Source organism: Flavobacterium sp. FlaQc-52, from assembly GCF_044007495.1.
Classification (GTDB): Bacteria; Bacteroidota; Bacteroidia; order Flavobacteriales; family Flavobacteriaceae; genus Flavobacterium; species Flavobacterium cupriresistens.
This window is the reverse complement of the sequence record NZ_JBIPCV010000012.1, coordinates 114,366-171,676: the sequence shown is the minus strand read 5'-3', so window position 1 is coordinate 171,676 and position 57,311 is coordinate 114,366. Positions and strand designations below refer to the sequence as shown.

Sequence of the window (57,311 nt, the reverse complement as noted above, 5' to 3'; positions counted from 1 at the left end):
AAAAAAACTATAATCGACGTTTTGGTGAAAATTTAGCTAAGCAGTTTATGAAGTATTTTAACAAAAACAACGCCATTGGAATCCAATGGCGTTGTTTGTCTTTGTGTGGGCGATGAGGGGTTCGAACCCCCGACCCCCTCGGTGTAAACGAGGTGCTCTGAACCAGCTGAGCTAATCGCCCTTTTTATAGGGTGTAATCAATTTTGATAAAAAAACTCCTTATTTTTTAAGGAGTTTCTTTGTGGGCGATGAGGGGTTCGAACCCCCGACCCCCTCGGTGTAAACGAGGTGCTCTGAACCAGCTGAGCTAATCGCCCTATTTTACTAGGTTGCTATCATTTGTGATTGCGAGTGCAAATATACTCTTGTTTTTGAGTTCTGCAAAGAAAATCCCGTAAAATTTTAAAGTTTTTTCTTGAAATTTTATATACCGCTGGTGTTGAATTTATTATAGAACGTGAAAATTTTGAATTTTTACCAGCATTTCAGTTTTTCTTAATTCAAAGGCAATTCGGCAACGACAAAAGTGCTTCCTCCAACATAAATAAAATCATTTTGGGAGGCATTTTGCTTTGCTTTAGAAAAAGCGGCTGCAACTGTGTCGTATTTTTCGCCCTGTAAATCGTATTTTTTTGCTTCATTTTGTAAAATCTCAGTACTTAAACCTCTCGACGAATCCGGTCGACAGAAATAATACTGTGCTTTTTTGGGGAAAAGAGGTAAAATAGAGTCGAGATCTTTGTCGTTTACAACACCCAAAACAATATGAAGCGTATCAAAAGTTTCCTTTTGAATCTGGTTCATGACAACTGCCAGTCCGTGTTTGTTGTGCGCCGTATCACAAATTATTTTTGGATTTTCGCCCAACTGCTGCCATCTTCCTTGGAGTCCGGTATTTTTACTGACGTTTAATAGTCCGCTTTTTAAATTTTCAACTGTAACTTTAAATTCGTTTTGATTGTTTAAAACCGCTATCGTTTGCTGTACTGTCTTTTTATTGTGAAATTGATAATCACCAATTAAATCAGATGGAAAAACATCCTGAATCAAATCTGAAGCAAAGTATATCGGAGCTTTTTTTTCTTTGGCTTTGGCTAAAAAAACAGGTTGTGTTTCAGAAGTGTATTCCCCAATAACAACAGGAACGTTTGGTTTTATGATTCCTGCTTTTTCACCGGCAATGGCTGCCGGAGTATTTCCTAAAAACTGTGTGTGATCTAAGTCTATATTGGTGATAACAGAAACTAGTGGCGTGATAATATTGGTAGCATCAAGACGTCCGCCCAGGCCGACTTCAATGATTGCGATATCTGTTTTTTCAGATGCAAAATAATCAAATGCCAATCCAACCGACATTTCAAAGAAGCTCATATCGTTAGATTCAAAGAAACTTTTGTGTTTGGCGATAAAAGCACAAACAAAATCTTCCGAAATTTCGATGCCGTTTATTCTGATCCTTTCTCTGAAATCTTTTAGATGTGGTGAAGTGTACAATCCAACCTTGTATCCGGCTTCCTGTAGTACCGAAGCCAGCATATGTGATGTAGAGCCTTTGCCGTTCGTTCCGGCAACATGAATGCATTTTAATTGACGTTCCGGATTGCCAAGATGTTCCGCAAGTAACTTGATATTAGTTAAATCTTCTTTGTATGCCGATGCACCCTGAAGCTGATACATGGGCAATTGGTTAAACATCCAATTTGTAGTCTCTTGATAGTTCATTTTGTTTGGATAAAATGGTGGTGAATTGAAATAATTTCCCTTTTTTTTAGTTTAATACTACAATGAAAATTATCTTTAGTGCAAAATTGAAATATTTTTTAGAATTAATTATTAAAAACAAGAATTAAAATATGTTTAGCCTCATTCAATTACAAACTGATACTATTGCAAATGCCGCATCTGGTTTAGTTGTCGAAAAAATTGCTCCAAATACGGAAATCTCTGTTTTAGGATTTATCTTAAAAGGAGGTTTTTTTCTGATCCCAATTGCCCTTTTATTGTTTTATACTTTTTATGTTATTATAGAGCGCTATTTGTATATCAGTAAGGCTTCTAAGATCGACAATCGATTGATGCAGGATGTAGGCGATAAACTGAATGCCGGAAATATTGAATTGGCCAGAACAATTGTGGAAAGAAGTAATACCGCTGCCGGGAATATCCTGAAAGAAGGTGTAATGGTGATCGGAAGACCTATTGCCGAGATCGAATCGAATATGGATCGTGCTGCCGATATTGAAATTGGTGAGATGGAAAGACGTTTAGGTCACTTAGGACTTATTGCCGGTATTGCGCCAACCTTAGGTTTTATTGGAACTATTTCGGGAGTTATTAAGATTTTCTATAGCATTTCTGTTACGGAAAATATTAGTATTGGTAATATCTCGGGAGGTTTGTACGAAAAAATGATCAGTAGTGGATCCGGATTAATCGTGGGTATTATTGCCTATAGTGCTTACCATTTATTGAACGGAAAAATTGATGATTTTGCTTTAAAAATTCAAAAACAGATATTAGAATTTGTCAATATAATTCAAAGAGCATAAGCTATGTCTATTAAAAGAAAAAGAAGATTTCATGCTGAGGTGGCAACATCGTCATTAAGTGATATTATGTTTTTCCTGCTGTTGTTTTTCCTGATTATCTCAACACTTGCAAATCCGAATGTTATTAAAATGACGCTGCCTAAAGCGAAAGCCAATGAAAAAACAAACAAACAACTGATTAGTTTGTCGGTTACAGAAGATAAAAAGTTTTATATAGACAAAGAGCCGGTAGATTTTGAAAATCTGGAAACTTCTTTAATGTCAAAAATAGGAGCAGACAAACAACAAACGGTAGTAGTTCGTATTCCGTTTAATTTGCAAGTACAGGATTTAGTTGATGTGTTGCAGATAGGAGTCAAGAATAATTTGAAGTTTGTGATTGCTACAAGTCCTAAATAACTGAGGTAACGTATAAAAAAACAAAACCGACAGGTTTCAAAAACTTGTCGGTTTTGTTTTTTTTAGTTTAAACTGAAATTGTAAGTAATTGTTCCAGTTTGCTTTGTCGGAGCATTACTGTTAGCATCCCATTTAGTATTCATAGCGGCCATTTTAGCCTGTTCTCTTAAACATTTAGCAGTAATTGTAGTTCCTTTTACTCCTGGAATGGCACTGATAGTATTACCATTTTTATCAACGGTGATTTGTACAACTATTGTCCCTGTTTCATTGCTGCATTCACTATTTGGTTTAGGTTTAGATAATGCTTTTCGGTTTCCGAGAGAGTAACCCGATCCACCGCCGGAGCCACCGCCGCTTCCAGCTCCATAACCACTTCCAGTACCGATACCAGTTCCGGTTCCGTGACCACCTCCGGTTCCTCCACCCGAACCTCCATCGCCGTAATAACCATTGGAGCCTAAACTTCCTGTGGATTTTCCTTTGTTTCCGGCTGTTTTATCATTTCCGTCACCACCTTTATTTGATCCTTTTAAGATGCTGGATAAAGCATCATTAGTCGAATTGGAAACTTTTGGTTTTTCCGGTACGGGTTTTACTGTTGGTTTTTCAACAGGAGTATTTTTTTTAGGTTTTTCTTTTGTTGGAATTACGACACTTTCATCTGTTGAGGTGTTTTCCTGAGTGATAATAGCTTCTTCCGGAGTTGCTTTTGCAGGAGTTTGTTTGGCTTCGTTTTTGACTTCGAGAACCTCGCTTTTGTAATTTGCACCCGAGCCTAAATCGCTGTCTCCAAAATTGACAGTTACGCCACCACCTCCGCCACCGGCAGCAAGTGCAACATTGTTTTCCGGATTATAAGGAGGCCAAAAACGGATGAAAAACAGCAATAGTAATAGTGCCGCATATATAGCAGTCGAGAGGAGTAGTGATTTCTTTTTATCTGAAGAATCCGTAGAAGTCATTTTGATTCTGAATTTTGTAATTGTATTAATTAAAAACGCTTAAAAGTACTAAAAATTGTTTGTAATTAAAGGGAGTACAGAATTTAAACGTAAAGTTCATCAAAGTGTTAAACAGAGGTCTTTGATTAAGTTTAGAGGCAAAATCCACAAGCTTTATAAAATCTTTTTAATCTTTAAAATCTGTGGCAAAAAGCAAGCCAACCAGATTTAAGGAGGTTTGATTTGTTTATGATTAAAGAATAGGAGTGGCTGTTTTAGCACGCAGATTTGGCAGATTGAGCAGATTTTATTTGATTTGGGATTGAGAAAGAGAAAAATAATCCGCTCAATCTGCTAGATCTGCGTGAACCAAAAGAACATAAAAAAGCGAACCAAACAGATTTAAAGATGTTTGATTCGTTTTGGATTAAAAGGTATAACAGGCGATTTTCGTATAATGTTTTAGCACGCAGATTTGGCAGATGGAGCAGATTTTATTTGATTTCGGATTGTAAAGGATAAAAATAATCCGCTCAATCTGCTAGATCTGCGTGAGCCAAAAAATGCGAGCCAACCAGATTTAAGGAGGTTTGATTTGTTTATGAAAAGGGTAGGAATGACTGTTTTAGCACGCAGATTTGGCAGATTGAGCAGATTTTATTTGATTTGGGATTGAGAAAGAGAAAAAATAATCCGCTTAATTTGCAAAATCTGCGTGAGCCAAAAGAACATAAAAAAAACGAATCAAACAGATTTTGAAAATCTCGTTTGATTCGTTTAGAATGAAGTATAGAAAAATTATACTAATTGTTTCAATGCAATTTCAAAAGCAGTTGCGCTGATATTTGTTTTAGATTGACTTAAAGCATGCGCTTTTACAATCGCATTTTTTATAATATCTGAAGTATCATTGAAGATCGCCTCATCTGTCATTTGAACTTTTTTCTCCATGAAGTAAGCAAAAACTCTTGCCATTCCACAGTTTGAAATAAAATCAGGAATCAAACTTACTTTGCTGTCTACTTGCTCCATGATAGAACCGAAGAAAATTTCTTTGTCAGCAAAAGGTACATTCGCTCCACAAGAAATAACTTCTAATCCGTTTGCAATTAAACCGTCAATCTGAGCTTGAGTTACCAATCTCGAAGCAGCACAAGGAGTGAAGATTTCCGCACCAATTGTCCATATCTTAGAGTTGATTTCTTCAAATGGAATCATATTTTCGGCAACCAGTTTGTTTCCGTCTTTGTTTAAGAACAAACTTCTGATTTCTTCAAAAGAAAAACCTTCTTCTTTGATTAATCCTCCGTCGCGATCAATAATTCCGATTACTTTAGCTCCCATTTCTGCTAAGTAAAAAGCAGCTGCAGAACCTACATTTCCAAATCCCTGAACGATTGCTTTTTTGCCTTTTACATCACCACCGTATGTAGTGTAAAAGTGACGAACAGCTTCAGCAACACCATAACCGGTGATCATGTCAGCAACAGTATATTTACGAGTAACATCAGGTGAGAATTTAGGATTCTCAATTACTTTAATAACTCCTTGACGTAATTGACCAATTCTGTTAATTTTATCAGCTTCGGTTGGTTTGAAGTGTCCGTTGAAAACACCTTCCTGCGGATGCCATACACCACATTCTTCTGTCATTGGGATTACTTCATGGATTTCATCAACATTTAAATCTCCACCAGTACCGTAGTAACTTTTTAATAAAGGCGAAACGGCTTTGTACCAACGTTGTAAAACTCCTTTTTTGCGAGGATCGTTAGGATCAAAGTTAATTCCGGATTTAGCACCACCAATTGCAGGGCCCGAAACGGAGAATTTAACTTCCATGGTTTTGGCTAATGATAAAACTTCATTCATGTCTAAGCCCTTTCTCATTCTTGTTCCTCCACCTGCGGCTCCTCCACGAAGTGAATTAATTACTGTCCAACCTTCTGCCTCTGTTTCAGAATCTTTCCAGTTAAAAACAATTTCAGGTTCTTTATTTTCAAATTGTTGTAATAAATCTTTCATTTTGTTGTCGTATGTTTATTTTGCGTAAAAGTATAAAATAGAATAATGCGAATAATGTATTTGGAGGCAATTTTATTTAAACAAAACAAGAAAGCCGAAAACGATGTAGTTTCCGGCTTTAAAATGGTATAAAAACTTAGAAATTTTTATTTTCCAAGTAAGTTGTTCTTTAAGGTTTCATCAACTGGTTTGTCAGAAAGCCAGATTCCGAAAAATGCTTTTTTGAAATCAAATCCAGGGATTTTTCCTTTCAAGACTTCATTTTTGTAAACATTTATGGTTTGGTCAAATGGATTGTAAGCCAATATAAAAACATCTTTTTCAGTGATAACATCGCTTAAAAGTTTTTTGAAATCCTCAATTCTTGGTCGTAATTCTTCGAAATTGTTCCCTGCTGATTTTTCAAAACCGGCATTCATTGCTTTAGTAAGTTTGTTGGAAGACACCAATGAAGAAGTAATTTCTATTCGGATCGCCATTTCGGTATCACTATCAATAATGAATTTTGGATCTTGACTCAATTGAGATAAATATAAGGCTTGTACGTAAACTTCCGTCCACATTTTTGATCTTCCGCCTGCACCATTAAGTTGCAAAGATTTATTTTGAAAGTCTATTTTTCTCGGTACTGTAACACCATTAACATCTAACTGAGACTGGGCAGAAACAGTAGAAAATTGTAAACTTAAAAGTAATGTTAATGCTAGTAAAATCTTTTTCATACGCTATCAATAATTTAATTTTTGAGGGCAAAAATAACGTAATTTATAATTTTTGGCTATTTATGACGAATATTTTTTTTAAGGAAATTTATTTTACTGTATTTGTAGGGGATTCAAAATCAAAATAGTAAGAGTTGTTTTACGTTGAGATAGGCGTTTTTACTGGGTTTGTGTTTTTGAGATTATAATAATTTAAGATTTTTGGAAAATGCCTTTTTTGATCCATACTTTAATTCTTAAATTTTGAAGAAAATGTTGAAAAAATGGGATAAGGAGGTTTAAAATTTAATATTTTTACGAAATCGTTATCGTGAATTGCGATAATATCTTAAAAAGATATGCATGCATTGTTAATTCGTATTTAAAAATTATCTTTGGAAGCCTTTCTTTGAGAAAAAAGCAATTAAATAAAAACACAAACAATACCGCCTAAACTGATGATTTGAATTTGGTTTAGTAAAAAGAATAAGAAAAAAACAAAAAAACAAGACTATGGATTTCAATCTTACCGAAGAACACTTAATGATTCAACAAGCTGCAAGAGATTTTGCTCAGAACGAATTGTTGCCGGGTGTTATCGAACGTGACGAAAAACAAATTTTTCCGACAGAGCAAATAAAAAAAATGGGACAATTGGGTTTCATGGGAATGATGGTTGATCCGAAATACGGAGGAAGTGGTTTAGACGCTATTTCTTATGTAATCGCGATGGAAGAGATTTCTAAAGTTGATGCATCCGCTTCTGTAGTAATGTCAGTAAACAATTCATTAGTTTGCTGGGGATTGCAGGAGTTTGGTACGGAAGAGCAAAAACAAAAATATTTACCGGGTTTAGCCTCAGGTGAAATTCACGGTGCTTTTTGTTTAAGTGAGCCGGAAGCCGGTAGTGATGCAACTTCACAAAAAACTACAGCTATTGATATGGGAGACCATTATCTGGTAAACGGAACAAAAAACTGGATCACAAACGGAAACACTGCTTCTGTATATTTGGTAATTGCTCAGACAAATACTGAGTTGAAACACAAAGGGATCAATGCTTTGATTATGACCAAAGACATGCCGGGGTTTTCAATTGGTCCAAAAGAGCAAAAAATGGGAATCCGTGGTTCTGATACACACTCATTAATGTTTAGTGATGTAAAAGTTCCTAAAGAGAACAGAATTGGTGAGGATGGTTTCGGATTTAAATTTGCTATGAAAACGTTAGCCGGTGGTCGTATCGGTATCGCTTCTCAGGCTTTGGGTATTGCTTCAGGTGCTTACGAACTGGCTTTGAAATATTCAAAAGAACGCAAGGCTTTCGGAACAGAAATCTGTAATCATCAGGCAATTGCTTTTAAATTGGCAGATATGGCAGTCAATATTGAAGCGGCTCGTCATTTGTGTATGAAAGCCGCCTGGGATAAAGATCAGCATAAAAACTATGATGTAAGTGGTGCTATGGCTAAACTTTTTGCTTCGCAAGTGGCAATGGATACCGCTGTTGAAGCCGTTCAGATTCATGGTGGAAACGGTTATGTGAAAGAATATCACGTAGAACGTTTTATGCGTGATGCTAAGATTACTCAGATCTATGAAGGAACTTCAGAAATTCAGAAAATAGTAATTTCGAGAGCCGTTATCGCGGGATAATTTTTCGTAAATTAATTCATATAAAAAACCCTTTTGAAGTTCAGGCTTCAAAAGGGTTTTGTTTTTGAGGAAAAAATTTAACTACATTTACAATACTAGAATTTGTTGATTATGTATGAAGAATTAAAATATTGGTATTTGCGAGATCATAAATTGTTCCGAACTTTGAGCTTTGGACAGATCAAACAATTGTGTATTATCACCGGTTTTAAAAAAGCTTCCAAAGGAGAAATTATTTATTTCTCTTCATCAGAAGTACCCCGTATTTTTTTACTTAAAAAAGGAACTATCAAAATTGTTGCGGTTGATGAAGAAGGAAACGAAACGATAAAAGACATTATCCAGAAAGGAGATTTGTTTGGTGAGTTGACTTTAGAAACAGATGATAAAGACAACGAATATGCAAAAGTACTTTCTGATGATGTTGCCATTTGCAGTTTCCTGCTTTCGGATTTCGAAGATTTATTATTGAGAAATCCAAACTTGGCACTTTCCTATACTAAGTTTGTTGGTTTAAAAATGAAACGCATCAAAAACAGTTATGCCAATTTAATTTCAAAAGATGCCAAAACAAGGCTGTATCAGTTTTTAAAAGACTGGGCAGAAAAAGAAGGCGTTGTTGACGGTAAATCGGTCGCGATCGAAAATTATCTGACCCAAAGTGATATTGCTCAGATTATCTGTACTTCAAGACAAACTGCCACGCAATTACTCAATGAGATGGAAACCAATCATCTTTTAAGTTATACCCGAAAAGAGATTATTATACAGGATATTACACAATTATAGATTATTTTACCTCAAGTGTAAATTAGCTGACATTTTGCTTTTTCATTCTTAAGTAGTTTTACATCATCATAAAAGATGAAAAACTATGGAACTAATGAAGAAAACACTTTTTATTCTATTCGTAACGTTTAGTACTATCGCTAATGCACAAAATACAGTTGCAAACACAGCAACCGATATTTCGCCCTTATTGATTGGAGAGAAAATTCCAAACCAAACTTTAAAATCAGCAGAAAACAAAGACGTTCGTCTTTCTGATTTAGTTGGAAAAAAGAAAACCGTTTTGGTTTTTTACCGTGGAGGCTGGTGCCCTTACTGTAATCTGCATTTAGCTAATCTGGCTCAGATAGAAGATCAAGTTTTAGCCGAAGGATATCAGGTTATTGCAGTAAGTCCTGATTCTGCCGAAAATCTGAAAATTACCGAAGGAAAAGATAAAGTAAAATATACTTTGCTGTCCGACTCAAAAGGAGAATTAAGTAGTGCATTTGGAATTTCTTACAAAGCTCCGCAAAACTATAAATCAGTTATTAACGTACATTCTAATGGGGTGAACAAGGACTTTTTGCCTGTTCCATCTGTTTTTGTTGTAGATACTGAAGGTGTTATTTTATTCGAATACATCTCTCCGGACTACAAAAACAGGATATCATCGGAATTATTACTTTCAGTTTTAAAAAACCTAAAATAAAATAAGATGAAAAAGTTAATTGTATTACTATTAGTTTTTACTTCGATTTCTTCCTTTTCGCAAGAAGAAGCAAAACGAGTTTCTCAGTATAATTTAGAAAAAAAAGTAGCGATTCAAGGCTATGATCCTGTAGCTTACTTTGTGCAAAAAAAAGCGTTAAAGGGTAACAATGATTTCGTAACTTCATATATGGGAGTTGTGTATAAATTTATCTCGGCAGCGAATAAAGATCTTTTTATAAAAAACCCTGCTGTTTATGAGCCTCAGTTTGGTGGTTGGTGTGCATATGCAATGGGAAGTGATGGAGATAAAGTGGATATAAATCCTGAAACTTTTAAAATCTCAAACGGAAAATTGTATTTGTTTTACAATGCTTATTTTAACAATACACTAAAAAGTTGGAACAAAGACGAGGCCAATTTGAAAGCTAAGGCTGAAGTTAACTGGAAAAAAGTATATAAATAGAAAGCTCATGAAAACGGAACAAATTGCCTGGATTTTACGAATAATTGCTTCGGCGATTTTATTGCAAACCTTATACTTTAAGTTTACTGCTGCGCCCGAAAGTGTGTATATTTTTTCGACTTTGGGAATTGAACCTTACGGAAGAATCGGATCCGGAATTGCCGAACTGATCGTTGCAATCTTAATTTTAATTCCTAAAACAACGTGGCTTGGAGCTTTAGGTGGATGTGGCGTTATGACAGGTGCTGTTTTTTCGCATTTATTTGTTTTAGGAATTGAAGTAAAAGGAGATGGAGGTTTTCTTTTTTTTCTTGCTCTGATTACATTAGTATGTTGCCTGATATTGCTTTATCAAAATAGAAATATAATTATTAACCTTTTAAAAACGAAATAATTATGCTACTAAAATCAATCAACCACAGTTTAGAAGAGTTGACAAATTTGTTGACTCAATTATCAGATCAGTCCTACTCCAAACCTTGCGAAGCGCTAAGCAACTCGAGTATAGGTGAGCATACCCGTCATATACTCGAAATGTTTCAATGCCTTGAAAACAGCTACGATTCCGGGATTTTGAATTATGATAATCGAGAACGAAATAAAAGAATCCAAACCGAAATAGAATTTGCAAAACAGTCTATTTTGGATGTTAAATCCGGTTTGAGAAAAGAGAACAAAATACTCTACTTAGAACAAATGATTGATGGATTGGTGTTCCGAATTCAAAGTAATTATTATAGAGAGTTGCTCTACAATTTAGAACATTGTATTCACCATCAGGCTTTGATTAAAGTGGCCGTTTTGCCAATTGAGGATATTTTACTGGATGAAAATTTTGGTGTAGCGCGTTCTACCATAGCTTATAGAAATCAATGTGTACAGTAAGTTTTGTATCTCATAACGGAACGGTTATTATAACATCTAATCGGGATGAGCAAGTGATTCGGCCAAGTGCAATTCCACCCAGAACTTATACCTGTAATGGCAAAAATGTGATGTACCCGAAAGACCCAAAAGCCGGTGGAACTTGGTTTGTAGTAGATGCCAAGGGAACTGTTTTAGTGCTTTTAAACGGAGGAATCACCAAGCATAAAAATCAGTTTTTGTATCGAAAGAGCCGAGGGTTAATTGCATTGGATGTTATTTGCAGTGATTCTCCCAAGGATTTTTGGCAAGAGATCAATCTGGAAGATATAGAGCCCTTTACCTTGGTGTTGTATCAGGAAAAAAAACTATACGAATTGATCTGGGATGGGGTGACCAAAAGAAGGACCCAATTAGATGAAAATCAAAATCACATTTGGTCGTCCGTAACCTTGTATTCTGATTCGATCCGGCAGAAACGATCGGGTTGGTTTTTTGATTTTTTAAGAGGAAGAGAAGAAATTTCAACCGCAGATATGCTCGAATTTCACCGGAATACAGAAGACGATGATTCTGAAAATGGTTTGGTGATAAATAGAGAGAATACTTTAAAAACATTAAGTATTACTCAGGTTCTCATAGAGCAAAACAAAGGCGTTATAGCTTATCATGACTTAGTCGACGATAAGCAATTTTCTAACACATTTATTAGTATTTAAAGATGTCTAATATGAAATTATTCTATCATAAAATCACAAATTGGGAGTATTGGCCATTTCAGGTGTTATACATCCCCATTTATTTTCTTTGGGGCTTCTATGCAATCAAGGCACGATCTGTTTTTTTCTTTAGTGCATCAAATCCAAATATTAGAAATGGAGGATTTATCATGGACAGTAAAAAACAGATTTATGATTTGCTTCCCAATAGGTATTATCCTAAAACGATGCTGGTAAAAGAGAATACCGATTTGGAGAAAATTGTTGCTGAGGTTGTCGAAAAAGGAATTTACTTTCCCTTCATAGCGAAGCCGGATATTGGTTTACGTGGTTCGGGGGTAAAAAAAATATACACTGTTTCGGAGTTGAAAAAGTATGTAGAAAAAGCCAATTTCGACTTTTTGCTGCAAGATTTGATTTTGTTTGAAAATGAAGTAGGAATCTTTTATGTTCGTCATCCCGACGAAAAAGAAGGTAAAATTACCGGAATTGTTTCTAAAGAATTTTTAATTGTAATTGGTGACGGAGTTTCAACTATTGAAGATTTAATTCGTCAAACGCCGAGGTTTGAATTGCAATTGGAAGCTTTGCAGGAAGAATATGGCGATTTGTTACAGCATACTTTGGCAAATGGTGAATCCTTAAATTTAGTTCCATTTGGGAATCATGCCCGCGGAGCCAAATTTTTGGATGGCAGTCATTGGATTACACCCCAATTAACGGAGACCATGAATAAAATCTGTGCGGAGATTCCCGAGTTTTATTTTGGAAGATTTGATATTATGTACAACACTTTTGAAGAATTAGAACGAGGAGAAAATTTTCAGATTGTCGAATTAAATGGTGCGGCAAGTGAGCCAACCCATATTTATGACCCAAAACATTCTATTTGGTTCGCTTGGAAAGAACTCGCACGTCATATTACCTATATGTATGAGATTAGTGCTGCTAATCATAAAAGAGGTTTTGATTATTTACCCCATAAAGACGGTATGGAACAATACCGTTTGCATCAGGTTCAAAACAGTAAAATTCTAAATTTTTAAGGATGTTAAAGAGGGCGCAAAATATGGCTGTCGGATTTCTGGTAAGTTTTATCGGGTCAATTCCATTGGGCTACCTCAATTTGGCCGGTTTGGAAATCTATTCCAAATCAGGACTTGATAATCTGATTTTGTTTTTGTTCGGTGTCGTTTTTGTAGAAACTTTTGTGATTTATTTTACACTGCTTTTCGCAAAACGATTGGTAGAAAACAGAAAACTGATGAAAATTATTGATTTTTTTGCAGTTGGTTTTATGTTTGTACTGGCTTATTTGTTTTACGCCAATTCAAAACAAACTTCCGGTGTCAATGACAATTTGAATCAATATTTAATGTACTCCCCATTTGTAATTGGAGTTATCTTAAATTGCTTTAATTTTTTGCAGTTACCCTTCTGGACCAGTTGGAATTTGTATTTAGTAAATGCAAAATTTATCACTACGGAAAAGAAGTTAAAATATTATTATATTGCAGGAACTTTGGCAGGTGTGTTTTTAGGAATGTTAAGTTTGATTTTAATTTTACAGACTGTTTTTCAAAAAGCAAATCCATTTTCAAAGTATGTAATGCCTGTTTTTATTCCCCTGTTTTTTATTATTCTGGGAGGTATTCAGGTATTTAAAGTGTACAAAAAATATTTTAAATCAACCGCTTTGGAATTCTAGCTTCTAAAGCTAAAATTCTATTCATGAAAAAACTGTATTTTCTTCTTCTTCCATTTGTTTTGCTTTCTTGTAAATCTACTAATGCAACTGTAGCCAATACAGCTTCAAAATCAACTGAGACTGCCTATAAGGTCAATCAGACCGATGTTTCGGATTTCTTGAAATATCTTTCTTCTGACGAATTAGAAGGCCGTGATACCGGAACGGAAGGAATCAACAAAGCAGCTGTTTTTCTGGAAGACTTTTTAAAGAAAAACAATGTAAAGCCTTATTTTAAAACCTACCGTGATACATTGACGAATTTTGATTCACCGGCTTTTAATATTGTTGGAGTTCTGGAAGGGAATGATCCTGAACTTAAAAAAGAATTTGTGGTTTTGAGTGCTCATTATGATCACATCGGTATCGATAAAAGCAAACAAGGAGACAATATAAACAATGGAGCAAACGATGATGCTTCGGGAGTAACTGCTGTGGCCGAAATGGCAAAATATTTCAGCAAAACGAAATCTAATAAACGCAGTATTTTAATCGTGTTTTTTGCCGGAGAAGAAAAAGGATTGTTAGGATCTAAAAGTTTGGTGCAGAAACTAAAAGTGCAAAACTTCAATTTGTATGCCCAGTTAAATATCGAGATGATCGGGGTACCAATGAAAAGAGATTATTTGGCTTACATCACCGGTTTTGACAAATCGAATATGGCTCAAAAAATAAATGAGTATACAGGCAAAAAAACAATTGGTTTTCTTCCAAAAGAAGCAGAATATGAATTGTTTTACAGATCTGATAACTATTCGTTTTATGACGTTTTCAAGAAGCCTTGTCAGTCCATAAGTACTTTCGATTTTGAGAATTTTGAGTTCTATCATCACCCTTCAGATGAATTCAAAGCGATGGATATTCCACACATGACTGCCTTCATACAAGAATTTCTTCCTGCCGTAACTAAAATTACCGATTCTAAAACACAAGAAATTACCATGACTAAATAACCCTTCTTTTTAAGGGTTTTGCTTATTTTTGCTTCATGAAAAATATTATTATAACAGGAACGAGTAGAGGTATCGGTTATGAATTGGCTTTGCAGTTTGCAAATGCAGGTAACAAGGTATTGGCTATTTCCAGAAAAGTACCCAAGGCACTTCTGGAGCATGAAAATGTAACGTGTTTATCAGTCGATTTGTCAAACGAGTCAGAATTATATAAAGTGGAAGATTTTCTTTCATCAACCTGGAAGAAAGTGGATGCTTTAGTACATAACGCAGGTGCTTTGTTGCTAAAACCTTTCGCAGAAACTACACAAGCAGATTTTGAAAGTATCTATAAGGTGAATGTTTTTGCAGTAGCAAATCTTACCCGAATTTGTTTGCCTTTTCTTGGGAAGGGAAGCCACGTCGTAACCATTAGTTCGATTGGTGGTGTTCGTGGTAGTTTGAAATTTGCAGGTTTGGCTGCTTATAGTTCCAGTAAAGGTGCGGTAATTACGTTGACAGAGTTATTGGCGGAAGAATATAAAGAACGGGGGATTTCGTTTAACGTATTAGCACTAGGCTCTGTTCAGACCGAAATGTTACAAGAAGCTTTCCCGGGATATCAGGCACCAATTTCAGCAGAAGGAATGGCCACTTATATTTATGATTTTACCCTAAACGGAAATAAATACTTTAACGGAAAAGTTTTAGAAGTTTCTTCAACAAATCCTTAGATTTAATAAACAAAATTCAAATTCCAAATTTTAGTGTAGCTGGAATTTATAACTTATTATAGCCTTGAACGAAACTTTAGCCAGATATATACCGGAACATGCTGTAAAGCCTGTTTTTGAATTGATTGTTGCCAATCAGGTTCATCTGAAAATCGTAAATGAGCGTCAAACGCGTCATGGAGATTACAGACGAGGACTGAGTGGTAAACATGAAATCACGGTAAATGCAAGTCTGAATAAGTATCGTTTTTTGATTACGCTGGTTCATGAAATTGCGCATTTGGTCGCCTTTGAAAAGTTTGGACGAAATATAAAACCTCATGGGAATGAATGGAAATATTCGTTTCAACGTTTGATGGTGCCGTTTATTCGTCCTGAAATATTCCCCGGTCATTTGTTGCCGCTGTTAGCAAGGCATTTTAAGAATCCTAGCGCCAGTAGCGATACCGATACTACTTTGTCACTGGCTTTGAAGCAATATGATGCCAGAGACGATAAAAACTATGTTTTTGAGATCCCATACGGAAGTGTTTTCAGAATTAAAAACGGAAAGGTGTTTAAAAAACTTGCCGTAAGAACCAAACGTTTTGAATGTATCGAGTTAAGTTCCGGAAAAACGTATCTGTTTAATCCAAACGCTGAGGTAGAGTTACTGCCGAGTGGCAATTAAATCCCAATAATTTAAATCCCAAATTCCAACTTTTAAGATTGGAATTTGGGATTTATATTTTTTGGAATTTAAAAGAGTTTACCCTTTTAAATAAGCTTCTCTTACTTTTTTGAACAGATTAGACGAGTAGACAAATTTTACGATGTCTTTATTGTCTGTTCTGAAGATTTCTTCTTTTGTTCCCTGCCAAGCTTTTAGTCCTTTTTTGAGGAAAACGATGTTCTCTCCAATTTCCATTACCGAGTTCATATCATGCGTATTGATTACGGTTGTGATATTGTATTCTTCGGTAATTTCTTTAATCAGGTTGTCAATCAAAGTTGAGGTGTTCGGGTCCAAACCTGAGTTTGGTTCGTCACAAAACAAGTATTTAGGATTGTTTACAATCGCACGGGCAATGGCTACACGCTTCTGCATTCCACCCGAAATTTCGGAAGGAAGTTTTTGATGCGCATCAACTAAGTTTACTCTTTCCAGAACAAAGTCAACACGTTCTTTAATTTTTGTTTTATTGTCATTGGTGAACATTCTCAAAGGGAATGCTACATTTTCTGCAACAGTCATCGAATCGAATAAAGCACTTCCTTGAAAAACCATTCCAATTTCAGTTCTTAATTCTCTTTTTTCATCCGGATCTAATGCCGAATAAACACGTCCGTCAAATTCGATAGTTCCGGAGTCCGGAGTATGAATTCCTAATAATGTTTTTAATAAAACCGTTTTTCCGGATCCACTTTGTCCAATGATTAAGTTGGTCTTTCCGGTTTCAAAAATGGTCGAAACCCCTTTTAAAACTTTGCTGTCTCCAAATGATTTTTCTATGTTTTTTACTTCTATCATTATCCTAATAATAATTGAGTTAATATGTAATTAAAAAGAATAATACAAACCGATGTCCATACAAACGATACCGTACTAGCTTTACCAACTTCAAGTGCGCCACCTTTCATATAGTAACCATGAAAAGAAGGAATTGTAGCTAATAACATAGCAAAAATCAAAGTTTTGATAAAAGCATAAGTAATATGAAAAGGAATAAATTCCATTTGTGCACCCTGAATAAAATCCTGACTGGTCGAAAATCCTCCATAAGCACAAGCAAGCCATCCGCCAAAAACACCCAAAAACATACTAATTCCGATTACGAAAGGATACATTAATAAGGCTACTATTTTAGGGAAAACAAGATAGTTTAAGGAATTAACCCCCATAACTTCCAACGCATCGATTTGTTCTGTAACACGCATTGTACCAATACTGGAAGTGATGTAAGATCCCATTTTTCCTGCCATAATAACAGAAATAAAAGTAGGAGCAAACTCCAGAATTACGGATTGACGTGTAGCAAAACCAATTAAATATTTTGGAATTAACGGATTAGTTAAATTTAATGCGGTCTGAATGGCAACAACCCCTCCAATAAAGAAAGAGATAAAACATACAATTCCGAGAGAGTCAATAATTAGATCGTCTATTTCTTTGAAGATTAATTTTTTCATTACAGGCCATTTGGTCTGTTTGTTGAAAATTTCTTTCAGCATTAAAAAATATTTTCCTATTTGGGATAAATAACGAATGAGCATCATAGTTTTTACAAATATTGGCTAAATTAAGGATTAGTTTACAGTTTAGAGTTTCAGTTTAGAGTTTTTTAAGGTTTGGCTTAAAAAAGCTTTTCTTTCATTTTCTGTAAACGATAATTTCTAATAAATTTAGCTTGTTCGGGAGTGACCAATAAAGGTGTTTTGGCAGTTTTAGCTTTCCAATACCCTTTAATATAATCAAAAAATAAAAGTGGTTTTTTCTTCATCATCGACAGTTTAGCCGATGCAATTGCGGTGATCCAAAAACCGTATCCAAGGGTAAAAAAAGCTTCGCCTTGTTTGTAGCGCGCTGTTTTGTTATAATTTGCCCCGGTTGGTTTAAGGTGTTTTACGTGTAGCGACGCATCTGTTACAACTTTCCAATTATAGAATTTACATAACAACTCGTCTACAGTGTCCCAGCCCATGGCAGGTTTTAATCCACCGATTTGCTGGAAAGTTTCTTTTCGATACGCTTTCAAGGCACCACGAATATGATCTTTGTCGGTTAGGTTTTCAAGTACCCAATCGCCATTTTTTTCGATGTAACAAAATCCTCCGGCCATTCCGATTCTTGCATCCGATTGAAAGTGCGTTATAACAGTTTCAAAATAATTAGGAGGAAAAATCAAATCACCATCTATTTTTACAATAATATCGTAATCGGAATCTAAAGCCTCAAAACCCTTTTGAAAAGCCTGAATTACTTTACTTCCAGGCATATGTATGGCATCTGAAGTTTTATTCACAACAGAAATAAACGGGTTTTCTTTCGCAAATTCTAAAACAATTTCTTCTGTTTTATCGGTAGAATTGTCATTTACAACCACTACCTTTTTAGGTAAAACGGTTTGCGAAATCAAAGACTGCAAAGTCAGACCAATAAGTTCTTGTTCGTTATGCGCGGGAATGACGATGTAATAATTCATATACTTTTTATAAAATTTCAAATTCTAAATTCCAAATTCCAACTGAAGTTGCGAAAATTGGAATTTAGAATTTTAAAAATTTGGAATTTACTATCTATGCTCTTTCAGCATAAACAATATAATATCTATTGGTAAAACTGCGAAGTAGTGGTCGTATACCAAATTTCTTTACAGGATTAGTCCATTTTTGTCTGTCGATAATTTTCCAGCCTGCTTTTTCCAGTAACCAGTCCAGCTGCCAGTCTTCAAACTCGTGGTAGTGTCTGTCCCACATATCGGTTTTGCTACGGTATGCCGGAGAAAACCACAAACGCATTGGGATAGAAATTAGCAATTTATCTGATTTTATTTCGTTTAAAATAGTAAACGGATTCAATAAATGTTCGAAGATTTCGAATGCCGTTACAACATCCGTTTTTTCGTTTTTAAAAACAGCTTGGTCTAAATCTAAATCTTCTCCGGTAGTGTTTTTGACTGTAAATCCAGCTTCTTTCATGATTTTAGAAAAAGGATTTTCTACTCCTAAATCCAAAATTGTTTCAGCTGTAGTAATGTGTTTTTGTAAAAATTCTAAAGTAAGTTTGAATCTTTTATTTGGAAACGTTTTTTCGTACATTTTTTATTTTTTATCGGCAAAGGTGCAAATATACAAAGATATCTTCTTCTTTTGCGTTTTTAGCTGATACGAAAATGAAATGCCCGCATCTAAAAAGGAGGGCATGGAGTGTTTTTTGATTTGCTGTTTTTATTCTTTTACCGATATAAAAATTTCTACCTCGGCAGCATCACCGTCATACTATTTTTTTCCGTGAATGGTAAAATCGCTTTTAACTATGTTTCTATGTGTTAAAATCAATTGCACCCAAGGGGCTACAGTTAATAACAAGGTAAATTTAGAATGTGGTTGTGACAACCTTATGTCAAGGGTGTGGGAGTATTTTTTCTGCACGATTGAATGTATTCTTCAAAGGTGATTTTGTGAGGTTCAAATGTTTGATTCGTCACAAACAAACTTTCGATTCGGTCTAGGCGAAAGGATCTGAATTCCTTTCTTAATCTGCAAAATGCAATGAGCAACCAATTTTCCTGAGTGGAGTAAATTGCAAAAGGTTCAATGATTCTTTGGGTGGTTTGGTTATTGTCGGGCGAAAAATAGCTTATGTTGACCAAGTTAAAATTGGTCAATGTCAATTGAAGGGTCGATAGATAATTGCTCGTGCGGTCGTTGCCAATATTTTGCCTGAACAGTACCCGGTTGGAAAGTAAATTAGCTTTGTCTTTGGTGTCGTTTCGTAAAACGGCTTTTATTTTACTGATGGCTCCGGAGTATTCTTTGACAAAGGAAGCGTCTTTGTTTTTCAGAATCAATTGCTCGGCTGTGATTAAAGCGTTGGCCTCGCTTTCGGTAAACATTACGGGCGGAATTCTGTAACCTTCCATTAAAGTATACCCTTTTCCTTCTTCTGTCACTATGGGAACACCGGCCTGTTCTAATGCTTTTATGTCGCGATAAATGGTTCTGGTACTTACTGAAAATCTGGAAGCCAATTCTGATGCTGCTATAAGTCGTTTCGTTTGCAATTGTAAGAGAATTGCAGTTAGTCTGGAAAGTCGTTTAGTATCGTTATTGTTGTCCATTTTTTCTAATGGTTACTATTTGTAAAGTCTTCTCACAGTATTTTAAGGAATTTAGATCTGTAATTAGCTGTGGTTCTTTTTTCAAATATAACAAAAGAATCAAAGCACTATAACAAAAGATGTTTGTTTGAAGAGCTGATGAGTTATACTAATTACTTCCCAAATCAAAAAGGCTGCTTCATTAGTAAGAAGCAGCCTTTTTTGTATGATTAAAGAAAAATATTAAACTCGTTTGAGTGGAATCAAAAAAATTAATATCGGTACACAAATGCATTAACATTCATTCCTGCTCCAACTGAAGCAAAGATTACCACGTCGCCTTTGTTTATTTCATGATTTTCTATTTTTCCTTGTATCAAAAGATCATAGAGTGTAGGTACCGTTGCCACACTGCTGTTTCCAAGATCATGTATGCTCATTGGCATGATGTCTTTGGGAGCTGTTTTGTCGTATAATTTGTAAAAACGATCTATAATCGCTTCGTCCATTTTTTCGTTTGCTTGGTGAATCAGGATTTTTTTAACATCATCAATGGCGATACCGCTTTTATCTAAACAGCTTTTCATGGCACAGGGTACCTGGCTTAAAGCAAATTCATAAATTTTACGGCCGTACATTTTAATGTATTTAATGTCCGGATCTAAATCAGCATTGTATGATTTTCCAAAGTATAAAAAATTGGCTTCATCGTTAGCAAAAGTAGCGCTTTCGTAAGATAGTAATCCCGTTTCATCGTCAGAAGCTTCCAGGATTGAAACTCCTGCACCGTCAGAATAAATCATCGAGTCACGGTCATGATCGTCAACCACTCTCGATAAAGTTTCTGCACCAATTACCATTACGCGTTTTGCCATACCGGATTTGATAAAAGCATTGGCTTGAAGTACGCCTTCAATCCAGCCCGGACATCCAAAAAGAATATCGTAGGCAACACATTTTGGGTTTTTAATCCCTAATTTATTTTTTACGCGTGTCGCTAAACTTGGTAAAATATCCGTTTGGTGTGTTCCGGATTTTACGTCACCAAAATTATGTGCAAAGATGATATAGTCTAAAGTTTCAGGATCGATCTTAGCATTTTCAATGGCTCTTTCAGCAGCAAAAAACGCTAAATCTGATGAGGTATGTTGATCTTCGGCATAACGGCGGTTTTCGATTCCCGTTATTCCTTTAAATTTTTTAATTACTACTTCATTTGGATAAGCAAAAGGAGTTCCGTCTTCATTCAAAAAAACATGTTTGTCAAAGTCTGTATTGCTTACTTCTTTATTCGGAATGTAACTTCCGATACCTATTATTTTAATTTTCATTATTCCTTTATTAGCCGGTAAATTTATTGCTAAATTATAAATAAAATGATGATAACTATCATAAAACATACTATGCGTGCATATAATTATGAAATAAGAATTTTTAGCTCTAGTTATTGGTTATTTTATAATGAATTTTAGCTTTATATGAGATTTCAAACGTTTGCGATTGTTTTTTGGGCGTATTTTTATTTTGTAAAAACATTCTTATTTGTGCAGTAAAATAACAAGTTCTTTGCATAATGTTATAAAAATAATAAACCCGATAATTTTGAAGTTATCGGGTTTATTGATAATGCCGAAAAATTATTTTTTTTTAATTTTCCATATATGCTTCAATAGGAGCACAGCTACAGATTAGGTTTCTGTCTCCGAACGCGTCATCTGCTCTTCGAACAGAAGGCCAGAATTTGTTTTCAGCGATGTATTCTAATGGGAAAGCAGCTTGTTCTCTTGTGTAAGGGAAATCCCAAGTCTCTGTTGTTAGCATAGCTAAAGTGTGAGGAGAATTTTTCAATACATTATTGCTGTCTTCGATTGTTGCTGCTTCAATTTCTTTTCTGATAGAAATCATAGCTTCACAAAAACGATCTAATTCTTCTAAGTTTTCACTTTCAGTTGGTTCGATCATTAAAGTTCCTGCAACTGGGAAAGATACTGTTGGTGCGTGGAAACCATAATCCATTAAACGTTTTGCGATATCGGTAACTTCGATTCCTTTTTGTTTGAATGGACGACATTCTAAGATCATTTCGTGCGCTGCACGACCCATTTCTCCTGAATATAAAGTGTCGTAATGTCCGTTTAATTTTTCTTTGATGTAGTTGGCATTTAAAATCGCATGCTCTGTAGCGCTTTTTAAACCTTCAGCTCCTAACATTGAAATGTATCCGTAAGAAATCAAACAAACTAGTGCAGATCCCCAAGGTGCAGCAGAAATAGCCGTGATAGCCGTTTCTCCTCCTGTTGGGATTACCGGGTTTCCAGGTAAGAAAGGAACCAATTGTGGTGCTACACAAATAGGACCAACTCCAGGACCTCCACCTCCGTGAGGGATAGCGAAAGTTTTGTGTAAGTTTAAGTGACAAACGTCAGCTCCAATTGTAGCAGGATTTGTTAATCCAACCTGAGCATTCATGTTCGCACCGTCCATATAAACTTGTCCGCCGTTATCGTGAATGATTTTTGTAATTTCCTGAATAGCACTTTCAAATACACCATGTGTAGATGGGTAAGTTACCATTAAACAAGATAAGTTGTCTTTATGAAGAATGGCTTTCTCACGTAAATCTTCTACGTCGATATTTCCGTTTTCTAATGTTTTAGTAACCACTACTTTCATTCCGGCCATTGCTGCAGAAGCAGGATTTGTTCCGTGAGCAGAGGAAGGGATCAAAGCGATATTTCTGTGATCGTCTCCACGTGATTGGTGGTACGCACGAATTACCATAAGTCCAGCGTATTCTCCTTGTGCACCAGAGTTTGGTTGTAAAGTAGTACCGGCAAAACCTGTAATAACGTTTAATTGTTGCTCCAGTTTTTTCAACATTTCCTGGTATCCTTGTGCTTGGTCAAGTGGCGCAAAAGGGTGAACGTTATTCCAGTTTGGATTACTTAATGGCAACATTTCGGCAGCAGCATTCAATTTCATCGTACAAGAACCTAACGAAATCATCGAGTGATTTAACGCTAAATCTTTACGCTCTAACATTTTGATGTAACGCATCAAAGCAGTTTCTGAATGGTATTTGTTGAAAACATCATGCTCTAAGAAAGCAGAAGTTCTGTTTACTGAATCCGGGAAATGATTGATTTCTGTTAATTCAGAAATAGTGGTAGCTTGTAAAGAAAGCGCTTCTGCAAAAATGGCAATGATGTCATTTACATCAGAAATACTTGTCGTTTCGTTTAATGAAATCGAAATTGTATTTTCATCAGCATAGTAGAAGTTTACTTCTTTAGCTTCAGCAACCGCTTTTACTTTTTTAGCATCTGCTTGTACTAAGATAGTATCAAAGAAAGCAGAGTTCAGTTGTTGTACGCCTATTTTTTGTAATTCGTTTGCCAAAGTAGCTGCCGCAGCATGTACTTTGTCAGCGATATATTGTAATCCTTTTGGTCCGTGGTAAACTGCATACATTCCAGCCATAACTGACAATAATACTTGTGCAGTACAGATGTTAGAAGTTGCTTTATCACGTTTGATGTGTTGCTCGCGGGTTTGCAACGCCATACGCAATGCACGATTTCCGTTTGTGTCAATGGTTACCCCAATGATACGACCCGGCATACTGCGTTTGTATTCTTCTTTAGTTGCAAAATAAGCAGCGTGTGGTCCTCCGTATCCTAACGGAATTCCGAAACGTTGTGTAGTACCAACTACAACAGCAGCTCCCATTTCTCCCGGAGGAGTTAATTTTACTAAGCTTAAAATGTCAGCAGCAACGGCAACCTTAATTTCGCTTGCAGCAGCTTTCTCAATAAAAGCAGTATAATCATTTACTTGTCCGTATTTTCCAGGGTATTGTAAAATAGCTCCGAAGAATTCAGTAGAAAAGTCAAAAGTTTCGTGGTTTCCAATTACTAGTTCAACACCAATTGGAGTCGCACGAGTTTCTAAAACAGAAAGCGTTTGAGGTAAAATTTCTTCTGAAACGAAAAATTTATTTACATTGTTTTTCTTTTGGTCACGTGAACGAACATCTAACAACAGTGCCATAGCTTCTGCTGCTGCTGTTGCTTCATCTAACAAAGAAGCATTAGCGATTTCCATTCCGGTCAATTCGATAACAGTAGTTTGAAAGTTTAAAATGGCTTCTAAACGACCTTGTGCGATTTCAGCTTGGTACGGTGTGTAAGCCGTATACCATCCCGGGTTTTCAAAAACATTTCTTTGGATTACAGCAGGAACAATCGCCTGATTATAACCTAAACCAATATAAGTTTTAAAGATTTTATTTTTGTTACCTAATTGTTGAATATGGTTAGAGAACTCATATTCAGTCATCGCAGGGTCTAAGTCTAAAGGTGCTTTTAAACGAATGTCATCTGGAAGGGTTTCGTAAACAAGTTGTTCGATCGATTCAACTCCAATTGTCTGTAACATGTGTTGAAGATCTGTTTCTCTTGGACCAATGTGTCTTAAAGCAAAAGCATCTGTTTTCATATAGTTGTAAAAGTGTTGTTTTTTTGTGGTGCAAAATTAAGTATTAATAATAATTTATTCGGTATTTTTAACTTCAAATTTTGTGAAATTTATAACTAATGGGTTGATTTCTTAATAATTGATTAGATTTGAGTCATGAAACTTATCAAACAGATATTAGATTTTTATTTAAACAGCAGTATTCATGTAGCTTTATCGTGTTTTGCATTGGTGCATATTACATTCCATGTCTTTCATATTCAGTACGATGAACCAATGGCTTTGTTTGTTTTTTTTGGAACAATAGTGGGGTATAATTTTGTTAAATACGATGCTTTGGTTCGGGTGAAAAAAAATCCGATAGGGAGTCAGTTGAAAATTATCGCACTTTTGAGTCTTGTTTCGGTGGTTTTGGTTGGTTATTATTTTTTCCAATTAAAGAGAATTACTCAAGTTGTTTCGTTTGGAATTTTTGCGATTACCGCTTTATACACCCTTCCGTTTTTTCCGAACAGAAGAAATGCGCGAAACTGGGCCGGAGTAAAAATTTATATGGTTGCCATTTGTTGGGTGGGAGTGACTTTGGTTTTACCCCTAATCAATGCTGAAATTCCTTTTACTTCCGATTTTTTTATCAAATGCATTCAGCGTTTTATTCTGGTTTTTGTGTTGATCTTGGTTTTCGAAATTCTTGATTTGGCCAATGATGATCCGCACCTGCAAACTGTACCACAAACGATAGGTGTGAAAAAAACCAAAATTTTAGGGTTGTTATTGCTGATACCGTTTTGTTTGTTGGAGTTTTTGATTTCAACCTTTAATTATCAGGATCTTTTTATTAATATCATCATGATTACAATGTTGTGTTTGTTCATTGTATTCGCAAACACCAATAGATCTAAGTATTATACTTCTTTTTGGGTAGAAAGTGTGCCGATCTTTTGGTGGCTGATGTTAGTTCTACTATAAGCTTCAGTAGTTTTTTTTAACACGAATTACACGAATTATCACTAATTAATTAATGAGATTCTTGGCGGGGAATTTTAGCCACAGATTAAAGGATTAAAATGATTAAAAAATCTGTGCTAATCTTTTAATCTGTGGTAAGAATAATTCATGCCAATTCGTGTAGTTCGTGGCGAGCCTTTAGCCACAGATTAAAGGATTAAAATGATTAAAAAAATTCGTGCAAATCTTTTTAATCTGTGGCAAGAATAATTCATGCCAATTCGTGTAGTTCGTGACGAGCCTTTAGCCACAGATTAAAGGATTAAAATGATTAAAAAAATCCGTGCAAATCTTTTTAATCTGTGGCAAAAAAATAATTCGTGCCAATTCGTGAAATTCGTGTCAAAAAATCTTCTGACGTGGACGATCTTTTTTATAAGAAACTGTTTTCTGCCGTTTCTTTGAGGATTTTATTTCTCGCTAAAAGAAAATTGGTCAGATGCTTTTCGAGGCATATAATATCAAATAATTCCCCGAAAATTCCATAAGGCGTTTCATATTGTAAATGGTCTTTCATGATGGTAATCCCGTTTTGTTCTTCAAAAAAATGCTGGTGTTTGAATGTTTTGAATTTGCCTTCCTCCATTTCATCCAGAAAATAATCACAAAGATCCATTTGGGTAATCCGGCTTTTGTGCGTCAAATAAAACCCGAAGTGTTTTCCTCTCCAGGTAACGGTTTCATTGAAATTAATTAAGCCCGATGTAACGCCGGCAATGGCTTTTTCGTTTGAAGTTGCTGTTGATTTCTGATGCAAATCAATATCTCTCGCGGTATCAAAAACAATTTGTTTTGGGGCTTTTATTTTGGTGACTAAGTTTATTGTTGTCATTGTATTAGATTTTTTAATGCTTTTTCTAAAGTTTCAAATTCAAATTGAAAACCTTCTTCAAGCAATCGTTTCGGAATCACATTCCTGCTTTTTAAAACCAATTCCGGTTCCGTTCGGATAAGCAGAGCGCCCAATTTTAATAGCGATTCCGTTATTGGAATCCCAAATGGAGCATTGACGGCTTTTCGTAGTAAGGACATGAAATTTTTATTTGTCACGGGTTTTGGAGCAACAATATTCAGTACTCCGGTTATTTCTTTGTCTATTATAAAATCTATTGCTCGGACAAAATCCGTTTCATGAATCCAGCTTACCATTTGGTTTCCATTTCCTTGTTTTCCGCCAAAGCCAAATTGGGCAAGGGTTTTTAGCGGTACTAATGCACCTCCCTTTTTTCCTAAAACGATAGAAGTTCTCAAAGCCGTTTTTAAGGTACTTGGCGTTTCGGTTTTAAAAAAAGCTTTTTCCCAGGATTGCGCCACGTTCATCGAGAAATCATTGCCAATTTCGCCGTTCCTTTCGTCCATTTCCTTATCTAAAGAGAAACGATATATGGTGGAGGTTGAGGAATTCAGCCAGTGTTTTGGTGCATTTTTGCAATTTAAGACTGCTTTATTTAAAATCTTGGTGCTTTCAATTCGGGATAACAGTATCTCTTTTTTATTTTCTTTGGTGTAGCGGCAATCAACCGATTTTCCGGCAAGGTTTATCAAAACGGCTGCGTTTTCCAGTTCTTTTTCCCAGCCGGAGAATGTCTTAGCATTCCAATTGACATATTTATTTCCGTCAATCGTTTTTGATTTCCCTCGGGTTAAGATTACGATTTCTCCGAATCTGTCTTTAAAATGATTTAGTAAACCCTGACCTAAAAAGCCGGTTCCTGCTGCGATGATTAATTTATTTCGGATCATTAGAAATTTAAAATTAAGAGTAAAACAATAAGTCTGTAAACAACCCACGTGATACATAAGTAAGTCGGTAGTTGTAGTATTTTAATCCTTCTGTAATGTTCCATAAACATAATAAAAGCGGTAAGAACAAACCAAATTAAAGTTGCATTAGGTGAAATAGTGACAACAGTCTGCAGTAACAGTATTGGAAGTAGCAATAAAGATCCCATTAAAGAAACCGTCATTAGATTTCCGCTGTAATTGAGGATTGTTTTTCGGTCTGATTTCAAAAGAAACAAAGATTGAAAAAAGAGTTGTCCTATCGCTATCATAAATTCTCTTGTGATACTTGCTTTTGGCAAACTCGGAATCAGAAAAGAATAGTTGTACAATACGATTGTGGTCATAACAGTAGCAAAACCAATAAATAAAAATCGGTACTTATAATTGAAATTCGGTACACATTGTAACTTCGCCGCTGTATTGATTTTACTCGGAATAATGACTTTTCGATTATAAGAAACAAACGAATACAGTTTTTTCAAAAAGAATTTAACAGGTTTTATATTTCCGATTTTTTCAATTAAAGGAAAAGAGAATCCAAGGACTTTCAGTAGACTGTCAATTCCATAAAGCACCGTTTGATTTTTGTCGTCTATTAACGCAATCTCATTAGAAGCACGGTTTATGTCAACAAAAGTTTGTTCGTTTTCATTTAATTGACAATACGATTTACGACCGTTTTCGTCCAGCATTTTTGCTTTTATAAAACCCGTAGTGTAAACTTGACATAACGGACAATCTTCGTCATACAGTAAAGTTTGGTTTTCCAGTGTTTTCATGACAGGTAGTTTTTAGTAAATCTGACGGGTTTTATAAGTCCCGCCAGATGTAAGGGATGACTTAAGCTTTAAATACTAATCGCTCTTCTCTTGTTTCTTTTGCTTTTCTTTTTCCTCTGAAGAAAAAGTACAAATTGATGAATAACATTATACCTAAGTAAATAGAAAATCCGCCAATTTTATAACTTAAATTTTCAATTAATTCCTGGTAACTGTCTCTGCTCAATTCAAGTTGTAAAATCATTAAAGCGAATCCAACATTTAAAAGATAAAAACCGGTTTCAAAAAGTTTATTGGTAGCCTGAGCGATATCTTCTCTTCCTTTAAAAATATCAAGCATAAAGATTTTTCCATTTTTAAAAAGTGTTTTAGAAACATAGTAGGTAAGGAATAATGCAATTGGCAAATAAATACTGTAACCGATTAAGATTTTTGTAGTTTCCATGAGAGTTAAATTTAAGGTGTTATTTAATTAGTTTTTGAATGTATTTGGTAAGAATTATAATATTGAGATAATGTAAAATTGAAATGATGAAAATTATGATCGCCGTTTTTATTCCGATGGTTTCAATAAGTTGTGTCGATGATGTGATTTTCTGCCAGGAAACTAAAGTCATGGCACAATAACCACTATTTAAAAGATAATACGCCAGTAACAATACCTGATTGATTTTTTGACAAATTTCGATGTGATCCGGAATCAGTTCGCGGACATAAATGTTCCCATTCTTGTAACAGATTTTCCCAACTCTGAAAATGATGAAAATCGTGATGCTGAGGTAAATCAGATAGCCAGTAATGTTGAGATTCATGGTCTGTTTGTTTATAGTTATTGATTGTTTTAAACTTTCAGAAAAAAATGAAACTTTTAATGAATTTTTTTTATTTCATGATTTTTAAGACCAGACGACCCAGCCAGTTTTCGTTAAACTCTGTTATTTTATCCAGCATATTATCGGCCTTTAGCACAAAATCATACAATTTGTTGGTTTGATCGATAAAGTGTTTTTCTTCGGCAGTGTCTTTTGCTTCTATTGAGGAAACTTCTTTTAGGATTTTAAGAGCGGGTTTAATTTCTCTTTTACTTCTTTCTCTGGCAATTTTTACGGCCAATTCGTCCAGATCTTTTTCAGCAGTAAAAAATTCCCTTCTTTCTCCGGCTTTGTATTCTTTATATACAATTCCCCAATCCATTAAACCTCTTAAGTTCATACTTGCATTACCGCGGGAAATCTGCAATTCATCCATAATATCTTCCATAGAAACCGGTTCATTAGAAACCATCAGTAAAGCATGAATCTGTGCCATGGTTTTATTGATGCCCCATTGAGAACCTAAAGCTCCCCAGGTCTGTACGAATTTATTTTTTGCTTCTTTGAATTCCATAGATCAAATGTAAGCAAAAGTTTTTAAACTTTCAAAAATAATTGAAAGATAATTTTAAAAGATAATAGTATTGCCTCTTACAATGGTGTGCTAACTGCATTTTTAAAGTTTTAAAAGCACTGCTGTTCTGCGATTAAGTTAGGGGTGTTTGCTTTGAATTCATTTACTAAACTATTTATCTCATATAGGTAAGAAGGGCTTTCATGACATTTAAAAGGACTCTTGGGGCATTTTTTATCTCTTTCATGACAAAAAAAAATTGCCCCATGACATTTTTTTACACAAAGAACGACTGCTGTTATAGCTTTGATAGGGAATTTAAGAGATGGAGGACGGAATAGCGTTCCATTTTTAGGCCAATTTACTTTTCAATAAAGAGAAGAGCAGCCACTCGAAAGAAACCAGCTCCATTCTGAAAAGTTCTAATTAAACATGACAAAAACCAAAAACCAAACCACAATGGAAAATTTAGTAACAGAAGATTATTTAGCAGAAGGAACTATAGGAAATGTTGGGATGCCGGGTGCTCCCATTGCTACGTTTAGTTTAATAGTAAAGCCATTGAAGAATTCTGTGACGGGTACCGTTATCATTAAACAAACCGTAGATGATTCTGAAAATGATATAGCCGTTGAGGTTAAAGGAAAAATCAATGTTACGCGATTAGGGCAATTCACAAAAGTAGTCAGTCTGCAAGGAAAGTACAGACAGTCGCTGGAGAAATCGGAGAATGACTCTTTTTTGGCTGATTTTGATGCCTATTTTGCGATTAATAACTGCTGGGACGGAACGGGAGGTTTTTCGTGCCACAATCACCAAATCGAAAATGAACCTGTTGCTTTAGCGGAAAATTTGAAAGAGGAATTTGGTATCAATTAAAAAAGATGCGCCTGATCATTTTACTGCCTGTAATGTGAATTTAAATAAATGTTTTGCTGCTTAATTATATCCCTAAATAAACCAAATCTAAACTGTGAAAAAGATGAAAAAAACAACCACAAAAATTATTGCTGTAGCGTTTACTGCAATAGTAATCCTGTTTTTAGGATGTAAAAAAGAGAAAGGCCTTTTGGCTTCTAATGATTATGAGTATTTACCACAAGATGTAAAAGAAACTTGCACGGTGTCTGAATCCGAGTTTAAGTCTTGGTTCGCTTCAGGTACCGTAACTGAAAACGGATTAGTCAAACCGGCGAACAGTGTATTGTTTCCGAGTAAAAACAATTGTGATTTTTATAAATGGTCGGAGCAAATGTTTTTATGGCTAACGTCTCCGGCTTCAGGAGGATATAACGGAAAAGGAACTGTTTTAGAATCTCCCGTATTTTACAATGTTTCACCTCCTGATTCCTTAAACAAACGTACGCTGACACAACATAAAGCCAATGAAGCGATTCGTGCGGTAAGTAACATTAACCAAAGCGGACCAAACAGATTGCCTATTTTGATCGATAAAAATGGAAGAAGGTTTGAAATTGAAGCAGCGAAAAAAGACGAAAAAGTTAAAAACGACGCTAACAAATTAATCCAGTTCGATCATATTTCGACCAATGCCTCAGGACTACACTCTTTTATTGATACAAAAGGAAAAGTCATCAAAAATCCAAAACCTGTTATAGACAGTAAAATTAACCCGTCTGCTGTGGTACAGGAGTTTAAAATAGGGGCAAAATCGATCTTTCTTGATTCTAAAGGTAGAGAAGTGCAGTCTGAACAAGGACAAGCAGGTTCTCATGGCGCTTTAATGGGAGAAAATAAATCATTAGTATATTATATCACTATGGTTAATGATGTTTACGCTTATTTTTTAACAGGAGTTAACGAGGGTAAATTAAACGGAAATCAATTTCCAACCACAGCCAGTGCGAGAGACAGTATTCTGGCCTATGCAAAAACAAAAGGCTGGGCTGCGCCTCCTGATCCGGATGCTTTGGCAATGGAATTAAAAACGTCATGGGTAGAAGTCAAAGATTTACCAAACGCGGATACTTATGTTACGATAAAAGCGGTAATCCCTACTTATGATAAGTCCAATCCAAAGGTATGGGTTGAAAAGGGGCAAAAAACAACAACATTAGCATTGGTAGGAATGCATGTTGTAGGAAGTGTAGCCGGACATCCTGAAATGGTTTGGGCCACTTTTGAACATGAGAAAAATTCACCAAATGATGCATATGCGTATCGCGACAAACAAAATAATATAAAACAGGTGCGAGCCGATACCGGTAAAGGATGGCTTTTTAATGTCAATGCCAATGATACAACAGGAAATCAAAACTTTCAAAGTATGACTGTTTCAGGTAATACGATTCAGGTAAAAGATACAACGATTAAGACTCCTAATGTAAGAAGAATTATGGCTTGGGGAGTGGCTTCTAATACCGTTCCTAACGGAGAAGATCAAACACCGGCTGATTCCAACAGTGAGATCATTTCCATAAATAATGCCGTTCGTAAGATGTTGGTAGGCAAAGATGTCAGAAAAAATTATCTGTTAATAGGAGCAACATGGACTTTTGGAGGTGCCGCACCAAACGGGAATGTTTACCCCTACGGAGGGACAGCTGACTCAATTCCTAATGGAGATGCAATTGGTACCGGACAGTTGTCTAATAGTACCATGGAAACGTTTGTTCAATCTCCATCAACGGCTTCGACAGACAGCACGGCAATCTCTTGTTTTTCTTGTCATAGTAATAATACTAGTCCTAGTCTGCAACCCAAAATCCTGAGTCATGTTTTCGGTGAAATTATACCGTTATCGTCCTCTAGTAAGAAAAAAATATAAGTGAAATAAAAATGGGATTGTCGCCAAAAAGCGATTGATCACCTAAAACAAGAATGGCAAAAAAAGCGAAGCAACAGTTTCGGTTTTTTTGCTGTTTTTGTCTTTCTAAATAATAAATCTCAAACACCAACAATTAACCTAAAAAAGAAGTATTATGACAACATTTTCATCAAGTCCGAATTTTGCAAATGGTTACCCGACACCGGGACCGCAAGATCCGACACCCCAAAAAGTTTTCGATCATATTTTTTTTCTTTCAGAAACAGATTGGAAAATAGCTCGCGAACAAGAGCATTTTGATTTTATTATAATTGGTAGTGGTTTTTGTTCTTTGGCTTTTGCTGAGCGAACTTTAGCTCAAAACCCAATGTCTAAAATTTTGATTGTAGAAAGAGGGCCTTTTTTCCTGCCGGAACATTTTCAAAATTTACCTATTCCTTATCAACATGTGTTAGGCGGATTGTCAGAAACATTTCCGTGGACACTTTCGAGTAAAACGGCGACACAACCTGCAGGGAATATCCAGTTTCAACACGGAATGATTCCTTTTTTTGGAGGAAGAAGTATTATGTGGAGTGCCTGGTGTCCAAGACCTAAGGAAGAAGAAATGCAATATTGGCCGCAAGAAACTATAGATGCTGCAAAAGCAAATTTTAAATCGGCAGAAATTTTATTAAATGTAGTGCCGGCCGATCAGATCGATAGTGATTTAGATCCTGCCGTTTTAAAACATGTTGCTTTGCAACGCCCTGTGTACGGACTATTGCAAACCGAGCTTCAGGAAATGTTGGCTGCTAATTTAGGGAAAGTGACTTCAGCAACCAGAAGTATGGCAGCGCCTTTGGCAGCGGGGTCAGGGGTACAGGAAGGTTTGGATTTTGCTAAATTCTCTACCCCATCTGTAATGTTGGATCTTGCCATAAAACAATCTGATTTAAGTAAAAAAGGAGAGGGAAGTCCGCTGCAAATGGTAGGTAATTGTATTGTAAACCGCATTCATCAGCAAGACGGGGTTGCCACCGCTTTAGAAACTTCCAGAGGAATGGTAAATGTAGGTAATGCTAAAGTGATTTTGGCAATGGGAACACTTCCTCCGGCTACGTTGATCTTAAATTCTTTTCCTCAGGTAAAAAAAGCAGGAGAACGTTTTACGGCACATTTCATTACCTCTGTAGTAGCACGTATTCCGCGTAAAGATTATGATTTTGCGAATCAATTAAGTGAATTGGAATTAGCGGCGATCTATATGGCAGGCGTAAATAAAGAAAGTGGTATGCAATATCACGTACAACTTTCGGTTCTTTCAGATAAAAATCCGCTTAAGAATGCTCAGAAAGCAGCTCGTTATATGCCGGATGTTGTCGCTACTGCGTCTATGGCACAGCTTACAAGTTCTGAGGATTATTTGGTATTTGTATGTGCAGTACTGGGCGAAATGGATTTCAGAAATCCGGAGAATTACTTGCGTCTTAACGGACAATCTGATCCTACAACAAATGTAACGTTGCAGGCGGTAGCCGGTGAAATAGATTTGCAGACTTGGGATACCATGGATCATGGGACTTTTCAGATGTTAGAAGAAGCTTTATCACCAAAGGGGCACGCTGCCGTAGAATATTGGCACGGTAATGCAGATGAAGGAGTCTGGATGAGTGAGCACCCACCGGTTAAACAACGTAGAGTGGGCGGATTGGTTCATGAAGGTTCAAGTCTTTGGATTGGCAAAGGAGACGAAGGAGTTGTTGGTTTGGATTATCGTCCAAACGGTGTTGAGAATGTCTATGTGACAGGAGGAGCACTTTGGCCTGCAAGTGGTTCGTGGAATCCAACAATGACTATGGTTGCACTAGCTCAGGATTTGGCAGATAATTTGCACCAGGAGTCCCATATTAAGGTTAAAAGCGAATCTAAAACTTTTGTTTCAAATTAATTATGGAAAATCAAACCTTAAACGAACTCGATACCGATATAAATAATATACCATTAGATACTATTCCTGCCATGACAGTAGGAGATGTACTCGATAAAACAGATGGTGTATATTTTTGTATCAAGAATCACGATGCTGTCTTTTTGTGGGTCAATAAAGATTTTGCAGATTTATTAGGGCAAAAGCAAGAAGACCTGATCGGGACCAGAGATAGTCGTGCCGCACATGTGGCCCATGACAAAGAGGTGATGGAAAGTGGTATCCCATTATTGAATTACTATGAGACCATTGAAATAACCGAGCCAGACGGATCAGTTGCCGATTTAGAAATTGTTACTCAAAAAGGGCTTTTACGGAAGAAAGGTGGCGACGAAATTATAGGAATCACCGTGTGTTTTTCTAAACGATTTCCTAACGCCAATATCGAGGCCGATCGATTGATTCGAAAGTTAAATATGGTTCCCACAGGAATCGGAGGGTATTTAGCCCATGGACCCGAAAGTGATATCATCCTCCCGGAAGCAGCTTTACCGAAACGTTTTGATGGTGATCGCAGAGCTTATTCTACCAATTATTTTCTTTTAAAAGAAGGTGAGGTGCTTAAAATTCATGCCTTGAATCAAGATGAGCAATGGTTTTTCCATCAGGGAAGCGCAATCAAACTGCATATTTTCTCAGAAGAGGGCGTTTATTCTACGGTAACTTTTGGCAGTGATCTCGATCAGGGACAACTTCTAATGGGAGCTGCACCGCATAACCATTGGTTTGGTGCCGAATTAGTAGGCCCGGGTTATGCCTTATCAAGCTGTAGTCTGGCTCCTGCCTGGGACAAAAGTGATAGTTTTCTTCCTACTCCCGAACAAATTGAAATGCTTAAAATTAAATTTCCGGAGCAAGTTGAAATCATTAATAAGCTTCAGTAAAAGCATAAAAAAACGGAGCTATTCGCAATAGCAAACAGCTCCATTTATAGTAGTATAAATCAAAACCGAAGCAATTGCTTCGGTTTTTTAGTTATCTTTTGTCTTCCTTGGAATAATTAGATTCTCCATCAAGAGGGATAGGATTTCCTAAAAAATGAGGTTCGCGATTTCTCAGAACATCAAAAAAGGATTTCACTATAGAAATACATTCTCTAAATCGGACATATTTATAGCCGCTATATTCCCCTTTGTTTGCAGAGAAACCAATTGATTTTACACCAAGTTTGTTTCCAATGTAAATGGCTCTGTTTAAATGGTATTCCTGAGAGATTAAAGTCGCTTTTTCAACTTTAAAAATATGCTTCGCTCTATACATCGTCGAATACGTATCGAAACCGGCATAATCAACAAAAATTTTAGTTGTATCAACACCGTTTCTATAACAGTACTTTTTCATGACCGTTAATTCATCATATTCGTCACGTCCATTGTCACCCGAAAGTAAAATTTTGCTAATTCTTTTGGTTTTGTACAGTAGAATTCCGGCATCAAGTCTGTCCTTTAAATATTTACTTGGCTGATCACCATTAATTCCCGCACCAAAAACAATTCCAATGTCGTTTTTTGGTAATTTTTCTAAAGAGTGGTAAATAAGTGGTTCTGTAGTTGATTTTACATAGTAATTAACAGAGATAATCGCAACCAATCCTATAAGAGAAAGGTAAAGGAATAGTTTAAAATACTTTTTCAAGAGTAGCTATTTTTTAATATTAAAATTTCAGTCACAGCCTTAAACTGTGACTGAAAACGGAGAACTTTTTAAAGCAATCCCGCACGTTTCAATAAAGCTTCAGGTTTTGGTTCCTGACCTCTGAAACGTTTGTATAAAAGCATCGGGTGTTCAGTTCCTCCTTTTGAAAGTACGTTTTCTTTGAATTTTGAAGCGACTTCAGCATTAAAGATTCCTTTTTCCTGAAAATATTCAAAAGCATCTGCATCTAATACTTCGGCCCATTTGTAACTGTAATATCCGGAAGAATAACCGCCTTGGAAAATATGTGAAAAAGCGGTACTCATTGCATTTTCTTTTACTTCAGGATACAATTTGGTATCGGCAAATTGTTCCGTTTCGAAAGCTTTCAGATCCGTAATGTTGGTCGGATCTTGTCCGTGCCAAGCCATATCTAATAATCCAAAACTCAACTGACGTAAAGTAGCTAATCCTTCCTGAAAACTGGCACTTTCTTTTATTTTTTGAACATATTCAATCGGGATAATTTCACCCGTTTCGTAATGATTTGCGAACAAAGCCAAAGCTTCCGGTTCGTAACACCAATTCTCCATAATCTGACTTGGTAATTCTACAAAGTCCCAAAAAACAGAAGTTCCGGACAGACTTGGGTAGGTGGTGTTGGCCAACATTCCATGTAACCCGTGACCAAATTCGTGGAATAAAGTCGTTACTTCATTAAAAGTAAGTAAAGAAGGTTTAGTTTCTGTTGGTTTAGTGAAATTACAAACATTAGAAATGTGTGGTCTTTCATTTACATCATCTTTTACATATTGCGATTTGAATGAGGTCATCCAGGCACCGTTTCGTTTTCCTTTTCTTGGGAAAAAATCCGCATAGAAAATCGAAACTAAGTTATTTTCAGCGTCTGTTACTTCATAAGTGGTAACTTCTTCATGGTATTTGTCAATATCAAAAACTTCTGTAAAGGTTAATCCGTATAGTTTTTCGGCAACGATGAAAGCTCCGTTTAATACTTTTTCTAACTGGAAATAAGGTTTTAGCTTTTCATCATCTAAGTTGAAAAGTTGTTGTTTTAATTTCTCAGAGTAATAAGAGCCATCCCATTTCTCCAATTCTTCAATTCCGTCCAGTTCTTTTGCAAAAGCCGTTAATTCTGCAAACTCTTTTTGAGCGGCAGGTTTTGCTTTCGCTAATAAATCGTTTAAGAAAGTAAAAACTTTTTCCGGGCTTTCTGCCATTCTTTCTTCCAGAACAAAATGAGCGTGTGTTTTATAACCTAACAAATTGGCTCTTTCGAAACGTAATTTGGCTATTTTTAAAACATTCTCCTGATTGTCAAATTCGTTACCCTGAAATGCTTTTGCGCCAAAGGCAATGGCCATTTTTTTACGCAATTCGCGATTGTCAGCATAAGTCAAAAACGGAATATAACTTGGGTGATCTAAAGTAAATATCCAACCTTCTTTCTCCTGACTTTTAGCCAGTGATCGGGCTGCTTCAATAGTTCCTTCCGGTAATCCGGCTAAGTCACTTTCATTTGTTAAATGCAATTCGAAGGCATTGGTTTCTGCCAAAACATTTTCGCCAAATTGTAAACTTAATTTAGAAAGTTCTTTGTCGATTTCGCGTAATTGCTCTTTTTTATCTTCGGCTAAGTTGGCTCCGTTTCTGGAGAAACTTTTATATTTTTTATCTAAAAGTGTCGTTTGTTCCGGAGTTAGATTCAAACTTTCTTTTTGATCATAAACTGCTTTTACTTTAGAAAATAAAGCGGCGTTTAGCGTAATGTCGTTTCCGAAATCTGATAATAAAGGCGAAACTTCCTGAGCGATTTTTTGCATTTCGTCATTCGTTTCAGCCGAATTTAAATTGAAGAAAATACTCGAAATACGATCCAAAATGTCACCGGAATATTCCAATGTAAGAATCGTGTTCTCAAAAGTGGGTGTTTCGGGATTGTCTACGATCGCATCAATTTCGGCTTTGGCCTGAGCAATTCCTTCCTGAAAAGCAGGGAAATAATCTTCGATTTTGATTTGCGAAAACGGTGCTGTATTATGTCTGGTGTTGAAATATTGTGTTAAGATACTCATAGTACGATTTGATATTTGTTACACAAAGATTCACAAAGCCAACACAGAGATGCACAAAAAATAGATTCTAGGATAAGTTTAAAATGTTTTAGTGTGTCTCTGTGTTGGCTTTGCGTGTCTCTGCGGAATTTATTTTTTTAAACCCTCAGCAGCTTTATTAACGGCAGCTTTAAGTTCTTCTTTGTAAGAGATAATAGTCTCAAGAACCGCTTTGTCGTGACTTCCGATGATTTGTGCGGCCAGAATTCCGGCATTTTTTGCTCCATTTAGGGCAACTGTCGCCACAGGAACTCCACCCGGCATCTGAAGAATAGACAATACGCTATCCCATCCGTCAATAGAATTACTTGATTTTACAGGAACTCCAATTACAGGTAACGGTGACATTGAAGCAACCATTCCCGGTAAATGTGCTGCACCACCTGCTCCGGCAATAATCACCGAAATACCGCGAGTGTGCGCATTTTTACTGAAATCAAATAATTTTTCCGGCGTTCTGTGTGCCGAAACAATATCAACTTCTACTTCTATATTAAATTGTTTTAGTATGTCGATGGCATCCTGCATGACTGGCATGTCTGAGATACTTCCCATTATGATAGCTACTTTGCTCATGTGTTTTGTTTTTTTGTTGTGTTTTAAGTTAAAAGTTTCATGTTTCACGTTTCATGTTTCACGTTTTAGAGTGTAACTGAAAACTGCGACTGTTTTTTTGTTTCAAGTTTCAGACTGCGACTGCGACTGTGACTGAAAACTGCGACTGTATACTTTTTTTAACTAATAACCTTAATAGTATTCTTAACATCCTCTGCAATTCGTCTTGCCTCGGTCATGTCTTGATTTACAATCGTAACGTGTCCCATTTTTCTAAACGGGCGTGTTTGTTTTTTACCGTAAATATGCGGTGTAACACCATTCCAACCTAAAATGGTTTCGATATTTTGGTAGACAACGTCTCCTGTGAAACCTTCTGCTCCGACTAAATTTACCATTACTCCGGCAACTTTACTTTCTGTATCTCCCAATGGAAGATCTAAAATGGCACGTAAATGATTTTCGAATTGGGAAGTATAACTGGCTTCAATAGAATAATGACCGGAATTGTGCGGACGCGGAGCGACTTCATTTACCAGGATTTCATCTTCGTTAGTTTGAAACATTTCGACCGCTAAAAGTCCAACGTGATTGAATTTTTCAGAAACATTCAAGGCAATCGCTCTGGCTTTTTCCGCTACTTTTTCATCAATACGGGCAGGACAGATTACGTATTCTACCTGATTGGCTTCGGGATGAAATTCCATCTCCACAACCGGATATGTTTTTATTTGACCGGACGGATTGCGACAAACAATAACCGCCAGTTCATTTTTGAATGGAATCATCGTTTCTGCAATACATTCTACATTTGGTAAAGAGTCCAGATCGGTACTTTTGCGAATCACTTTTACGCCATTTCCATCATATCCAAATTCAGTACATTTCCATACAAATGGTAATGTCAGATCGTTGATTTTTGATTTTAGACTTTCCAGATTCTCAAATTTTTCAAAAGGAGCTGTTGGAATATGGTTTGCGGCATAAAATTCTTTTTGAATTCCTTTGTTTTGAATTCCTTTTAAAGTTTTTGGAGAAGGGTAGATTTTTAGACCTTCATTTTCTAATTGTGTTAAAGCTTCCAGATTAACCAATTCAATTTCGAAAGTTAAAACATCAACCAGTTTTCCAAAATTGTACACCGTTTCATAGTCCATTAAATCACCTTTGAAAAATTGGTTGCAGGCAATTTTACTGGGTGCTTCGTCACTCGGATCTAATACATAAGTTTGTATGTCAAATTTTCGGGTATCAAATAACAGCATCTTGCCCAATTGTCCACCACCTAAAATTCCTAATTTAAAATCAGAAGAAAAATAATTCATTGTTGTGTGTTTGTGATGCGCAAAGATACTTTATAATGCTTGAATAGGAAAACGCTATTTTATTTTCGTTAAAACTTCTCTGGCAACGGCTTTATAGGCCGCCGAATGTGCTGCATAATCCTTGTTTAGAATGATTTGCAGTTCCGGATGAATCCAGTCGTGATGGTTTCCTAAAACGTATAAAGTTCTGATGGAGTAGGCTTTTGCGGCTACTTTTGTGTCGTTTATAAGCCAGTCAAAAGAGGCTTCGATACAATCCTGAAGGTTTTCTTCTGAAAGTAAAATGCTGTTTTCGTTTTTCTTATAATGTGATTTTACTAAAAGCTGAACGATTTTTGCAATGGGACGAATCGCACTTTCGTCTTTTAAGATTTTAAGATTCGAACAGAAAAAATCAAGATGGGATTGCAGCCAGATCAATTCTTCGTAAGAGACAAACTCTAAAATCCAACACGCTTTATGGTTGTTTTTGTCAAGAGGAGAAAAGCAGATAGAAAGCAATTCTTTGAATTGATCCTTGTTTTCTAAAACGTCCTGTGCGATTTTAAGCCGGTTTTCCCGGTAAGCTTTTAAATAGTTAAGTTTTAATTGGAGTTCAGAGGACATTTGTTTGGGTTTTAAATACGCAACTAAAATAGGTAATTTAGTGAGAATATCTCATAAAATTTGTAGGAATATCAGTCTAATGAGGTGAAGGCAAAGCAGTATCGATTATTGTACTATTAGATTGAAGTCAGGAAGCACGTTTTTTAGTCGCAATCAAGTCGTCATCGGGAGAAAATTTACAGGTTTCTGAGTTCGGTGTTTAGGTCTTTTATGAGGTGTTATGGTTTTAGATTTTACTTAAGGTTTTGAAGAGTAATCGTTTAATCGGAATCGAAATATTTCGAACTTAAAATTTGTAATTGGTAGGGGATGTTAAACAATCTGAAAAAAATTAACTCACCGTGTATTTTGATACTGTCCTTTGGTTGTAATTCTGTATCTTTGCGCATTATTTTAAATATGAAAATAATGATACAACTTCACGATAAACAATTTGTTCCGTTTATTTCGGCAAAAGAAATTGATTTTGCTTTAACGAAAATAGTTGCCCAAGTAGAAGATGATTTTGGAGATGATACGCCAATTTTTATTGGGGTTTTGAATGGCGCATTTATGGTTGTGGCCGATTTTCTGAAAAAATATAAAAGCCCATGCGAAGTTTCATTTATCAAAATGGCCTCTTATGAAGGGACAGAATCAACAAATTCTGTGAAACAAATAATAGGAATTAATCAGGATTTGACGGGCAGAACCGTAGTGCTTATCGAAGATATCGTGGATACAGGAAACACGATTGAAGAATTAAAAGCACTGTTTAAAGCACAAAATGTAAAACATTTTAAGATTGCCACTTTGTTTTTTAAACCTGAAGCTTATAAAAAAGACATTAAGATTGATTATGTCGGGATCAGGATTCCGAATAAGTTCATTGTTGGTTATGGTTTAGACTACGACGGTTTAGGAAGAAACCTGCCAGAAGTATATAAACTAGCCGAATAAATTTTAAAACACAAACACACAACTATATATTCATTTTAAACTTCTTTGAAAATAAGAAGTCAAGCAACACTCACACTTATTATGATTAACATTGTTTTATTTGGAAAGCCTGGAGCGGGAAAAGGAACTCAGGCAGAATTTTTAAAAGAAAAATACAAATTAACACATCTTTCAACCGGAGATATTTTTCGTTTTAATTTAAAAAACGATACAGATTTAGGTAAAAAAGCAAGAGTTTTTATGGATAATGGAGAGTTGGTACCTTGCGAAGTAACAACTGCAATGTTAATTGACGAAGTGAAAAAACATCCGGATACTGCGGGATTTTTATTCGACGGTTACCCGAGAACGCTAGATCAGGCGGAAGCTTTAGATAAATTTTTGCCAACAATTAATTCAAGCGTAACAGCGACAATTGCGTTAGAAGCGGATGATGAAATTTTGGTAGCTCGTTTGTTGGAAAGAGGAAAAACAAGCGGAAGAGTGGATGATCAGGACGAAGAGAAAATTCGCGTGAGATATCAGGAATACAATGAAAAAACAGCTCCATTAATTGGATATTATAAAACACAGAATAAGTTTCATGCGGTAAACGGTATTGGAACTATCGAAGAAATTACAGAACGATTAACGTCAGTTATAGATAATTTGTAGAAGCTTTTTCCGGCTGTCGTTACATCCCGAGGGTTATTGGGATATAAAAAACTATTTTTCCATACCATAAAATGAGCTTCTTCGGGTTGCTGTTTTTTGGGAGGAAAAATTAGTTTTTTTTAGCTTTTAGCTTTTGACTTCCGGATGGTAACACAGGTGAACTGTAAATTATTATTTTAACGACTATTAAATAACGAATCAATTACAAATTGGAAATACTAATAATATTTTTTCTAATTCTATTAAATGGAGTTTTCTCCATGTCTGAGATTGCATTGATCTCAGCAAGGAAAAACAGATTGGAGACTGCAGCAAAAAAAGGGAATAAAAGTGCCAAAATAGCGCTGGATCTGGCCAATTCTCCAAATAAATTTTTATCAACCGTTCAAATCGGAATTACCTTAATCGGAATTTTGACCGGTATTTATTCGGGTGATAAAATCACGATGGATGTTGAAATTTTTGTAAGTGGATTTGGAGTTTTAAAACCATATGCGCATTCTGTCGCAGTTGGTATTGTAGTAGTTGTTTTGACTTTTTTCTCTTTGGTTTTAGGAGAATTATTGCCAAAACGAATCGGGTTAAATTATCCTGAATCTATTGCGAAAATGGTAGCAATGCCAATGAAAATAGTCTCGATTATTACAGCGCCGTTTATTTGGTTGTTGACATCATCTACCGATTTTCTGTTGAATGTTTTACAAATTAAACCCACAGCAGACGGGAAAGTTACAGAAGAAGAAATTAAAGCGATTATTAAAGAAGGAACCGAAGGCGGAGAAGTTCAGGAAATTGAACAGGATATCGTGGAGCGTGTTTTTCATATTGGTGACCGAAAGGTAAATTCGTTAATGACACACCGTAAATCGGTAGACATGTTGCCCTTAAATGCAGATAAAGCCAAAATAAAAGAGCTAGTTTTGCAGGACTTGCACACAGTTTACCCGGTATATAGTGACAACTACGATGATATTGTCGGGATAGTAACGCTGAAAAATATTTTTGCCAATATCGAAAGCGATCATTTTGATTTAGCGGCAATTATGATTGAAGCTCCTTATTTAATGGAGCAAACAACAGCTTACAAGGCATTAGAGAATTTCAAAAAAACAGGAATTCATTATGCTATGGTTTCAGATGAATATGGTGTTTTTCAAGGTATAATTACCTTAAATGATATATTAGAAGCCTTAGTTGGTGATGCGTCTGATTTTTATAAAGACGAATTCCAATTAATAGAAAGAGAAGACGGTTCATGGATGGTAGACGGACATTATTCGTTACACGATTTCTTGACTTATTTTGAGCTGGACGAATTAACAAACGATTACGAGGTAAATACCGTGAGCGGAATGATTATGACGGAGCTTTCTCATATTCCAAAAGAAGGGGAGAAATTAATCTGGCAAAAATTTGTTTTAGAAGTCATCGATATGGATGGCGTAAAGATTGATAAAGTGCTGGTGAAAGCGCTAAAAGAGTAAAGAGAATTTGTTTCAGGTTTTATTCTGTTTCAGATTTCAAGTTTAGTGTGATATACCAACTTGAAACCTGAAACTTTAAACTTTAAACTATACATAAACAAAAAGAAAATAGTTTTCAGTTTCAGTTTTCAGTCACATTTGTGCTGAAAACTGCGACTGCGACTGAATACTAAAAACAATGACAGAGGGAAATTTTGTAGATTATGTTAAGATATATGTTTCTTCCGGAAAAGGAGGGAAAGGATCTACACATTTACATAGAGAGAAATTTATTGAAAAAGGAGGTCCGGACGGTGGTGACGGAGGACGTGGTGGACACGTATATTTAGTGGGTAACAAAAGTCTTTGGACATTGTTTCACCTAAAGTTCGCGCGACACGTAAAAGCAGGTCACGGTGGTGATGGAGGAGGAGATCGTAGTACCGGTGCCGACGGAGATGATAAATTTATCGAAGTACCTTTAGGAACTGTTGTAAAAGATAAAGAAACGGGAGAAACCCTGTTTGAAATTACCGAAGACGGAGAAAAAAGAATCCTTTCTAAAGGAGGAAAAGGTGGTTTAGGGAACTGGCACTTTAGAAGTTCAACCAATCAGACTCCAAGATACGCACAACCTGGTTTACCGGGAGTAGAAATGGATGTTATTCTGGAACTTAAAGTTTTGGCTGATGTTGGTTTAGTTGGATTTCCTAATGCAGGAAAATCGACTTTATTGTCTGTACTGACTTCTGCAAAACCAAAAATTGCAGATTATCCGTTTACGACTTTGAAACCCAATTTAGGAATTGTGGCGTACAGAGATTATCAATCTTTTGTAATTGCCGATATTCCGGGAATTATTGAAGGGGCTGCTGAAGGAAAAGGATTAGGTCATTATTTCTTGCGTCATATCGAACGTAACTCAACATTACTGTTTTTGGTTCCTGTTGATACACCGGACATTAAAGCGGAATACGATATTTTGGTAAACGAATTAACAAAATACAATCCTGAGATGTTGGACAAAGAACGTCTTTTAGTGATTTCAAAATGCGATATGCTGGATGATGAACTTAAGGCGGAATTAAAAACAGAATTAGACGTTGCTTTCAAAGATATTCCTTATATGTTTATCTCTTCTGTGGCACAACAAGGCTTAACAGATCTTAAAGATAAACTTTGGAAGATGTTGAATGACTAAAAAGTAATACACTATTTAAAAGGTGTTCTGGAAACAGAACACCTTTTTTGTTTTTGATACTGTTAAATTCGTAAAAAAACGCCAATAATACTTCGTTCTATACAGTTTTAAGAACTTCAACGATTAGATAATTGCGAAAATGAGCTATATTCGCATGACTTAAAATAATTGACATGAAAAAAATAATTTTATTCTTGACCATGTGCCTAATGGCTTTTCCTGTAAGAGCTGATGAAGGAATGTGGTTTTTGATGTTTATCGAAAGATTGAACCATAGAGATATGGAAAAAATGGGCTTGCAATTAACAGCCGAAGAGATTTACAGTATTAATAATCATAGTTTGAAAGATGCTATTGTGCAATTTAATGGAGGTTGTACAGCCGAAATCGTTTCTAAAAGCGGTTTGGTTTTAACCAATCACCATTGTGGTTATAATGCTATTGCAGAACTTTCGTCTGCAGAAAAAAATTATTTAAAAGATGGTTTTTGGGCAAAAGAAAAAAGTGCCGAGATGAAACCAAAATCATTATACGTTCGTTTCTTCGTTCGTATGGATGACGTTTCGAAAAGAATATTGTCTAAAGTTGATGATAAAATGACGGAAACAGAAAGAAACAAAATTATTCAACAAGAGATCGCTTTGATTGAAAAGGAGAATAATGAAGGTGGAAAATATACGGTTTCTGTTCGTCCTTTCTTTCAAGGAAATGAATATTACTATTTCGTTTACCAAGATTATACTGATGTACGTTTAGTAGGTACACCTCCGGAAAGTGTTGGTAAATTTGGTGGAGATACAGACAACTGGGAGTGGCCGCGTCAAACTGGAGATTTCTCTATGTTTAGAGTGTACGCAGACAAAAACGGAAATCCTGCAACTTATTCTAAAGATAATGTGCCTTTACAGCCGAAGCATTACTTACCGATAAGTCTAAAAGGAGTTAAAGAAAATGACTTTGCTATGATTTTGGGGTATCCGGGAAGAACAAACCGTTGGATGCCGGCAGGTGGAATCGAGCAAAATGTAAAATTTGCTTACCCTGCATGGGTTGAAGGTGCTAAGACCGGAATGGACCAAATGAAAAAGTATATGGACAAAGATGCAACTGTTCGTTTACAGTATGCTTCTAAATATGCGTCTACAGCTAATTACTGGAAAAACCGTCAAGGAATGATTGATGCTTTGACTAAAGCAGGAACAGCAGCTACTAAAGAAGAGCAAGAAGATAAGTTTTATGAGTGGGCAACTAAGCCGGCTAATAAAGAAAAGTACGAGAATGTAATTCCGACTATTAATGAGTATTACAGAAGTACAAATGTAAAAGTAGTTCATGATAACTATTTAATGCAACTGATGCGTACTTCAAGTTATGCAAACGGACCTGCAAATTTAGGAAATGCTTTGATTGCTTACTACAACGAGAATGATGCTAAAAAAGCAGAAATGTTACCTAAGATCAACGCAATGATTGATGGTATTTATGGCGATTTTTATGCTCCACTTGAAAAAGATGTATTAACAGCACAGTTAAATTTATACGCTGCTAAAGCAACTGAATACGGTTTAGCCCCACAAGTAGCTAAAATGAAATCATTGAATAATGGTGATTTTACAGCAGACGTTGCAAAAGCAACTGAAACAAGTTACTTTACTTCTAAAGAAAAAATAGTGGCGTTTATGGCTGATCCAAAACCATTGGCTATTGTACACGATCCTTTGTATATTATCTCAACTGATTTATTGACAAAATACCGTGCTAAATCAGATGATCAAATAAAATCAGATGAGGCTTTTGCAATTGCTTACAGAAAATTAGTGGAAGGTTTAAGAGAATCTAAATTAAATACGATTCAATACCCTGATGCCAATTCAACGTTGAGATTGACTTACGGAAAAGTTCGTGCTTTGCCGGAAGACAAACGTAACGATGCTAAAATCAACAATTATACTACCATGGAAAGTATGGTTAAAAAGTACAAAGCAGGAGATCAGGAATTTGATTTACCGGCAAGATTGTTAGAATTAAACAAAACCAAAGATTACGGACAATATGCTGATAAAGCAGGATACATGCCAGTAAACTTCCTTACGGATAATGATATCACAGGTGGGAATTCAGGTTCACCGGTTCTTAATGGAAAAGGAGAATTAATTGGTGTTGCTTTTGACGGAAACATTGAAGCTATGGCCGGAGATGTTATTTTTGACTCTAAATTACAAAGAACCATCAACGTAGATATTCGTTATGTACTTTGGATTATTGACAAATACGCAGGTGCAAAAAACATTATTGATGAAATGACAATTATAAAATAATTCGATTTTTTTTATAAAATTGACCCGACAGGTTTTTAAAACCTGTCGGGTTTTTTGTTTTTAAAATGTTCTTGTTCTTTCCAAGAAGAGTTAGTAATAGGGTATTTAAGATTACAAAAAGTATATTTTTTATAAGATTGGTTGGGAGACTATTAAAATATTTTTCGCCCAAAGTAGCAATTTATATCTAAAAGCAAATGATACATTTTATATTTCCTTATTTTTGAAACATGAAACAACTGCTACTTCTATTTTTGCTTTCGCCATTAGTAATGTGCTCGCAATCTAATTTCGAAAAGGGAGAGAAGTTGTTTCACGCAAAAAAATACGATGAAGCGCAAAATCTGTTCGAAGAGGTTTTGAAAAACAAACCATCAGATACGAAGGTTATAGAGTATTTAGGTGATATTGCTTCTTATAATAAATCGTGGGAAGAAGCGGTTGGATATTACAAAAAACTGAAAGAGTTAAAACCAACTGAAGCTAATTATTATTTTAAATATGGCGGCGCTCTTGGAATGCGGGCTTCAGAAGTAAATAAATTTAAAGCTTTAGGAATGGCAACCGAAGTACGGGAATCATTTGAAAAAGCTATAGAACTCAATCCAAAACACCTTCAGGCTCGTTGGGGGTTAATCGAATATTATTTGCATTTGCCCGGTATTTTTGGAGGAAGTGAGACTAAGGCAATTTCTTATTCAGTAGAATTAATGCAATTGTCTGTGGTAGACGGATATTTGTCAAAAGGAAGGATTGAAGAATATTTTAAACGCTATAACTCGGCCGAAAAATATTATATGAAAGCGAATGAAATTGGTAAATCAAAAACTACGTTTCAAAAATTATATAATTTATATTTGAACAAATTAAAAGACCCCAAAAAAGCTCGGGAATTAAAACAAAAATTTGAGGCCTAATAAATAGATTTTTAAAGTATTAGGATTCGGAATTTAAGATAAAATTGGAATTTAAAATGAAAACACATTTCATCGCTATAGGCGGAAGTGCTATGCATAATCTGGCATTAGCATTGCATAACAAAGGATATCAGGTTACAGGAAGCGATGATGCTATCTTTGAACCGTCAAAATCAAGGTTAGAGAAAAAAGGAATTCTTCCTGCCGAATTAGGATGGTTCCCTGAAAAAATCACGGCGGATCTTGATGCGATAATTTTAGGAATGCACGCAAAGGCAGATAATCCGGAATTGCTAAAAGCACAGGAATTGGGTTTGAAAATATATTCTTATCCGGAATTTTTATACGAACAATCTAAAAATAAAACCCGTGTTGTAATCGGTGGTTCGCACGGAAAAACGACTATAACTTCGATGATTTTGCATGTTATGCATTATCATAATATAGAAGTGGATTATATGGTCGGAGCACAATTGGAAGGTTTTGATACCATGGTGCATCTTACCGAAGAGAATGATTTTGTGGTTTTAGAAGGTGATGAGTATTTGTCTTCTCCAATCGATAGAAGACCAAAATTTCATTTGTACCAACCTAATATCGCTTTGATTTCTGGAATTGCATGGGATCATATTAATGTTTTTCCAACCTATGAGAATTATGTGGAGCAATTTGAAATCTTCATTGGTAAAATTACAAACGGTGGAATTTTAGTTTACAACGAAAATGATCCTGAAGTAAAACGTGTTGCCGAAGCAGCAACAAATCCAATTCGTAAATTAGCTTATGAAACTCCCGAATATACCGTTAGTGATGGGGTTACTTTACTAAAAACTCCAGAAGGAGATATGCCTATTGAAGTTTTTGGTGCACATAATTTAAATAATCTTGCCGGAGCTAAATGGATTTGTCAAAACATGGGGGTTGATGAAGCCGATTTCTACGAAGCCATTGCCAGTTTTAAAGGAGCATCTAAACGTCTGGAGAAAATTGCAGAAGGAAAAGGTAAGGTAGCTTATAAAGATTTTGCTCATTCGCCAAGTAAGGTAGCTGCTACTACCAAAGCGGTAAAAGAACAATATCCGAACAGAACTTTGGTAGCTTGTCTGGAATTGCATACCTACAGTAGCTTGAATGCTGAGTTTCTAAAGGAATATGAAGGAGCATTGGAATATGCCGATGTGGCAGTGGTGTTTTATTCTCCCGATGCTGTTAAGATTAAACAGCTTGAAGAAGTTACTTATGAGCAAATTGCAAGTTCATTCAATAGAAAAGATTTAATTATTTATACTAATCCTGTTGAATTTAAGGAATATCTCTTCAATTTAAATCTGGACAATTCTGCATTACTTTTGATGAGTTCAGGAAATTATGGAGGATTAAATTTTGATGATGTTAAGGGACTAATCGAATAGCCTTTATCCAAATATTTTTTAAGAGCCAATTGACAATTTGTTAATTGGCTTTTTTATTTTACATATTTATAATGTCCTACAATTTCATAATCAAATAAACAATCTTCCAAAACCTGGCCCCCGCCAACATTGTGTACAATCAGATTTCGTTTCCCGTCTTTTGATTTTTTGTTGGTAACAATTCCAATATGAGGAAGTTTGTCATTGATCATCCAGGTAACTATTTCACCAGTTTTATAAGCAGATGGATCTTGACTTATGGCAAGTTTCTGCCCCTTTCGTTCAAAGAAAACCTCTAGATTTGGAACTCTTCTGTGATCTATGTTAGTGTCTGTTTTTGTCATTCCCCATTTTTCTAAATTGGGATAAACAGAAAAGTTTGCAACCATATCTTCGTGTATTTCTTTTTGTAAATCGATACCCAGTTTTCTGTAGGAACGAATGATAACATCTGTACAGACGCCTTTATTTTTAGGAACATCTCCATTGGGATAGGGTATAGAAAAATAAGCAGGATCATATTCTATTGTGGGGTCAATGATCGAAATTGCGGCATCAGATAGTTTTTCTTCAAATGTTTTTATCGCCTGATTTGAAGTCAATGAAATTATTTTACTCTCTTTTTTTTGTTGACAGGAATGGGATATAATTAAAAGGAAAAGAATAGAAATGTATTTCATTGTTTTTTATTTAAATGTAGGAATAATTTATGTTTATTTTGAATGAATTTTCTTAGTTTTTGTTTAAATTTGAAGGATAAGATATTTACCTAAATTTTTACAGATGGAAGCGATACATTTCCCTATAAGAAACTGGTCAGAAGACGACAGACCACGTGAAAAGTTAATGCTAAAAGGCAAAAGTGCTTTGAGCGATTCAGAATTAATTGCAATTTTAATTGGATCCGGTAACAGAAACGAATCGGCCGTTGATTTAAGTAAAAGAATCTTGACCACTGCTGATAATCTCAGTACTTTGGGCAAAATGTCGATTCCTCAATTGATGAATTTTAAAGGAATAGGTGAGGCGAAAGCAATCAGTATTGTCGCTGCTTTAGAATTGGGGCGTCGCCGTAGAAGTGAGGATTCTGTAGAATTGATTAAAATTACATCCAGCAAGTTGGTCTTTGAGATTATGCAACCCATAATTGGCGATTTACCACATGAAGAATTTTGGGTCCTTTTTCTAAATAATTCGAATAAAGTAATTTTTAAATCACAACTAAGTAAAGGAGGAATAGCAGGTACAATTGTTGATGTACGCCTAGTTTTTAAATTAGCTTTAGAAAAAGGCGCTACAGGCTTGATTTTGTGTCATAATCATCCTTCGGGGGCATTATCTCCAAGCGATGCAGATAAGAAAATTACAAAGACATTAAAATTGGCAGGAGACAGCTTAGATGTTAAAGTTTTAGACCATTTGATTATTACTGAAACAAAATATTATAGTTTTGTAGATGAAGGAATTTTTTAATATATGAACACTACTATTACCGATATCTTTTTTGATTTAGACCATACACTTTGGGATTTTGATAAAAACTCTGAGATGACTTTTAATCGTATTTTTAAAGAGAAATCTCTAAACATAAACACAGCCGATTTTATTGATAAATACGTGCCGATAAACCAAGCCTGTTGGAAACTGTATCAACATGATAAAATCACACATCAGGAATTGCGATATAATAGACTGAAATTTTCTTTTGATGCATTAGACTATGAGATTTCGGATGAAGATATCGATTTAATCGCAAATGAGTATATCGAACTCTTAACAGAGAATAATCACCTTTTTGATGGTGCAATTGAAGTATTGGAATATTTGAAGCCAAAATACAAATTGCACATTATTACCAATGGTTTTGCCCAGGTTCAGGATAAAAAAATAAATAATGCAGCTCTTGGGGGGTATTTTAGCACGATCACTAATTCGGAATTGGCAGGTGTAAAAAAGCCAAATAGTATTATCTTTGATTATGCGCTCAATTTAGCTCAGACTACAAGAGAAAATAGTATTATGATAGGTGATGACCTTGACGCAGATGTTAATGGTGCTTTAAATGCAGGTTTAGATGCTATTTTTTTTAATGATAAAAAGATTGAAGCCCCGACAAATTTTAAACAAATAAATCATTTATTAGAACTTAAAAAATATTTATAATTATGAAAATTAAATTTTTACTGACAGCACTTTTATTTTCGGTTATTGGATTTTCACAATCCGTTAATGATTATAAGGCTGTCATTATTCCGTTGCGATATGATTTTATTAAAACAGATAATCAGTACAGATTGGCAACTAGAACTAAATCAAATTTGCTTAAAGCCGGTTTTAATGCATTTTATATCAATGAAGAAATCCCTGCAGAATTAAACGATCGTTGTCAGCTTTTATATGTTGATGTAAAGAAGGAGGGGGGCTTTTTAGTAACGAAGCTTTTTGTTGAATTAAAAGATTGTTATGGGAAAGTGATTTACACTTCGGAGATTGGAAAAAGCAAAGAGAAGGATTATGAAATTGCGTATAGAGAAGCACTTGATGGCGCTTTTGTTTCGGTAAATAGTTTACATTATAAATATAGTGGAAATCCGGTTGCAGTTCCTGCAACAAGGGTGAACACTGTTGCGTCTTTACCTGTTGTTGCTACCGCTGCTGTTGCAACTACCGCTGCTGCAACTACTGTTGCTGCTCCGGTTGCAGATGTTTCAGATCCAAATTTATTATACGCACAGCCAACAGAAAACGGATATCAGTTAATTGATAAGACTCCAAAAGTAGTGATGAAATTGTTTAAAACGTCTCGCTCGGATTCTTTTATAGCAATAAAGGATACTGTTCAGGGTACATTAAATGCCAAAGACAATCAATGGTATTTTGAGTACTATCAAAACGATAAACTGGTATCTGAAAAAGTGACGGTTAAATTCTAAATAATAAGATCTGGTTTTAATAACCATATTTGTCTTTCCAACGGTTCTTTAAAAATTCGCGGTTGCTATTCTCTCGGGAATTGCTTCCCGGATTGTAAAGAACCGTTTCTTTTACGGCGTCCGGCAAAAATTCCTGTTCGGCAAAATTATTGGCATAATCATGAGAGTATTTGTAATCTTCACCATATCCCAGTTCTTTCATAAGCTTAGTTGGGGCATTGCGCAGGTGAATAGGTACTGGTAAATCTCCGGTTTGCTTGACCAATTGTTGTGCAGTTCCGATAGCCATATAAGAGGCATTGCTTTTTGGCGAGGTTGCCAGATAAATGGCGCATTGACTTAGTATGATACGACTTTCAGGATACCCAATGGTTGATACAGCCTGAAAAGTACTGTTTGCCATAATAAAAGCAGTAGGATTTGCATTTCCGATATCTTCGCTCGATAAAATAAGCATTCTTCGTGCTATAAATTTTACATCTTCACCACCTTCGATCATTCGTGCTAACCAGTAAACAGCTCCATTTGGATCACTGCCTCTAATTGATTTTATAAATGCAGAAACAATGTCATAATGTTGCTCTCCCGTTTTGTCATACAAAACCGTATTTTGCTGTACCAGTTCAAATACACGATTATTTGTAATGATAATTTCTCCGTCTGGCGAGGCATTTATCACTAACTCAAAAATATTAAGTAGTTTCCTGCCATCTCCGCCAGAAAGTCGTAATAGTGCTTCTGTTTCCTTGAGTGTTATGTTTTTTGAAGCTAATTCGGTGTCCGTTTTCATGGCACGGTGTAATAAAGCTTCCATATCATGTTTGCTAAAAGCATTCAGGATGTAGACTTGACAGCGTGATAGTAATGCGGGTATAACTTCAAAACTCGGATTTTCTGTAGTGGCACCAATTAGTGTAATCCAGCCTTTCTCTACAGCTGCCAAAAGTGAATCCTGTTGTGATTTGCTAAACCTGTGAATCTCATCAATAAAAAGAATTGGATTTTTGGCCGTAAACAATCCGCCACTTTGTTTGGCTTTTTCGATGACGTCCCGAATATCTTTTACCCCCGAGTTTATGGCACTTAAAATATAAAACGGGCGTTTTGATTCTTGTGCAATAATCTGGGCTAAGGTTGTTTTTCCTGTACCCGGTGGTCCCCAAAAGATTAGCGAAGGAATAGCTCCTCTTGAAATTTGCTGTGTCAAGGAACCATTTGGTCCAACCAAGTGAGCTTGACTAATATAATCTTCTAATTTCTGTGGACGAATTCGTTCGGCTAAAGGTGCTTCCATTTTGTAAAATTACTATTTTCAATTTTAATTTTATATTTTTAGGAGTATATTCCTGTTGTGCAATTCTATTTTGTTGCTACTGGGAACAATATTTTTGATAGCTGACAAATTAACAGTAAATTGTAATTGGATAGTTTTTTGATGGTTATCAATCGAACGGAATATTATATTATGAACGACAATCACTTTAAATTTTCAACCGCCGTAATTGGTCTGCCCTTGTTTTTTGTCCTTTTTCTTTGGATTGTCTATTGGTTTCAAATTCGTTTTGATTTGGATTTTTATCGAAATGGTATTTATCCACGGGATTTTTCGGGTCTGCAAGGAGTTTTGTTTAGCCCTTTTATACATGAAAATTTAGGTCATTTGTATAATAACTCCATTCCGTTGTTTGTGTTATTGGCGGCGCTGCAATTTTTTTATCCCAAACAGACTTTAGGTGTTATTGGGTTCGGGATTTTATTTTCAGGATTTATTACCTGGGTTATTGGACGGGAGAACTATCATATCGGAGCTAGTGGGTTGATTTATGTTTTGGTTAGTTTTATTTTTTTCAAAGGAATTCAGACACGTTATTACCGTTTAGTTGCTCTTTCTTTTTCTGTTGTTTTACTTTATGGTGGTATGATTTGGTATGTTTTTCCGGATGTAGATCAGTCCATTTCCTGGGAAGGGCATTTAGCGGGATTTGTCACGGGTTTTGTTTTGAGTTTGTTTTATAAAGCTCCTGAATATGCAAAACCAATTGTTTACGATTGGCAGAAGCCGGATTTTGATCCTCAAGGTGATGCATTTATGAAACATTTTGATGAGAATGGAAATTTTGTTAATACCGAGATCGAAGAAGAAGGGGTGATTTCGAGTTATTTTAGCTCTGATGTTTTGGTCAATTATACCATTAGAAAAAGTGATGAAATCGACGAAATTGAATAGTTTTAATATGATGAAATTTGCTTTTATAAAATGAGTACTTTTGTTTTAATGATTTAATTTCTAAATGTTTAATTATGAAAAGTATCATCTTTGTAGTTCTTTCGGTTTTCTTTTCTGTATCGGTTGTTGCCCAATGTGAAATTCATAATAAAGTGCAGGCTGACGGATCGATGTCCTATTTTTTGGAACCGGCAACTTTTTACACTACAAAATCAAAGTCATTAAAAATTGGAATTGTTACGGATAAAGAGAGCTATTTTATTGCCTTACAGCCGATTCCATTTCCTTCTAAGGGAACTGGACAAAAGATAAAAGAAGATTTGATTATTGAGTTGTCAAATACTAATAAGTATAAACTACAACATTTCGATACCCGTTATATAAAACATGATTCTGTTATGCAGGTGCTGTATCTGATTGACAAAAAAGATTTAAAAGACTTTTCTGTTTTTGAAGCCGTTTCGGCTGATATAAATATGGAAGGAACAGAGTTTGTGAGAAACTATGCTTTTAAATTACATAAAAAGGCAATTATGCAGCAGTTAAATTGCTTTTTGAAAGAAGAGGAATGATGTGCTACTCGTCCTCTTTAGTAACTGGGGGATCATTTTTGTGAGATAGTTTCTTTCTAACGTTTTTGTACAGATTGTTAAAAGTTAGTGTTAACGAAGCTGCATTTACTATTTGATCACCATTGTTTCTTGGGAGATATTCATTGGCATAAGTAAGTTCAAGCTGTATGTCATCATTAAATAAATAGCCGGCTCCGATATTAAATCTATTTCGATCGAAGAAACTTTCTCCAGTCACTTTTGTGCCGGATTTTAAGAATATTTCATCAGAGGCTATTGCGTAAATGACTCCTTTTCGTAGTACTTTACTATTTAATGGTTTTAGGTATTTAATTTGTTGCCGATACCGTAAAACGTTTTCATATTCTAGATTTTCATCTCTAATGTGTCGCAGCTCTAAACGCATTCTCGTGGTTAAACTATAACCTATTTTGTGAAAATAGTAGGTACCCTGAAGCGCAAATCTCCATTCCGGGGATTTAAATTGTCCAATTTCTGGTACATCCTTATTGTCGTAATAAGCTACGAAGGCTGAAGTCTTCCATCTCGGAGTTAGGTAGTAATTTCCCCAAAATCTAAAAGAGCGCTGTACATTATTTTCGAAAAGATTGGAAGAGGATTCTGTACTGCTAAAGGAGTTTGCGAGATCTAATTCTGCAGACCATTTTTCGTTTAAAGTACGTGTAAATTGAATCTCATTCCAGAATTGATTATAGGTAGTCTTTTGTCCATAACAGTAATCTGAAAGTACTGTTATGGATAAAAGTATGAAAAGTTTTTGTAAGGATCGTTTTAACGGCAAGTATGAATGCATTCGATTTTAAGTTAAAATTATTCATTACCAATCTAAAATCTAAACTTCTGATCTATTTAGCTTCTTTGACGTACAGCCTCATATAAGAATGCTCCACAAGCAACAGAAACATTTAAAGAACCAATTGTTCCAAACATTGGAAGTTTTGCTTTTTCATCTACAATTTTAAGTACAGACGGGTTTATTCCGCGATCTTCAGATCCCATTATTATTGCAACAGGTTCGTTTAAAGATAAATCATAAATAGTTTGCTCTGTTTTTTCAGTAGCGGCAACGGTTTTGATTCCTGAACCTTGTAAATAAAAGATCGCATCTTTAATATGTTCAACTTTACAGATAGGCACATTAAAAACGGCTCCGGCTGATGTTTTAACAGTATCTCCATTCACAGGAGCAGATCCTGCTTTCTGAACGATGATTCCGTTTACACCTGTACATTCAGCAGTACGAATAATAGCGCCAAAATTTCTTGCATCTGAAATCTGATCCAGTATAAGAAATAAAGGTTTGGTACCTGACTCGATTGTTGATTCAACCAAATGCTCTAAATCGATAAAACCAATAGGGGAGATTGTTGCTACAGCACCCTGGTGATTGTTAGGTGTTAGTCGGTTTAGTTTTTCTACAGGAACATAGGAAAAATTTATGTTGGCGCGTTTCATCACCTTCATCAAATCTTTCATTAGCTCACCGGAAATCTCTTTTTGGATGAATACTTTATCTACTTCTTTACCTGCCTGAATTGCTTCTATAATGGCTCTAATTCCAAATATTTGATGTTCTTTTTCCATAGGGCAAATATAGGGATAATGTTTATATAAAAAAAAACCACTCTGAATGAACAGAGTGGTTTAATATATTTATTTGAGAATAAAATTAGAATTTATCCCAGAATAATTTTGTTGTCAATAAATCTCCACCGATTGCTGTAGATGCAGCTTTCCAGTTTGAGTTATTTACTTGTTGTTCAAGAGCAGGATAAGCCATTCTCACAGGAACTTTACCACCTGCATTGATAATAGCAGTAGTTGGAGCTGTTAAAACAGGGAAATCTAATCTTCTCCAGAAATTCCAAGAAGTTAATCCTTGATTAAACATCGCTACCCAAGCTTGCTCTCCAATTGATTTTTTCCAATTAGCAGCATCATATGGTTTTGTTAGAAGATATGCTGTAGCCTGTGCCGGAGTACCACCCCATTCTACGATAGATGCAGTTACGGCTGTAGTGTAAGCTGTTGCTGCTGCTGCTGGAGTCCAACGTGCATTAGCCTCAGCAATATAAAAAGCAACTTCTGTGTAGTTTAAAATAACACCTGGTGTTGTTGCGGTGTAAGCAAATTCGCCAATATTAGAAAAAGTTCCAAATTCACCACCTTGACCAATTACTTGACCAACATAAG

At 35.6% G+C, this 57,311-nt stretch carries 58 protein-coding genes and 2 tRNA genes (1 of these 60 only partly in view); 31 read left to right on the top strand and 29 right to left on the bottom strand.

Features of this window, described 5'->3' with window-relative positions; genetic code table 11:
• Positions 1-106: 106 nt before the first annotated feature.
• The 3 genes from ACHRV5_RS18690 to ACHRV5_RS18680 all read right to left on the bottom strand — a co-directional run bounded on the left by ACHRV5_RS18690 (position 107) and on the right by ACHRV5_RS18680 (position 1,722).
• Positions 107-181: transfer RNA gene (locus tag ACHRV5_RS18690), tRNA-Val, on the bottom strand.
• Positions 182-242: 61 nt separating this feature from the next.
• Positions 243-317 (bottom strand) — tRNA-Val (locus tag ACHRV5_RS18685).
• 178 nt (positions 318-495) lie between these two features.
• A complete protein-coding gene (locus tag ACHRV5_RS18680) occupies positions 496-1,722 on the bottom strand; it encodes a bifunctional folylpolyglutamate synthase/dihydrofolate synthase (protein WP_395427766.1) in 1,227 nt (408 codons plus the stop codon).
• A 131-nt stretch (positions 1,723-1,853) separates the two neighbouring features.
• Here ACHRV5_RS18680 and ACHRV5_RS18675 point away from each other — a divergent pair, with 131 nt between their 5' ends.
• Both ACHRV5_RS18675 and ACHRV5_RS18670 read left to right on the top strand, forming a co-directional pair.
• Positions 1,854-2,549, top strand: coding sequence for a MotA/TolQ/ExbB proton channel family protein (locus tag ACHRV5_RS18675; RefSeq protein WP_230003495.1), 696 nt, complete (start codon positions 1,854-1,856; stop codon positions 2,547-2,549).
• Between the two features lie 3 nt (positions 2,550-2,552).
• Positions 2,553-2,948, top strand: coding sequence for a biopolymer transporter ExbD (locus tag ACHRV5_RS18670; protein WP_047774417.1), 396 nt, complete (start codon positions 2,553-2,555; stop codon positions 2,946-2,948).
• Between the two features lie 62 nt (positions 2,949-3,010).
• On the opposite strand, the gene ACHRV5_RS18665 is transcribed toward ACHRV5_RS18670, so the two are convergent.
• The 3 genes from ACHRV5_RS18665 to ACHRV5_RS18655 all read right to left on the bottom strand — a co-directional run bounded on the left by ACHRV5_RS18665 (position 3,011) and on the right by ACHRV5_RS18655 (position 6,639).
• Positions 3,011-3,913, bottom strand: coding sequence for an energy transducer TonB (locus tag ACHRV5_RS18665; RefSeq protein WP_395427765.1), 903 nt, complete (start codon positions 3,911-3,913; stop codon positions 3,011-3,013).
• Between the two features lie 777 nt (positions 3,914-4,690).
• Positions 4,691-5,917 carry a Glu/Leu/Phe/Val dehydrogenase dimerization domain-containing protein gene (locus tag ACHRV5_RS18660; RefSeq protein WP_047774415.1) on the bottom strand — a complete coding sequence of 409 codons (1,227 nt, stop codon included), beginning with the start codon at positions 5,915-5,917 and terminating at the stop codon, positions 4,691-4,693.
• A gap of 146 nt (positions 5,918-6,063) precedes the next feature.
• Positions 6,064-6,639, bottom strand: coding sequence for a chalcone isomerase family protein (locus tag ACHRV5_RS18655; protein WP_047774413.1), 576 nt, complete (start codon positions 6,637-6,639; stop codon positions 6,064-6,066).
• Positions 6,640-7,131: 492 nt separating this feature from the next.
• Here ACHRV5_RS18655 and ACHRV5_RS18650 point away from each other — a divergent pair, with 492 nt between their 5' ends.
• The 12 genes from ACHRV5_RS18650 to ACHRV5_RS18595 all read left to right on the top strand — a co-directional run bounded on the left by ACHRV5_RS18650 (position 7,132) and on the right by ACHRV5_RS18595 (position 15,885).
• Positions 7,132-8,274, top strand: a complete 1,143-nt coding sequence (locus tag ACHRV5_RS18650) for an acyl-CoA dehydrogenase (protein WP_047774411.1) — start codon at positions 7,132-7,134, stop codon at positions 8,272-8,274.
• 111 nt (positions 8,275-8,385) lie between these two features.
• Positions 8,386-9,063, top strand: coding sequence for a Crp/Fnr family transcriptional regulator (locus ACHRV5_RS18645; RefSeq protein WP_047774409.1), 678 nt, complete (start codon positions 8,386-8,388; stop codon positions 9,061-9,063).
• Between the two features lie 94 nt (positions 9,064-9,157).
• Positions 9,158-9,754, top strand: a complete 597-nt coding sequence (locus ACHRV5_RS18640; protein ID WP_230003491.1) for a peroxiredoxin-like family protein — start codon at positions 9,158-9,160, stop codon at positions 9,752-9,754.
• A gap of 6 nt (positions 9,755-9,760) precedes the next feature.
• A complete protein-coding gene (locus tag ACHRV5_RS18635; RefSeq protein WP_047774407.1) occupies positions 9,761-10,219 on the top strand; it encodes a YHS domain-containing (seleno)protein in 459 nt (152 codons plus the stop codon).
• Positions 10,220-10,226: 7 nt separating this feature from the next.
• The gene (locus ACHRV5_RS18630; protein WP_395427764.1) at positions 10,227-10,613 is read left to right on the top strand and encodes a DoxX family protein; all 387 of its coding nucleotides are present in this window, start codon (positions 10,227-10,229) and stop codon (positions 10,611-10,613) included.
• 2 nt (positions 10,614-10,615) lie between these two features.
• Complete coding sequence (locus tag ACHRV5_RS18625) at positions 10,616-11,104, top strand: hypothetical protein (protein WP_047774404.1); 489 nt, start codon at positions 10,616-10,618, stop codon at positions 11,102-11,104.
• A complete protein-coding gene (locus ACHRV5_RS18620) occupies positions 11,092-11,802 on the top strand; it encodes an NRDE family protein (RefSeq protein WP_395427763.1) in 711 nt (236 codons plus the stop codon). Before ACHRV5_RS18625 ends, ACHRV5_RS18620 begins: the two co-directional genes overlap by 13 nt.
• An 11-nt stretch (positions 11,803-11,813) precedes the next feature.
• Positions 11,814-12,848, top strand: coding sequence for a D-alanine--D-alanine ligase (locus ACHRV5_RS18615; RefSeq protein ID WP_395427762.1), 1,035 nt, complete (start codon positions 11,814-11,816; stop codon positions 12,846-12,848).
• Between the two features lie 2 nt (positions 12,849-12,850).
• Positions 12,851-13,510 carry a hypothetical protein gene (locus ACHRV5_RS18610; RefSeq protein WP_395427761.1) on the top strand — a complete coding sequence of 220 codons (660 nt, stop codon included), beginning with the start codon at positions 12,851-12,853 and terminating at the stop codon, positions 13,508-13,510.
• A 23-nt stretch (positions 13,511-13,533) separates the two neighbouring features.
• Complete coding sequence (locus ACHRV5_RS18605; protein ID WP_395427760.1) at positions 13,534-14,502, top strand: M20/M25/M40 family metallo-hydrolase; 969 nt, start codon at positions 13,534-13,536, stop codon at positions 14,500-14,502.
• 35 nt (positions 14,503-14,537) lie between these two features.
• Positions 14,538-15,215: an SDR family NAD(P)-dependent oxidoreductase gene (locus tag ACHRV5_RS18600; protein WP_395427759.1), complete on the top strand. Its 678-nt coding sequence runs from the start codon at positions 14,538-14,540 to the stop codon at positions 15,213-15,215.
• A gap of 64 nt (positions 15,216-15,279) precedes the next feature.
• On the top strand, positions 15,280-15,885 hold the full coding sequence (locus tag ACHRV5_RS18595; protein WP_395427758.1) for a SprT-like domain-containing protein: 606 nt from the start codon (positions 15,280-15,282) through the stop codon (positions 15,883-15,885).
• Positions 15,886-15,963: 78 nt separating this feature from the next.
• Here ACHRV5_RS18595 and ACHRV5_RS18590 read toward each other — a convergent pair whose 3' ends face one another.
• The 7 genes from ACHRV5_RS18590 to gcvP form a co-directional block, all read right to left on the bottom strand.
• On the bottom strand, positions 15,964-16,725 hold the full coding sequence (locus ACHRV5_RS18590; protein ID WP_395427757.1) for an ABC transporter ATP-binding protein: 762 nt from the start codon (positions 16,723-16,725) through the stop codon (positions 15,964-15,966).
• Complete coding sequence (locus tag ACHRV5_RS18585) at positions 16,725-17,471, bottom strand: ABC transporter permease (protein WP_047774390.1); 747 nt, start codon at positions 17,469-17,471, stop codon at positions 16,725-16,727. Before ACHRV5_RS18585 ends, ACHRV5_RS18590 begins: the two co-directional genes overlap by 1 nt.
• A gap of 77 nt (positions 17,472-17,548) precedes the next feature.
• Positions 17,549-18,397 (bottom strand): glycosyltransferase, encoded by an 849-nt coding sequence (locus ACHRV5_RS18580; RefSeq protein WP_395427756.1) that lies wholly within the window; start codon positions 18,395-18,397, stop codon positions 17,549-17,551.
• A gap of 94 nt (positions 18,398-18,491) precedes the next feature.
• Complete coding sequence (locus tag ACHRV5_RS18575) at positions 18,492-19,013, bottom strand: methyltransferase (protein ID WP_395427755.1); 522 nt, start codon at positions 19,011-19,013, stop codon at positions 18,492-18,494.
• A 299-nt stretch (positions 19,014-19,312) separates the two neighbouring features.
• Positions 19,313-20,035 carry a helix-turn-helix transcriptional regulator gene (locus tag ACHRV5_RS18570; RefSeq protein WP_395427754.1) on the bottom strand — a complete coding sequence of 241 codons (723 nt, stop codon included), beginning with the start codon at positions 20,033-20,035 and terminating at the stop codon, positions 19,313-19,315.
• Between the two features lie 251 nt (positions 20,036-20,286).
• Positions 20,287-21,345 (bottom strand): 3-oxoacyl-ACP synthase III family protein, encoded by a 1,059-nt coding sequence (locus ACHRV5_RS18565; RefSeq protein WP_230003464.1) that lies wholly within the window; start codon positions 21,343-21,345, stop codon positions 20,287-20,289.
• A gap of 316 nt (positions 21,346-21,661) precedes the next feature.
• Complete coding sequence (gcvP, locus tag ACHRV5_RS18560; RefSeq protein WP_047774380.1) at positions 21,662-24,511, bottom strand: aminomethyl-transferring glycine dehydrogenase; 2,850 nt, start codon at positions 24,509-24,511, stop codon at positions 21,662-21,664.
• Between the two features lie 135 nt (positions 24,512-24,646).
• On the opposite strand from gcvP, the gene ACHRV5_RS18555 reads away from it, so the two are divergent.
• Entirely contained in the window at positions 24,647-25,459 is an 813-nt protein-coding gene (locus tag ACHRV5_RS18555) for a hypothetical protein (protein ID WP_395427753.1), read from the top strand.
• Positions 25,460-25,871: 412 nt separating this feature from the next.
• On the opposite strand, the gene ACHRV5_RS18550 is transcribed toward ACHRV5_RS18555, so the two are convergent.
• The 6 genes from ACHRV5_RS18550 to ACHRV5_RS18525 all read right to left on the bottom strand — a co-directional run bounded on the left by ACHRV5_RS18550 (position 25,872) and on the right by ACHRV5_RS18525 (position 29,448).
• The gene (locus ACHRV5_RS18550) at positions 25,872-26,330 is read right to left on the bottom strand and encodes a cell division protein (protein WP_395427752.1); all 459 of its coding nucleotides are present in this window, start codon (positions 26,328-26,330) and stop codon (positions 25,872-25,874) included.
• Complete coding sequence (locus ACHRV5_RS18545) at positions 26,327-27,241, bottom strand: TIGR01777 family oxidoreductase (protein ID WP_395427751.1); 915 nt, start codon at positions 27,239-27,241, stop codon at positions 26,327-26,329. The genes ACHRV5_RS18550 and ACHRV5_RS18545 overlap by 4 nt, the downstream gene beginning before the upstream one ends.
• Complete coding sequence (locus tag ACHRV5_RS18540) at positions 27,241-28,062, bottom strand: hypothetical protein (protein WP_395427750.1); 822 nt, start codon at positions 28,060-28,062, stop codon at positions 27,241-27,243. Before ACHRV5_RS18540 ends, ACHRV5_RS18545 begins: the two co-directional genes overlap by 1 nt.
• 61 nt (positions 28,063-28,123) lie before the next feature.
• Positions 28,124-28,507 (bottom strand): hypothetical protein, encoded by a 384-nt coding sequence (locus ACHRV5_RS18535; RefSeq protein ID WP_047774372.1) that lies wholly within the window; start codon positions 28,505-28,507, stop codon positions 28,124-28,126.
• A gap of 19 nt (positions 28,508-28,526) precedes the next feature.
• Positions 28,527-28,874 (bottom strand): hypothetical protein, encoded by a 348-nt coding sequence (locus ACHRV5_RS18530; RefSeq protein WP_230003450.1) that lies wholly within the window; start codon positions 28,872-28,874, stop codon positions 28,527-28,529.
• A gap of 70 nt (positions 28,875-28,944) precedes the next feature.
• On the bottom strand, positions 28,945-29,448 hold the full coding sequence (locus ACHRV5_RS18525; RefSeq protein WP_230003448.1) for a GbsR/MarR family transcriptional regulator: 504 nt from the start codon (positions 29,446-29,448) through the stop codon (positions 28,945-28,947).
• 459 nt (positions 29,449-29,907) lie between these two features.
• On the opposite strand from ACHRV5_RS18525, the gene ACHRV5_RS18520 reads away from it, so the two are divergent.
• The 4 genes from ACHRV5_RS18520 (at position 29,908) to ACHRV5_RS18505 (ending at position 35,089) form a co-directional block, all read left to right on the top strand.
• On the top strand, positions 29,908-30,327 hold the full coding sequence (locus tag ACHRV5_RS18520) for a DUF1842 domain-containing protein (RefSeq protein WP_395427749.1): 420 nt from the start codon (positions 29,908-29,910) through the stop codon (positions 30,325-30,327).
• Positions 30,328-30,430: 103 nt separating this feature from the next.
• Entirely contained in the window at positions 30,431-32,236 is a 1,806-nt protein-coding gene (locus tag ACHRV5_RS18515) for a hypothetical protein (protein ID WP_395427748.1), read from the top strand.
• Between the two features lie 154 nt (positions 32,237-32,390).
• Complete coding sequence (locus ACHRV5_RS18510; RefSeq protein ID WP_395427747.1) at positions 32,391-34,166, top strand: GMC oxidoreductase; 1,776 nt, start codon at positions 32,391-32,393, stop codon at positions 34,164-34,166.
• Positions 34,167-34,168: 2 nt separating this feature from the next.
• On the top strand, positions 34,169-35,089 hold the full coding sequence (locus tag ACHRV5_RS18505; protein ID WP_395427746.1) for a cupin domain-containing protein: 921 nt from the start codon (positions 34,169-34,171) through the stop codon (positions 35,087-35,089).
• Positions 35,090-35,180: 91 nt separating this feature from the next.
• On the opposite strand, the gene ACHRV5_RS18500 is transcribed toward ACHRV5_RS18505, so the two are convergent.
• From ACHRV5_RS18500 to ACHRV5_RS18480, 5 genes are all read right to left on the bottom strand, one after another.
• Positions 35,181-35,840 carry a vancomycin high temperature exclusion protein gene (locus ACHRV5_RS18500; RefSeq protein ID WP_395427745.1) on the bottom strand — a complete coding sequence of 220 codons (660 nt, stop codon included), beginning with the start codon at positions 35,838-35,840 and terminating at the stop codon, positions 35,181-35,183.
• Between the two features lie 68 nt (positions 35,841-35,908).
• On the bottom strand, positions 35,909-37,936 hold the full coding sequence (locus ACHRV5_RS18495; RefSeq protein ID WP_395427744.1) for a M3 family metallopeptidase: 2,028 nt from the start codon (positions 37,934-37,936) through the stop codon (positions 35,909-35,911).
• Between the two features lie 129 nt (positions 37,937-38,065).
• Entirely contained in the window at positions 38,066-38,551 is a 486-nt protein-coding gene (gene purE, locus ACHRV5_RS18490; RefSeq protein ID WP_047774357.1) for a 5-(carboxyamino)imidazole ribonucleotide mutase, read from the bottom strand.
• Positions 38,552-38,709: 158 nt separating this feature from the next.
• Positions 38,710-39,855, bottom strand: coding sequence for a 5-(carboxyamino)imidazole ribonucleotide synthase (locus ACHRV5_RS18485; protein WP_395427743.1), 1,146 nt, complete (start codon positions 39,853-39,855; stop codon positions 38,710-38,712).
• Between the two features lie 54 nt (positions 39,856-39,909).
• The gene (locus ACHRV5_RS18480; RefSeq protein ID WP_395427742.1) at positions 39,910-40,461 is read right to left on the bottom strand and encodes a hypothetical protein; all 552 of its coding nucleotides are present in this window, start codon (positions 40,459-40,461) and stop codon (positions 39,910-39,912) included.
• Between the two features lie 408 nt (positions 40,462-40,869).
• Between ACHRV5_RS18480 and hpt the strand changes: the two genes are divergently transcribed.
• From hpt to murC, 7 genes are all read left to right on the top strand, one after another.
• Complete coding sequence (gene hpt / locus ACHRV5_RS18475) at positions 40,870-41,400, top strand: hypoxanthine phosphoribosyltransferase (protein ID WP_047774499.1); 531 nt, start codon at positions 40,870-40,872, stop codon at positions 41,398-41,400.
• An 81-nt stretch (positions 41,401-41,481) separates the two neighbouring features.
• Entirely contained in the window at positions 41,482-42,054 is a 573-nt protein-coding gene (locus ACHRV5_RS18470; RefSeq protein ID WP_230003428.1) for an adenylate kinase, read from the top strand.
• 209 nt (positions 42,055-42,263) lie between these two features.
• The gene (locus ACHRV5_RS18465) at positions 42,264-43,538 is read left to right on the top strand and encodes a hemolysin family protein (RefSeq protein WP_082210587.1); all 1,275 of its coding nucleotides are present in this window, start codon (positions 42,264-42,266) and stop codon (positions 43,536-43,538) included.
• A gap of 178 nt (positions 43,539-43,716) precedes the next feature.
• Positions 43,717-44,718: a GTPase ObgE gene (gene obgE / locus ACHRV5_RS18460; protein WP_047774347.1), complete on the top strand. Its 1,002-nt coding sequence runs from the start codon at positions 43,717-43,719 to the stop codon at positions 44,716-44,718.
• Between the two features lie 173 nt (positions 44,719-44,891).
• Complete coding sequence (locus ACHRV5_RS18455) at positions 44,892-47,036, top strand: S46 family peptidase (protein WP_395427741.1); 2,145 nt, start codon at positions 44,892-44,894, stop codon at positions 47,034-47,036.
• Positions 47,037-47,266: 230 nt separating this feature from the next.
• Complete coding sequence (locus tag ACHRV5_RS18450; RefSeq protein ID WP_395427740.1) at positions 47,267-47,953, top strand: tetratricopeptide repeat protein; 687 nt, start codon at positions 47,267-47,269, stop codon at positions 47,951-47,953.
• 56 nt (positions 47,954-48,009) lie between these two features.
• Positions 48,010-49,365 (top strand): UDP-N-acetylmuramate--L-alanine ligase, encoded by a 1,356-nt coding sequence (gene murC, locus ACHRV5_RS18445; RefSeq protein ID WP_395427739.1) that lies wholly within the window; start codon positions 48,010-48,012, stop codon positions 49,363-49,365.
• Between the two features lie 53 nt (positions 49,366-49,418).
• Here the strand turns inward: murC and ACHRV5_RS18440 are convergent, their stop codons facing one another.
• Entirely contained in the window at positions 49,419-50,045 is a 627-nt protein-coding gene (locus tag ACHRV5_RS18440) for a DUF1287 domain-containing protein (RefSeq protein WP_395427738.1), read from the bottom strand.
• A gap of 103 nt (positions 50,046-50,148) precedes the next feature.
• Between ACHRV5_RS18440 and radC the strand changes: the two genes are divergently transcribed.
• The 3 genes from radC to ACHRV5_RS18425 are packed head-to-tail and all read left to right on the top strand — an operon-like array spanning position 50,149 to position 52,298.
• A complete protein-coding gene (radC, locus tag ACHRV5_RS18435; RefSeq protein WP_047774337.1) occupies positions 50,149-50,838 on the top strand; it encodes a DNA repair protein RadC in 690 nt (229 codons plus the stop codon).
• A 3-nt stretch (positions 50,839-50,841) separates the two neighbouring features.
• Positions 50,842-51,528: a YjjG family noncanonical pyrimidine nucleotidase gene (locus tag ACHRV5_RS18430; RefSeq protein ID WP_395427737.1), complete on the top strand. Its 687-nt coding sequence runs from the start codon at positions 50,842-50,844 to the stop codon at positions 51,526-51,528.
• Between the two features lie 2 nt (positions 51,529-51,530).
• A complete protein-coding gene (locus tag ACHRV5_RS18425; protein WP_395427736.1) occupies positions 51,531-52,298 on the top strand; it encodes a hypothetical protein in 768 nt (255 codons plus the stop codon).
• Positions 52,299-52,314: 16 nt separating this feature from the next.
• Here ACHRV5_RS18425 and ACHRV5_RS18420 read toward each other — a convergent pair whose 3' ends face one another.
• Positions 52,315-53,592 carry a replication-associated recombination protein A gene (locus ACHRV5_RS18420; protein WP_395427735.1) on the bottom strand — a complete coding sequence of 426 codons (1,278 nt, stop codon included), beginning with the start codon at positions 53,590-53,592 and terminating at the stop codon, positions 52,315-52,317.
• Between the two features lie 171 nt (positions 53,593-53,763).
• Between ACHRV5_RS18420 and ACHRV5_RS18415 the strand changes: the two genes are divergently transcribed.
• Positions 53,764-54,525, top strand: a complete 762-nt coding sequence (locus ACHRV5_RS18415; protein ID WP_395427734.1) for a rhomboid family intramembrane serine protease — start codon at positions 53,764-53,766, stop codon at positions 54,523-54,525.
• Between the two features lie 74 nt (positions 54,526-54,599).
• Positions 54,600-55,097 (top strand): hypothetical protein, encoded by a 498-nt coding sequence (locus ACHRV5_RS18410; RefSeq protein WP_047774330.1) that lies wholly within the window; start codon positions 54,600-54,602, stop codon positions 55,095-55,097.
• A 4-nt stretch (positions 55,098-55,101) separates the two neighbouring features.
• Here the strand turns inward: ACHRV5_RS18410 and ACHRV5_RS18405 are convergent, their stop codons facing one another.
• The 3 genes from ACHRV5_RS18405 to ACHRV5_RS18395 all read right to left on the bottom strand — a co-directional run.
• Positions 55,102-55,911, bottom strand: coding sequence for a DUF2490 domain-containing protein (locus ACHRV5_RS18405; RefSeq protein ID WP_395427733.1), 810 nt, complete (start codon positions 55,909-55,911; stop codon positions 55,102-55,104).
• A 56-nt stretch (positions 55,912-55,967) separates the two neighbouring features.
• Positions 55,968-56,702, bottom strand: coding sequence for a 23S rRNA (guanosine(2251)-2'-O)-methyltransferase RlmB (gene rlmB / locus ACHRV5_RS18400; protein ID WP_047774328.1), 735 nt, complete (start codon positions 56,700-56,702; stop codon positions 55,968-55,970).
• 85 nt (positions 56,703-56,787) lie between these two features.
• A protein-coding gene (locus ACHRV5_RS18395; protein WP_395427732.1) for a SusD/RagB family nutrient-binding outer membrane lipoprotein crosses the window boundary here: on the bottom strand, positions 56,788-57,311 show its end. The gene runs 928 nt beyond the window's last position; only the last 524 of its 1,452 coding nucleotides appear in the window; its start codon lies beyond the right edge, outside the window; the stop codon is at positions 56,788-56,790.

Excerpts from the sequence above, each read along its gene's own strand:
- ACHRV5_RS18680 (WP_395427766.1), bottom strand. The coding sequence starts at position 1,722 with ATGAACTATCAAGAGACTACAAATTGGATGTTTAACCAATTGCCCATG.
- ACHRV5_RS18675 (WP_230003495.1), top strand. The coding sequence starts at position 1,854 with ATGTTTAGCCTCATTCAATTACAAACTGATACTATTGCAAATGCCGCA.
- ACHRV5_RS18670 (WP_047774417.1), top strand. The coding sequence starts at position 2,553 with ATGTCTATTAAAAGAAAAAGAAGATTTCATGCTGAGGTGGCAACATCG.
- ACHRV5_RS18665 (WP_395427765.1), bottom strand. The coding sequence starts at position 3,913 with ATGACTTCTACGGATTCTTCAGATAAAAAGAAATCACTACTCCTCTCG.
- ACHRV5_RS18660 (WP_047774415.1), bottom strand. The coding sequence starts at position 5,917 with ATGAAAGATTTATTACAACAATTTGAAAATAAAGAACCTGAAATTGTT.
- ACHRV5_RS18655 (WP_047774413.1), bottom strand. The coding sequence starts at position 6,639 with ATGAAAAAGATTTTACTAGCATTAACATTACTTTTAAGTTTACAATTT.
- ACHRV5_RS18650 (WP_047774411.1), top strand. The coding sequence starts at position 7,132 with ATGGATTTCAATCTTACCGAAGAACACTTAATGATTCAACAAGCTGCA.
- ACHRV5_RS18645 (WP_047774409.1), top strand. The coding sequence starts at position 8,386 with ATGTATGAAGAATTAAAATATTGGTATTTGCGAGATCATAAATTGTTC.
- ACHRV5_RS18640 (WP_230003491.1), top strand. The coding sequence starts at position 9,158 with ATGAAGAAAACACTTTTTATTCTATTCGTAACGTTTAGTACTATCGCT.
- ACHRV5_RS18635 (WP_047774407.1), top strand. The coding sequence starts at position 9,761 with ATGAAAAAGTTAATTGTATTACTATTAGTTTTTACTTCGATTTCTTCC.
- ACHRV5_RS18630 (WP_395427764.1), top strand. The coding sequence starts at position 10,227 with ATGAAAACGGAACAAATTGCCTGGATTTTACGAATAATTGCTTCGGCG.
- ACHRV5_RS18625 (WP_047774404.1), top strand. The coding sequence starts at position 10,616 with ATGCTACTAAAATCAATCAACCACAGTTTAGAAGAGTTGACAAATTTG.
- ACHRV5_RS18620 (WP_395427763.1), top strand. The coding sequence starts at position 11,092 with ATGTGTACAGTAAGTTTTGTATCTCATAACGGAACGGTTATTATAACA.
- ACHRV5_RS18615 (WP_395427762.1), top strand. The coding sequence starts at position 11,814 with ATGAAATTATTCTATCATAAAATCACAAATTGGGAGTATTGGCCATTT.
- ACHRV5_RS18610 (WP_395427761.1), top strand. The coding sequence starts at position 12,851 with ATGTTAAAGAGGGCGCAAAATATGGCTGTCGGATTTCTGGTAAGTTTT.
- ACHRV5_RS18605 (WP_395427760.1), top strand. The coding sequence starts at position 13,534 with ATGAAAAAACTGTATTTTCTTCTTCTTCCATTTGTTTTGCTTTCTTGT.
- ACHRV5_RS18600 (WP_395427759.1), top strand. The coding sequence starts at position 14,538 with ATGAAAAATATTATTATAACAGGAACGAGTAGAGGTATCGGTTATGAA.
- ACHRV5_RS18590 (WP_395427757.1), bottom strand. The coding sequence starts at position 16,725 with ATGATAGAAGTAAAAAACATAGAAAAATCATTTGGAGACAGCAAAGTT.
- ACHRV5_RS18585 (WP_047774390.1), bottom strand. The coding sequence starts at position 17,471 with ATGATGCTCATTCGTTATTTATCCCAAATAGGAAAATATTTTTTAATG.
- ACHRV5_RS18580 (WP_395427756.1), bottom strand. The coding sequence starts at position 18,397 with ATGAATTATTACATCGTCATTCCCGCGCATAACGAACAAGAACTTATT.
- ACHRV5_RS18575 (WP_395427755.1), bottom strand. The coding sequence starts at position 19,013 with ATGTACGAAAAAACGTTTCCAAATAAAAGATTCAAACTTACTTTAGAA.
- ACHRV5_RS18570 (WP_395427754.1), bottom strand. The coding sequence starts at position 20,035 with ATGGACAACAATAACGATACTAAACGACTTTCCAGACTAACTGCAATT.
- ACHRV5_RS18565 (WP_230003464.1), bottom strand. The coding sequence starts at position 21,345 with ATGAAAATTAAAATAATAGGTATCGGAAGTTACATTCCGAATAAAGAA.
- gcvP (WP_047774380.1), bottom strand. The coding sequence starts at position 24,511 with ATGAAAACAGATGCTTTTGCTTTAAGACACATTGGTCCAAGAGAAACA.
- ACHRV5_RS18555 (WP_395427753.1), top strand. The coding sequence starts at position 24,647 with ATGAAACTTATCAAACAGATATTAGATTTTTATTTAAACAGCAGTATT.
- ACHRV5_RS18550 (WP_395427752.1), bottom strand. The coding sequence starts at position 26,330 with ATGACAACAATAAACTTAGTCACCAAAATAAAAGCCCCAAAACAAATT.
- ACHRV5_RS18545 (WP_395427751.1), bottom strand. The coding sequence starts at position 27,241 with ATGATCCGAAATAAATTAATCATCGCAGCAGGAACCGGCTTTTTAGGT.
- ACHRV5_RS18540 (WP_395427750.1), bottom strand. The coding sequence starts at position 28,062 with ATGAAAACACTGGAAAACCAAACTTTACTGTATGACGAAGATTGTCCG.
- ACHRV5_RS18535 (WP_047774372.1), bottom strand. The coding sequence starts at position 28,507 with ATGGAAACTACAAAAATCTTAATCGGTTACAGTATTTATTTGCCAATT.
- ACHRV5_RS18530 (WP_230003450.1), bottom strand. The coding sequence starts at position 28,874 with ATGAATCTCAACATTACTGGCTATCTGATTTACCTCAGCATCACGATT.
- ACHRV5_RS18525 (WP_230003448.1), bottom strand. The coding sequence starts at position 29,448 with ATGGAATTCAAAGAAGCAAAAAATAAATTCGTACAGACCTGGGGAGCT.
- ACHRV5_RS18520 (WP_395427749.1), top strand. The coding sequence starts at position 29,908 with ATGGAAAATTTAGTAACAGAAGATTATTTAGCAGAAGGAACTATAGGA.
- ACHRV5_RS18515 (WP_395427748.1), top strand. The coding sequence starts at position 30,431 with ATGAAAAAAACAACCACAAAAATTATTGCTGTAGCGTTTACTGCAATA.
- ACHRV5_RS18510 (WP_395427747.1), top strand. The coding sequence starts at position 32,391 with ATGACAACATTTTCATCAAGTCCGAATTTTGCAAATGGTTACCCGACA.
- ACHRV5_RS18505 (WP_395427746.1), top strand. The coding sequence starts at position 34,169 with ATGGAAAATCAAACCTTAAACGAACTCGATACCGATATAAATAATATA.
- ACHRV5_RS18495 (WP_395427744.1), bottom strand. The coding sequence starts at position 37,936 with ATGAGTATCTTAACACAATATTTCAACACCAGACATAATACAGCACCG.
- purE (WP_047774357.1), bottom strand. The coding sequence starts at position 38,551 with ATGAGCAAAGTAGCTATCATAATGGGAAGTATCTCAGACATGCCAGTC.
- ACHRV5_RS18485 (WP_395427743.1), bottom strand. The coding sequence starts at position 39,855 with ATGAATTATTTTTCTTCTGATTTTAAATTAGGAATTTTAGGTGGTGGA.
- ACHRV5_RS18480 (WP_395427742.1), bottom strand. The coding sequence starts at position 40,461 with ATGTCCTCTGAACTCCAATTAAAACTTAACTATTTAAAAGCTTACCGG.
- hpt (WP_047774499.1), top strand. The coding sequence starts at position 40,870 with ATGATACAACTTCACGATAAACAATTTGTTCCGTTTATTTCGGCAAAA.
- ACHRV5_RS18470 (WP_230003428.1), top strand. The coding sequence starts at position 41,482 with ATGATTAACATTGTTTTATTTGGAAAGCCTGGAGCGGGAAAAGGAACT.
- obgE (WP_047774347.1), top strand. The coding sequence starts at position 43,717 with ATGACAGAGGGAAATTTTGTAGATTATGTTAAGATATATGTTTCTTCC.
- ACHRV5_RS18455 (WP_395427741.1), top strand. The coding sequence starts at position 44,892 with ATGAAAAAAATAATTTTATTCTTGACCATGTGCCTAATGGCTTTTCCT.
- ACHRV5_RS18450 (WP_395427740.1), top strand. The coding sequence starts at position 47,267 with ATGAAACAACTGCTACTTCTATTTTTGCTTTCGCCATTAGTAATGTGC.
- murC (WP_395427739.1), top strand. The coding sequence starts at position 48,010 with ATGAAAACACATTTCATCGCTATAGGCGGAAGTGCTATGCATAATCTG.
- ACHRV5_RS18440 (WP_395427738.1), bottom strand. The coding sequence starts at position 50,045 with ATGAAATACATTTCTATTCTTTTCCTTTTAATTATATCCCATTCCTGT.
- radC (WP_047774337.1), top strand. The coding sequence starts at position 50,149 with ATGGAAGCGATACATTTCCCTATAAGAAACTGGTCAGAAGACGACAGA.
- ACHRV5_RS18430 (WP_395427737.1), top strand. The coding sequence starts at position 50,842 with ATGAACACTACTATTACCGATATCTTTTTTGATTTAGACCATACACTT.
- ACHRV5_RS18425 (WP_395427736.1), top strand. The coding sequence starts at position 51,531 with ATGAAAATTAAATTTTTACTGACAGCACTTTTATTTTCGGTTATTGGA.
- ACHRV5_RS18420 (WP_395427735.1), bottom strand. The coding sequence starts at position 53,592 with ATGGAAGCACCTTTAGCCGAACGAATTCGTCCACAGAAATTAGAAGAT.
- ACHRV5_RS18415 (WP_395427734.1), top strand. The coding sequence starts at position 53,764 with ATGAACGACAATCACTTTAAATTTTCAACCGCCGTAATTGGTCTGCCC.
- ACHRV5_RS18410 (WP_047774330.1), top strand. The coding sequence starts at position 54,600 with ATGAAAAGTATCATCTTTGTAGTTCTTTCGGTTTTCTTTTCTGTATCG.
- ACHRV5_RS18405 (WP_395427733.1), bottom strand. The coding sequence starts at position 55,911 with ATGCATTCATACTTGCCGTTAAAACGATCCTTACAAAAACTTTTCATA.
- rlmB (WP_047774328.1), bottom strand. The coding sequence starts at position 56,702 with ATGGAAAAAGAACATCAAATATTTGGAATTAGAGCCATTATAGAAGCA.